51 protein-coding genes (1 of these 51 cut by a window edge) are annotated in these 57,671 nt (G+C 65.1%); 22 read left to right on the forward strand and 29 right to left on the reverse strand.

All coding sequences use genetic code 11. The features are described from left to right. The 5 genes from ectB to WA237_RS02215 all read left to right on the forward strand — a co-directional run. Positions 1-914, forward strand: partial view of a diaminobutyrate--2-oxoglutarate transaminase gene (ectB, locus tag WA237_RS02195; protein WP_040617841.1) — the 3' portion only. Its footprint begins 379 nt before the window's first position; the window shows 914 of its 1,293 coding nt (coding positions 380-1,293); its start codon lies beyond the left edge, outside the window; the stop codon is at positions 912-914. A 5-nt stretch (positions 915-919) separates the two neighbouring features. Further along, a complete protein-coding gene (locus WA237_RS02200) occupies positions 920-1,327 on the forward strand; it encodes an ectoine synthase (protein ID WP_009812863.1) in 408 nt (135 codons plus the stop codon). Between the two features lie 56 nt (positions 1,328-1,383). Further along, positions 1,384-2,322 (forward strand): ectoine hydroxylase, encoded by a 939-nt coding sequence (thpD, locus tag WA237_RS02205; protein ID WP_336096511.1) that lies wholly within the window; start codon positions 1,384-1,386, stop codon positions 2,320-2,322. A 9-nt stretch (positions 2,323-2,331) separates the two neighbouring features. After that, positions 2,332-3,789 carry an aspartate kinase gene (locus WA237_RS02210; protein ID WP_336096512.1) on the forward strand — a complete coding sequence of 486 codons (1,458 nt, stop codon included), beginning with the start codon at positions 2,332-2,334 and terminating at the stop codon, positions 3,787-3,789. Positions 3,790-3,911: 122 nt separating this feature from the next. Beyond that, on the forward strand, positions 3,912-4,817 hold the full coding sequence (locus WA237_RS02215) for a LysR substrate-binding domain-containing protein (RefSeq protein WP_009812866.1): 906 nt from the start codon (positions 3,912-3,914) through the stop codon (positions 4,815-4,817). 2 nt (positions 4,818-4,819) lie between these two features. On the opposite strand, the gene WA237_RS02220 is transcribed toward WA237_RS02215, so the two are convergent. From WA237_RS02220 to WA237_RS02235, 4 genes are read right to left on the reverse strand one after another with little or no spacing between them, the layout of a single operon-like run. After that, entirely contained in the window at positions 4,820-5,611 is a 792-nt protein-coding gene (locus WA237_RS02220; RefSeq protein ID WP_336096513.1) for a heme ABC transporter ATP-binding protein, read from the reverse strand. Then, positions 5,608-6,678, reverse strand: a complete 1,071-nt coding sequence (locus WA237_RS02225) for a FecCD family ABC transporter permease (protein ID WP_336096514.1) — start codon at positions 6,676-6,678, stop codon at positions 5,608-5,610. The genes WA237_RS02220 and WA237_RS02225 overlap by 4 nt, the downstream gene beginning before the upstream one ends. 4 nt (positions 6,679-6,682) lie before the next feature. After that, on the reverse strand, positions 6,683-7,573 hold the full coding sequence (locus WA237_RS02230; RefSeq protein ID WP_336096515.1) for a heme/hemin ABC transporter substrate-binding protein: 891 nt from the start codon (positions 7,571-7,573) through the stop codon (positions 6,683-6,685). Then, positions 7,570-8,625 (reverse strand): hemin-degrading factor, encoded by a 1,056-nt coding sequence (locus WA237_RS02235; protein ID WP_336096516.1) that lies wholly within the window; start codon positions 8,623-8,625, stop codon positions 7,570-7,572. The genes WA237_RS02230 and WA237_RS02235 overlap by 4 nt, the downstream gene beginning before the upstream one ends. A 221-nt stretch (positions 8,626-8,846) precedes the next feature. Here WA237_RS02235 and WA237_RS02240 point away from each other — a divergent pair, with 221 nt between their 5' ends. Beyond that, positions 8,847-10,847 carry a TonB-dependent receptor domain-containing protein gene (locus tag WA237_RS02240; RefSeq protein WP_336096517.1) on the forward strand — a complete coding sequence of 667 codons (2,001 nt, stop codon included), beginning with the start codon at positions 8,847-8,849 and terminating at the stop codon, positions 10,845-10,847. Between the two features lie 104 nt (positions 10,848-10,951). On the opposite strand, the gene WA237_RS02245 is transcribed toward WA237_RS02240, so the two are convergent. From WA237_RS02245 to WA237_RS02280, 8 genes are all read right to left on the reverse strand, one after another. After that, positions 10,952-11,512 (reverse strand): GFA family protein, encoded by a 561-nt coding sequence (locus WA237_RS02245; protein WP_336096518.1) that lies wholly within the window; start codon positions 11,510-11,512, stop codon positions 10,952-10,954. A gap of 64 nt (positions 11,513-11,576) precedes the next feature. After that, positions 11,577-12,515 carry a TonB family protein gene (locus WA237_RS02250; RefSeq protein ID WP_336096519.1) on the reverse strand — a complete coding sequence of 313 codons (939 nt, stop codon included), beginning with the start codon at positions 12,513-12,515 and terminating at the stop codon, positions 11,577-11,579. Further along, entirely contained in the window at positions 12,512-12,901 is a 390-nt protein-coding gene (locus tag WA237_RS02255; RefSeq protein ID WP_336096520.1) for an ExbD/TolR family protein, read from the reverse strand. Before WA237_RS02255 ends, WA237_RS02250 begins: the two co-directional genes overlap by 4 nt. After that, positions 12,898-13,284 carry an ExbD/TolR family protein gene (locus WA237_RS02260; RefSeq protein ID WP_336096521.1) on the reverse strand — a complete coding sequence of 129 codons (387 nt, stop codon included), beginning with the start codon at positions 13,282-13,284 and terminating at the stop codon, positions 12,898-12,900. The genes WA237_RS02255 and WA237_RS02260 overlap by 4 nt, the downstream gene beginning before the upstream one ends. After that, positions 13,277-13,945 (reverse strand): MotA/TolQ/ExbB proton channel family protein, encoded by a 669-nt coding sequence (locus WA237_RS02265; protein ID WP_336096522.1) that lies wholly within the window; start codon positions 13,943-13,945, stop codon positions 13,277-13,279. The genes WA237_RS02260 and WA237_RS02265 overlap by 8 nt, the downstream gene beginning before the upstream one ends. Next, the gene (locus WA237_RS02270) at positions 13,942-14,388 is read right to left on the reverse strand and encodes a hypothetical protein (protein ID WP_336096523.1); all 447 of its coding nucleotides are present in this window, start codon (positions 14,386-14,388) and stop codon (positions 13,942-13,944) included. Before WA237_RS02270 ends, WA237_RS02265 begins: the two co-directional genes overlap by 4 nt. A gap of 140 nt (positions 14,389-14,528) precedes the next feature. Beyond that, complete coding sequence (locus WA237_RS02275) at positions 14,529-15,323, reverse strand: alpha/beta fold hydrolase (protein WP_336096524.1); 795 nt, start codon at positions 15,321-15,323, stop codon at positions 14,529-14,531. Then, a complete protein-coding gene (locus WA237_RS02280; protein WP_336096525.1) occupies positions 15,323-16,792 on the reverse strand; it encodes an aldehyde dehydrogenase in 1,470 nt (489 codons plus the stop codon). Before WA237_RS02280 ends, WA237_RS02275 begins: the two co-directional genes overlap by 1 nt. A gap of 119 nt (positions 16,793-16,911) precedes the next feature. On the opposite strand from WA237_RS02280, the gene WA237_RS02285 reads away from it, so the two are divergent. Continuing rightward, positions 16,912-17,853, forward strand: a complete 942-nt coding sequence (locus tag WA237_RS02285) for a 3-hydroxyacyl-CoA dehydrogenase family protein (protein WP_336096526.1) — start codon at positions 16,912-16,914, stop codon at positions 17,851-17,853. Between the two features lie 56 nt (positions 17,854-17,909). On the opposite strand, the gene WA237_RS02290 is transcribed toward WA237_RS02285, so the two are convergent. From WA237_RS02290 to WA237_RS02305, 4 genes are read right to left on the reverse strand one after another with little or no spacing between them, the layout of a single operon-like run. Further along, on the reverse strand, positions 17,910-18,866 hold the full coding sequence (locus tag WA237_RS02290; protein WP_336096527.1) for an ABC transporter substrate-binding protein: 957 nt from the start codon (positions 18,864-18,866) through the stop codon (positions 17,910-17,912). Positions 18,867-18,925: 59 nt separating this feature from the next. Continuing rightward, complete coding sequence (locus tag WA237_RS02295) at positions 18,926-20,470, reverse strand: ABC transporter permease (RefSeq protein ID WP_336096528.1); 1,545 nt, start codon at positions 20,468-20,470, stop codon at positions 18,926-18,928. Positions 20,471-20,474: 4 nt separating this feature from the next. Beyond that, a complete protein-coding gene (locus WA237_RS02300; protein ID WP_336096529.1) occupies positions 20,475-21,536 on the reverse strand; it encodes a quaternary amine ABC transporter ATP-binding protein in 1,062 nt (353 codons plus the stop codon). After that, positions 21,533-23,857 (reverse strand): DUF1989 domain-containing protein, encoded by a 2,325-nt coding sequence (locus WA237_RS02305; RefSeq protein ID WP_336096530.1) that lies wholly within the window; start codon positions 23,855-23,857, stop codon positions 21,533-21,535. Before WA237_RS02305 ends, WA237_RS02300 begins: the two co-directional genes overlap by 4 nt. Before the next feature lie 188 nt (positions 23,858-24,045). On the opposite strand from WA237_RS02305, the gene WA237_RS02310 reads away from it, so the two are divergent. Beyond that, positions 24,046-25,047 carry a LacI family DNA-binding transcriptional regulator gene (locus WA237_RS02310; RefSeq protein ID WP_336096531.1) on the forward strand — a complete coding sequence of 334 codons (1,002 nt, stop codon included), beginning with the start codon at positions 24,046-24,048 and terminating at the stop codon, positions 25,045-25,047. 30 nt (positions 25,048-25,077) lie between these two features. Here the strand turns inward: WA237_RS02310 and WA237_RS02315 are convergent, their stop codons facing one another. Beyond that, positions 25,078-25,734, reverse strand: coding sequence for a GntR family transcriptional regulator (locus tag WA237_RS02315; RefSeq protein WP_009812886.1), 657 nt, complete (start codon positions 25,732-25,734; stop codon positions 25,078-25,080). A 140-nt stretch (positions 25,735-25,874) separates the two neighbouring features. Here WA237_RS02315 and dctP point away from each other — a divergent pair, with 140 nt between their 5' ends. The 7 genes from dctP (at position 25,875) to WA237_RS02350 (ending at position 38,034) form a co-directional block, all read left to right on the forward strand. Beyond that, on the forward strand, positions 25,875-26,861 hold the full coding sequence (gene dctP, locus WA237_RS02320) for a TRAP transporter substrate-binding protein DctP (RefSeq protein ID WP_009812887.1): 987 nt from the start codon (positions 25,875-25,877) through the stop codon (positions 26,859-26,861). Positions 26,862-27,007: 146 nt separating this feature from the next. Then, entirely contained in the window at positions 27,008-27,553 is a 546-nt protein-coding gene (locus WA237_RS02325) for a TRAP transporter small permease (RefSeq protein ID WP_009812888.1), read from the forward strand. A gap of 2 nt (positions 27,554-27,555) precedes the next feature. Then, the gene (locus WA237_RS02330) at positions 27,556-28,872 is read left to right on the forward strand and encodes a TRAP transporter large permease (protein WP_040617845.1); all 1,317 of its coding nucleotides are present in this window, start codon (positions 27,556-27,558) and stop codon (positions 28,870-28,872) included. Continuing rightward, positions 28,869-30,125: a malonyl-CoA decarboxylase gene (locus tag WA237_RS02335; protein WP_336096532.1), complete on the forward strand. Its 1,257-nt coding sequence runs from the start codon at positions 28,869-28,871 to the stop codon at positions 30,123-30,125. Before WA237_RS02330 ends, WA237_RS02335 begins: the two co-directional genes overlap by 4 nt. A gap of 5 nt (positions 30,126-30,130) precedes the next feature. Continuing rightward, positions 30,131-31,648, forward strand: a complete 1,518-nt coding sequence (locus WA237_RS02340) for a malonate--CoA ligase (RefSeq protein ID WP_336096533.1) — start codon at positions 30,131-30,133, stop codon at positions 31,646-31,648. Positions 31,649-31,858: 210 nt separating this feature from the next. Continuing rightward, complete coding sequence (locus tag WA237_RS02345; RefSeq protein WP_336096534.1) at positions 31,859-33,655, forward strand: autotransporter assembly complex protein TamA; 1,797 nt, start codon at positions 31,859-31,861, stop codon at positions 33,653-33,655. Beyond that, on the forward strand, positions 33,655-38,034 hold the full coding sequence (locus tag WA237_RS02350) for a translocation/assembly module TamB domain-containing protein (RefSeq protein WP_336096535.1): 4,380 nt from the start codon (positions 33,655-33,657) through the stop codon (positions 38,032-38,034). Before WA237_RS02345 ends, WA237_RS02350 begins: the two co-directional genes overlap by 1 nt. A gap of 6 nt (positions 38,035-38,040) precedes the next feature. Here WA237_RS02350 and WA237_RS02355 read toward each other — a convergent pair whose 3' ends face one another. From WA237_RS02355 to WA237_RS02370, 4 genes are read right to left on the reverse strand one after another with little or no spacing between them, the layout of a single operon-like run. Continuing rightward, complete coding sequence (locus WA237_RS02355; RefSeq protein WP_336096536.1) at positions 38,041-39,123, reverse strand: DUF1513 domain-containing protein; 1,083 nt, start codon at positions 39,121-39,123, stop codon at positions 38,041-38,043. Beyond that, a complete protein-coding gene (locus WA237_RS02360; protein ID WP_336096537.1) occupies positions 39,123-40,145 on the reverse strand; it encodes an imelysin family protein in 1,023 nt (340 codons plus the stop codon). The genes WA237_RS02355 and WA237_RS02360 overlap by 1 nt, the downstream gene beginning before the upstream one ends. Before the next feature lies 1 nt (position 40,146). After that, positions 40,147-41,697: a di-heme oxidoreductase family protein gene (locus tag WA237_RS02365; protein WP_336096538.1), complete on the reverse strand. Its 1,551-nt coding sequence runs from the start codon at positions 41,695-41,697 to the stop codon at positions 40,147-40,149. Positions 41,698-41,753: 56 nt separating this feature from the next. Continuing rightward, positions 41,754-43,028 (reverse strand): imelysin family protein, encoded by a 1,275-nt coding sequence (locus WA237_RS02370; protein WP_336096539.1) that lies wholly within the window; start codon positions 43,026-43,028, stop codon positions 41,754-41,756. 287 nt (positions 43,029-43,315) lie between these two features. Between WA237_RS02370 and WA237_RS02375 the strand changes: the two genes are divergently transcribed. From WA237_RS02375 to WA237_RS02390, 4 genes are all read left to right on the forward strand, one after another. After that, positions 43,316-43,966, forward strand: a complete 651-nt coding sequence (locus WA237_RS02375) for a DsbA family oxidoreductase (protein WP_336096540.1) — start codon at positions 43,316-43,318, stop codon at positions 43,964-43,966. 242 nt (positions 43,967-44,208) lie between these two features. Next, complete coding sequence (locus WA237_RS02380) at positions 44,209-45,294, forward strand: TRAP transporter substrate-binding protein (protein WP_009812899.1); 1,086 nt, start codon at positions 44,209-44,211, stop codon at positions 45,292-45,294. A 73-nt stretch (positions 45,295-45,367) separates the two neighbouring features. Beyond that, positions 45,368-45,865: a TRAP transporter small permease subunit gene (locus tag WA237_RS02385; RefSeq protein ID WP_336096541.1), complete on the forward strand. Its 498-nt coding sequence runs from the start codon at positions 45,368-45,370 to the stop codon at positions 45,863-45,865. Further along, positions 45,862-47,412: a TRAP transporter large permease gene (locus WA237_RS02390; RefSeq protein WP_336096542.1), complete on the forward strand. Its 1,551-nt coding sequence runs from the start codon at positions 45,862-45,864 to the stop codon at positions 47,410-47,412. The genes WA237_RS02385 and WA237_RS02390 overlap by 4 nt, the downstream gene beginning before the upstream one ends. A gap of 62 nt (positions 47,413-47,474) precedes the next feature. On the opposite strand, the gene WA237_RS02395 is transcribed toward WA237_RS02390, so the two are convergent. From WA237_RS02395 to WA237_RS02420, 6 genes are all read right to left on the reverse strand, one after another. Next, positions 47,475-49,922 (reverse strand): GcvT family protein, encoded by a 2,448-nt coding sequence (locus tag WA237_RS02395; protein WP_336096543.1) that lies wholly within the window; start codon positions 49,920-49,922, stop codon positions 47,475-47,477. A gap of 96 nt (positions 49,923-50,018) precedes the next feature. Further along, the gene (locus tag WA237_RS02400; RefSeq protein WP_216015901.1) at positions 50,019-50,642 is read right to left on the reverse strand and encodes a LysE family translocator; all 624 of its coding nucleotides are present in this window, start codon (positions 50,640-50,642) and stop codon (positions 50,019-50,021) included. Between the two features lie 4 nt (positions 50,643-50,646). Continuing rightward, complete coding sequence (locus WA237_RS02405) at positions 50,647-51,030, reverse strand: GFA family protein (protein WP_336096544.1); 384 nt, start codon at positions 51,028-51,030, stop codon at positions 50,647-50,649. Beyond that, positions 51,027-51,407 carry a GFA family protein gene (locus WA237_RS02410; protein WP_336096545.1) on the reverse strand — a complete coding sequence of 127 codons (381 nt, stop codon included), beginning with the start codon at positions 51,405-51,407 and terminating at the stop codon, positions 51,027-51,029. Before WA237_RS02410 ends, WA237_RS02405 begins: the two co-directional genes overlap by 4 nt. Next, positions 51,404-52,042 (reverse strand): LysE family translocator, encoded by a 639-nt coding sequence (locus tag WA237_RS02415; protein WP_336096546.1) that lies wholly within the window; start codon positions 52,040-52,042, stop codon positions 51,404-51,406. The genes WA237_RS02410 and WA237_RS02415 overlap by 4 nt, the downstream gene beginning before the upstream one ends. A 9-nt stretch (positions 52,043-52,051) precedes the next feature. Next, on the reverse strand, positions 52,052-52,624 hold the full coding sequence (locus WA237_RS02420) for a helix-turn-helix domain-containing protein (protein ID WP_009812907.1): 573 nt from the start codon (positions 52,622-52,624) through the stop codon (positions 52,052-52,054). Positions 52,625-52,904: 280 nt separating this feature from the next. Between WA237_RS02420 and WA237_RS02425 the strand changes: the two genes are divergently transcribed. Together WA237_RS02425 and WA237_RS02430 are read left to right on the forward strand one after the other, a co-directional pair. Further along, positions 52,905-54,305 carry a selenium-binding protein SBP56-related protein gene (locus tag WA237_RS02425; RefSeq protein WP_336096547.1) on the forward strand — a complete coding sequence of 467 codons (1,401 nt, stop codon included), beginning with the start codon at positions 52,905-52,907 and terminating at the stop codon, positions 54,303-54,305. A gap of 32 nt (positions 54,306-54,337) precedes the next feature. Beyond that, positions 54,338-54,988, forward strand: a complete 651-nt coding sequence (locus tag WA237_RS02430; protein WP_336096934.1) for a hypothetical protein — start codon at positions 54,338-54,340, stop codon at positions 54,986-54,988. Between the two features lie 6 nt (positions 54,989-54,994). On the opposite strand, the gene WA237_RS02435 is transcribed toward WA237_RS02430, so the two are convergent. Together WA237_RS02435 and WA237_RS02440 are read right to left on the reverse strand one after the other, a co-directional pair. Further along, positions 54,995-55,672 carry a DUF1028 domain-containing protein gene (locus tag WA237_RS02435; protein ID WP_336096548.1) on the reverse strand — a complete coding sequence of 226 codons (678 nt, stop codon included), beginning with the start codon at positions 55,670-55,672 and terminating at the stop codon, positions 54,995-54,997. Continuing rightward, positions 55,669-56,679, reverse strand: a complete 1,011-nt coding sequence (locus WA237_RS02440) for an N-carbamoyl-D-amino-acid hydrolase (RefSeq protein WP_336096549.1) — start codon at positions 56,677-56,679, stop codon at positions 55,669-55,671. Before WA237_RS02440 ends, WA237_RS02435 begins: the two co-directional genes overlap by 4 nt. A 24-nt stretch (positions 56,680-56,703) precedes the next feature. Here WA237_RS02440 and WA237_RS02445 point away from each other — a divergent pair, with 24 nt between their 5' ends. Next, on the forward strand, positions 56,704-57,606 hold the full coding sequence (locus tag WA237_RS02445; RefSeq protein WP_009812912.1) for a LysR substrate-binding domain-containing protein: 903 nt from the start codon (positions 56,704-56,706) through the stop codon (positions 57,604-57,606). Positions 57,607-57,671: the final 65 nt, after the last annotated feature.

A 57,671-nucleotide genomic window follows, 5' to 3' on the forward strand; every position in this document is an offset into this window, starting at 1 on the left:
TCGCCCGCAAGGTCACTGGCCGCGACAATATCATCGCCTTCACCAACGGCTTTCACGGGGTGACGCTGGGCGCGCTCGCGGCCACCGGCAACGCCTATCACCGCGGCGGCGCGGGGACCGAGCTCAAGGGCGTCACGCGCATGCCCTTCGACGGGTTCTTCCCCGGCGACACCGATACCGCCGATTTCGTCGAGGCGATGCTCAACGACAGCTCCGGCGGCGTTGACGCCCCGGCGGCGATCCTGCTCGAAACCGTGCAGGGCGAAGGCGGCCTCAATGCCGCGAGCCCCGACTGGCTGCGCCGCATCGCCAAGCTCGCCAAGGATCACGGCGCGCTCCTGATCATCGACGACATTCAGGCCGGCTGTGGCCGCTGCGGCGGCTTCTTCTCCTTCGAGAACATGGGCGTCACCCCCGACATCGTCACCATGGCAAAATCCGTCTCGGGCTTTGGCCTGCCGATGGCCATGGTGCTGGTCCGCCCGGAATACGACATCTTCGGCCCGGCCGAACATAATGGCACCTTCCGGGGCAACACCCACGCCTTTGTCACCGCCCGCGTCGCGATCGAGAAATTCTGGGCCGACGACAGCTTTGCCCGCGCTCTGGCCGAGAAGGAAACGCTGGTCCATGATGCGCTGGCCGACATTGCCGCCCTCATCCCCGACGCCCGCCTCAAGGGCCGTGGCATGATGCAGGGCGTCGATGTGGGTTCGGGCGATCTGGCGGGCGACATCTGTGCGCGCGCCTATGACAAGGGCCTGGTCATCGAAACCTCGGGCAGCGAGGACGAAGTGATCAAGGTGCTCGCCCCCCTCACCACCCCTGCGGAAACCTTCCGCAAAGGGTTCGACATCCTGCGCGAGGCCACCCAAGAGGCCCTCGCCGCACCCAATAAAATCGCAGCGGAGTAACAGACATGATCGTCAGAGATTTCAACAAGATCGTCGCCTCGGAACCCGACCGTGTGGTCACCGACGCGAAATGGAGCTCGGTCCGCATGCTGCTGGCCGACGACAACATGGGCTTTTCCTTCCACATCACCTTTCTCGAGGAAGGCTCGGAGCACACGTTCGAATACAAGAACCATTTCGAGAGCGTCTATTGCATGAAGGGCAAGGGCTCGATCACCGATCTGGCCACCGGCGAAACCCACGAGATCACGCCGGGCGTCATGTATGCGCTCGACAAACATGACCGCCACGTTCTGCGCGCCGAAGAAGAGCTGGTCATGGCCTGCTGCTTCAACCCGCCGGTCACCGGCAATGAGGTGCACCGCGAGGACGGCTCCTACGCCGCCCCCGACGAGCTGACAGAAGACGCCTGATAAAGGGCGCGCGCCACCACGGACACCGGGACGGATCACAGGAAAGGAGACGCAACATGAACAAAGTAAGTGACATCAAGAGTGACGCCAATGCGGACCTGTACCCGACCCGGCTCGCCACGGGCGAGGTCTGGCGCGACCGCGTCGATCCGGTGATCTGGGGCGACAAGACCCCCACCGATCACCTGACCCGCGACGATCTCGACCGCTACGAGCGGGACGGCTATCTGGTCAAACACGACCTCTTTGCCGATGACGAAGTTTCCGCACTGCTCGACGCCGCGCAGGATCTGCGCAATTCGGCCCCCGAACGGCTCGGCCCCAATGCGATCCGCGAACCGGGCTCGGGCGATCTGCGCACGCTGTTTCAGCTCGAGACCCATCACGATCTCTTTGACCGGCTGTCGCGCTCAGAACGGGTCGCGGGCATCGCCCGCCGCATCCTCAACGACGAGGTCTACCTGCATCAGTCGCGGCTCAATTACAAACCGGGTTTCACCGGCAAGGAATTCTACTGGCACTCGGATTTCGAGACCTGGCACGCCGAGGACGGGCTGCCCCGGATGCGCGCCCTCTCGGCCTCGGTCCTGCTCACCGACAATGACGCGCTCAACGGGCCCCTCATGCTGATGCCCGGCTCGCAGATGCATTACGTCGGCTGCCAAGGCGAAACGCCCGAGAACAACCACGAAACCTCTCTCAAGAAACAAGAAATCGGCACGCCCTCCCCCGAGGCGCTGGACTGGATGGCGAAGAAATTCGGCATCGATTACGCCGCGGGCAAGGCCGGGACCGTGATCTTCTTTGATTGCAACACGATCCACGGCTCGAACGGCAATATCACGCCCTTCCCGCGCTCCAACGCCTTCTTCGTCTTCAACGCCCTCTCGAACCAGCCCCGCGACCCTTTCGCGGCGGATGACCCGCGCCCCGAATATCTCGGCACCCGGTCCGAGATCGCGGCGCTGCGGATCGAGGACGCGCCGCTCACATAGGACAGACAGATGACCGACACGACACGACAGACCCACACGGTCGAGAAAATCGGCGGGACCTCCATGTCCCGCCTCCGCGAACTGCGCGACACGCTGCTCATCGGCACCCGCAAACCCACCGATCTCTACAACCGCGTCTTCGTGGTCTCGGCCTTTGGCGGCATCACCAACCTGCTGCTCGAACACAAGAAATCGGGCGAGCCGGGGGTCTATGCCTCCTTCGCCAATGACGACACCGCGCATCGCTGGCATGATCAGCTCGACCGCGTGGCGGACGCTATGAAAGAGGCCCATGCCGCCATTCTCGACCACAAGGCCGATCTACTCGAGGCCGACCGTTTCGTCGACGAACGCATCCACGGCGCCCGCGGCTGCCTGATCGACCTGCAACGGCTCTGCGCCTATGGCCATTTCCGCCTCGATCAGCATATGGGCCAGACCCGCGAACTGCTCTCCGGTCTGGGCGAGGCGCATTCCGCCTTCACCACCACCCTTTTGCTGCAACGCGCCGGGGTGAACGCGCGGTTTGTCGATCTCTCGGGCTGGCGCGACGAAGGCAATGCCTCGCTCGACGAACGCATCCGCGACGCCTTTGCCGGCATCGATCCGGCGAGCGAAATGCCCATCGTCACCGGCTATGCGCAATGCGCCGAAGGCCTGATGGGCGAATATGACCGGGGCTATTCCGAGGTCACATTCTCGCGGCTCGCCGCCCTGACACAGGCGCGCGAGGCGATCATCCACAAGGAGTTCCACCTCTCCTCCTGCGATCCCAACCTCGTCGGCCCTGACGCCGTGCGCAAGCTTGGCCGCACCAATCACGACGTCGCCGATCAGCTCTCCAACCTCGGGATGGAGGCGATCCACCCCAAGGCCGCCAAGACCCTGCGTCAGGCCGGCGTGCCGCTGCGCGTGACCAACGCCTTTGAACCGGACGACCCCGGCACGCTCATCGACGACCTGCCCGCCGACAGCGCCGCCGTCGAAATCGTCACCGGGCTCGACATCGTGAGCCTTGAGGTCTTCGAACAGGATATGGTCGGCGTCAAAGGCTATGACGCGGCCATTCTCGACGTGCTGGCGCGGCACAATGTGCGCATCGTCTCCAAGGTCTCGAACGCCAACACGATCACCCATTATCTCGACGGCTCGCTGAAAACGCTGCGCCGCGTGGAAAAGGATCTGGCAACGCTCTACCCTGCCGCCGAAATCACCACCCGCCGCCTGTCGCTGGTCGCCGCCGTGGGCCGCGATCTCTCGGGCCTCTCGGTGCTGACCCGCGGGCTGCAGGCCATCGCCGCCGCCGGGCTCGAGGCCATCGGTGCCACCCAAGGTCCGCGCAATGTCGATGTGCAATTCATCCTCGACCGCGACGATATGGAGCCCGCCATTCGCGCCCTCCATGGCGCGCTGATCGAAAAACCTCGGGCCCAGAGCGCACCCCAAGAGCTCTCGCACGCCGCCTGATCCTCTGGCCGCGCCTCCCCGGGCGCGGTCATCCACGCCAGCCCTGATGAGAAGGGCTTGAGATAGAGGCGTAGAAATGCCCAAATAGGCGCATCCATCTCATCTCACAGGGCGCACCCCCCATGAAAATCGGCCGCAAATGGGTCTCGCTCAACGCGCTGCAAACCTTCGAGGCGGCCGCCCGTCACGAACATATGGGCCGCGCCGCCGCAGAGCTCAACGTCACCCAAAGCGCGGTGAGCCATCAGGTCCGCGCCCTCGAAACCGCCCTGGGCATCGCGCTCTTTGACCGGCGCGGGCGGCGGATCGAACTGAACGCCGCGGGCGAACGGCTCTTGCAATCCATTCAATCCGGCTTCGACGAAATCTCCGCCACTGCGCTCTCGCTCACCGCCGATCGCTACGCCGGTCAGGTGTCGCTGGCGGTGCCGGTCTCGCTCATGGTGGAATGGCTCAACCCGAAACTGGCCGAGTTTCTCGACCTCTACCCCAACCTCACCCTCCGGTTGAGCTATTCCGACCGCGCCATGACCCTGCTGCCCGCCGATGTGGACATGGCCATCGTCTTCTCCGCCCATGTCTTTCCGGGCTTCCGCGTGACCCCCTTCATGCAGACCGAGATCTTCCCCGTCTGCGCCCCCGAACTGGCCCGTGGCGGGCTGCCGCTCGATCCCGCAATCCTGCGCAAATCGACGATCATCCATGAGGACAATGGCGAGACTTGGGCGCATTGGTTCGCCCATCGCGGGCTCGAACAATTCCGCCCCTCCCGCGACATCTACGCAGGCTCGCATCACGACGCCATGGCCTTTGCCCGGCGCGGCGCGGGCTTTGCCATGTCCGACTGGTTTCTCGGCGGCGCGACATTGCGGGCGGGCGGGCTGGTCCAGGCCTTCGGCCCCGGCACGATGAAAACCGACGGCTATTTCCTCGTGACCCGCACCACCGCCACCCCCGACAGCGCCGCCACCGCCCTCGCCGATTGGCTCCTGCGCGAAGTCTCCCGCGCCACCGAGGCCCAGCCCTAGATTTACCCCCCGGCCCCCGCCGCCTGCGGCAAGAGATAGGGCACCGCGCCCACCGGCGGCGTGTTGAGCCTGAGCCGACAGCCATAGGCCGCGCTCAGCACCTCATCACAGAGCACCTCGCCCGGCGTCCCCTCGGCCCGCACCTCGCCCCGCGCCAGCAACAGCACGCGATCCGCGAACATCGCCGTGAGGTTGAGATCATGCATCACCGTGATCACCCCGCCACCGCCATCGGCATAGTCCCGCGCCACCTGCATGATGCTGAGCTGATGACCGATATCGAGGCTCGCCACCGGCTCATCAAGGAAGAGCCAATTGGCCGCCCCCGCCCGCACCGGCTGCCAGACCTGACAGAGCACCCGCGCCAATTGCACCCGCTGCTGTTCGCCGCCCGACAGCGCCTGATAGCGCCGCGCGCCAAAGCCCGAGAGCCCCACCGCCGCCAGCGCCCGCGCCCCAAGCCCCGGATCACCGGCCGACAGCCCCGACATCAACCCGATGCGCACCACCTCATCCACCGTGAAGGGAAAGGCCAGATGCGAGGCCTGCGGCAACACCCCGCGCCGCATCGCCATCCGCGCCGCATGCTCCGGCCCCACCGGCTCGCCGCCAAGATGCACCTGCCCCGCATCGGGCCTGAGCTCGCCGGTCAGCACCCGCATCAGCGTCGTCTTGCCCGACCCATTCGGCCCGACAATCGCAGTGACCTCACCTGCCCGCGCCGTGAGACCCACCGCCCGCAGCAGAGGCCGCCCGCCGATCTCGACATCAATCTGCCGCGCCTCGACACTCATAGCCCCATCACCCCGCGACTGCGCAGCAAGATCCAGAGGAAGACCGGCGCGCCAATCAGCGCCGTCACGATCCCGATGGGCAATTCCGCCGGGCCGATCACCACCCGCGCGATCACATCCGCCCACAAGAGCAGCGCCGCGCCCAGAAGCGCCGCATTGATCAAGAGCGGCCCGTGATCCGGCCCCGTCGCCAGCCGCAGCAGATGCGGCACCACGATTCCGATGAACCCGATCACCCCGGTCATCGCCACCGCCGCGCCCGTGGCCACCGCCACCGTCAGCACCGCCAGCCGCTTGATCCGCTGCACCGGAATGCCGAGATGCAGCGCCGTCGCCTCGCCAAGGCTCAGCGCGTTGAGCGCCCGCCCGAGGCCGAGCGCACCGGCCACCGACAGGATCAACAGCGGCGCCACCGCCCCGAGCTTGGCCCAGCTCGCACCGCCGAGCGACCCGAGCTGCCAGAAGGTGATGTCGCGCAGCTGCTGGTCATCGGCCATATAGATGAGAAGCCCCATCCCCGCCGCCGCCAGCGCCCCGAGCGCGATCCCGGCCAAGAGCATCGTCGCCACCGAGGTCTGCCCGCCCCGGGTCGCCACCACGTAAAGAAGGCTCACCGCCGCCCAGCTCCCGAGGCAGGCCGCGACCGGTACAAGGTACTGACCGAATACCGTCGCAATACCGACGGGAAGCAGCCCCCCCAAAACGATGGCACTCACCGCCCCAAAGGCCGCGCCGCTGCTCACGCCGACGATGCCCGGATCGGCCAGCGGATTGCGAAACAGCCCCTGCATCACCGTGCCCGACACCGCCAGCGCCGCCCCGACCAAGAGGCCCAGACCGGTGCGCGGCGCACGAATATCCCACAAGATCACCCGCTCCATCTGGCTGATCTCGGCGCCGCTCAGCGCCCGCCAGACCCCCTGCCAGAGCGACGTGCCCGAGGCCCCGATGGCAAGGCTCGCAAGGCAGGACCCGAGCAGCAACAACCCCAGCCACAGATGCGCCCTGCGCGCCCGTGATTGGCGCAACCCGTTGAGGATCATGCCATTTTCCGTGGCCGCCACCATGACGTTAGCCCCCGTAGAGCGCGTGGTTGAGGTCCCGCACCGCCGCGCCGACCCGCGGACCAAAGCCCAAGAGCCGCAGCCCGTCCATCCGGATCACCGCGCCGCTCTCAGCAGCCGGCGTCGGCTGAAACGCCGGCAGCGCCAAAAGCTCTTGTGCCGCCATGTCATGATCCCCGCCGCGATCCATCATGAGGATCACATCCGGCCGCGCGAGGCTCACCGCCTCATCGGTCAAGGGCTTGTAGCCACTGAACCCGCTCACCGCATTGACCCCACCGGCCAGCTCGATCACCGCCTGCGCCGCCGTCTCATCACCCCCCGCCATGATCCGCCCGCCTTGCGCCGACAGCACGAAAAGCACCCGTTTCGGCGCGTCGCCGGCCCCGGATTTCGCCGCCTCTGCAGCGGCGTCCAGCGTCGCCAAAACCTCGCCCGCCAGCGCCTCGGCCTCTGCCTCACGGCCCAGCGCCGCGCCGACCATCTCGATCCGCTTCACCGTCATGTCGCGGCTAAACCCTTCGGGCAGCTCGATATAATCGACATCCGCCGCCTTGAGTAGCGCCACCACCTCGGGCGGGCCCGCGCCCTCTTCGGCAAGGATGAGATCGGGGGCCATCGACAGAACCCCCTCCGCCGACAACGCCCGGACATAGCCCACATCCGGCAGGCTCAGCGCCTCGGGCGGATGGTTCGACGTGGTGTCTCTTGCCACCAGCCGCGCCCCCGCACCCAGCGCATAAACTATCTCGGTCGCCGTGCCGCCAAGCGTCACGATCCGCTCTGATTCTGAGGCCGCCTCTGCTGCAGCTTCTGCCCGCAGCCCGGCCCCGAGGCCAATCACTGCCGCCGTCAGCCCAAGCAACGCGCCCCGTCGTGTGAACCCCCCGCGCATCATGCCACCTCCTCGGCCAGACCGGGCAGCCCCGCCACGAGACTGCGCCAGGCCGGACGGCTGTCCCGCCCTTCCTTCCCCACGCCAAAGATCTGCAGGATGAGCCCACCCTCGGCATCGAACGCCTCAAGCGACACCGCCGGGCCGCGCTGCGTCGGCTTGTCCACCGCCCAGACCTCGGCAATATGATCGAGCCGCAGATGCAGGTTGAACCGCGGGTCCATCACATTCTGCCACGGCCCCATGGGCTTGAGCGTCTGGATCGGCCCGGAATGGATCTGAATACAGCCCCGGTTGCCGACAAAGATCATCACCTCAAACCCCTCTTCCGACACCTCTTGCAACGCCACATCGACCGCCTCCGGGGCCAGCGCCCGCACAAATGGCGCACCGGCAATCCGGTAGGCCCCGAGCCGGTTCATCCGCAGCTTCGACGTGAGCCGCAGGAACTGATGCGTGTCGGTCATCCGCGCCCATTCCTTGCGCAGAATGTCGAGCTTGGCCGGCTCCGACTTTGCCACTTCGGTGGGCTGACGCGCCGCCAGCTCGATCTGCGGCGACTGATCCGCCAGCGCCAGCCGCGCCTTGAGCCCATCCCAGGCCCCGACGGTCGAACTCTCGCGCAGATGGATCTTGTGCACCGCATCCCCGGCCGCATCAAAGACCTGGATGCTGCGCCGCAGCCCCAGCTCGCTCTCGCGCTCGACCATGAACCCATGGCACCAATGCAACGGGAACATCCGCATGTCGATCTCGTCGCCGAGAACCATCGAGGCATGCTGGCCCGACCGGTAATTCTCATAGCGCCCGACGCGCTCATGCACACAGCTCTCGTTACGGGTCAGCGCCATCACCTCGCCAAGCTCTCCGGCCGCCCCCATCACCGCATCGGGATGCGGGTCGATCCGCGTCACCCCCGCGCCGCAATCCGCCGCGACGAGCCGCGACTCGGTGATGCCCAGCCGCGCCGCCAGATCGCGGTCGCGCAGTTTCGCATGCTCCGCACGCGCGGCACGGATCTCTTCAGGGGTCGGGGTCGGCATCAAATCAGCCATGTTCACCTCGTGGAAATTGGGGGTCCATGGCTGCACCGCACCCGGGTCTCGGGCGCGACGTGGCTTCCGGCGATTTTGCTGCCGGATAATTCTTGACAGTTTTAGTCTGAAAAACTAAGGCCACACAAGAGCCTTTTCTCACACCTCTGAAAACTCGCCGCGCAAGCCCTCCGCAAGCCACTCGGCCAATAACGCCCACTGGCACAACGGAAGGACAAACCATGACGCGACATGCGCGACACACACTCTTGGGAACCACGGCGCTGAGCCTGATCCTCGCAGCCGCCCCCGCCCTCGCACAAGAGGCAGGCGACGGCTTTCTCGGCACCCTCTCGCTCGGCAAGAGCAAACGCGATGTGGCCACCGACACCGCCACCGCCGTGACCGAAATCGACAGCCGCGAAATCGCCGACCGGCAGGCCGGGACCATGGCCGAACTCATCGATTCCGTCCCGGGCGTCACCCTCGTCAACGGCGCCACGGCACAGGGCTCGGGCATCAACATCCGGGGCTACGGCGCCAACAGCACCTATGGCACCGATCAAAAGGTACTCATTCAGGTCGATGGCGTCACCCGCGGCAGCGAAGAGCTCTACCGCATCGGCAATCAGCTCTTCACCGATCCCGCCCTCTACAAAGAGGTCGAAGTGATCCGGGGCACCGTCGGCTCGTTTGAATATGGCTCGGGCGTCGTCGGCGGCGTGGTGCGGCTCGAGACCAAGGACGCCTCGGATTTCACCGGCGGCACCCCCGGCTTTGCCTATCGCCAGACCTTCGAGTTTCAATCCAACGGCGCCGGCCTCACCGCCTCGAGCATCCTCGCCTGGCAGCCCACCGAGAAGCTCGAATTCCTGCTCAGCCACACCCGCCGCACCCTTGGCACCCAGAGCGATGGCGATGGCAATCTGATCAACCCCGCCGCCAATGATGTCGACGATCCCTCCTGGCTCGCCAAGGCCCGGCTCACCTTTGGCGACAATGACGAACATAGCCTGACCGCCTCGTACACCAGCACCGAGAGCACCGAATATGACGTGCCCTACGACAGTTTCGGCACCACCACTTTCGGCAATGTCGACCGCGAGGTGAACAGCGAAACCTTCATGCTGCGCTATGGCTACAACCCGCTCGGCAATGACCTGATCGACCTCACGGCGCAGCTCTCCTATGCCAATGAGGAAATCCTGCAAACCGCAGTGATCCCCGGCAACCCGCTGCTCGACGCCGATCATCAATATGAAACGACCACCCTGACGCTCAAGAACCGCGCGCGGTTTGACACTGGCGCGCTTGGCCATTCGCTCGTCACCGGGGTCGAGCTTATCAACCGCAAACGGCTCAACGCCTCCTCGGCCCCGGGCGGCGAAGACGACCGCTGGGCGGTCTTCGCGGTGGATGAGATCCAGATCGGCGAGGCCTGGACCGTGACCCCGGCCCTGCGCTACGAAAGCTCGACGATCCAGGGCTCCACCGCCCCCAATGACGGGCGCTACAGCAATGACGCGCTGATGGGTGGCCTGTCGCTGCGCTATGCCTTCGGCAATGGCTGGTCCGTCTTCGGCAGCGCCGCCTATACCGAGGTCCTGCCGCCCATCGACGATCTCGACAACATCGCCCGCGTGACCCAGAGCGAGAAATCCCGCACCTATGAAATCGGTGCCGCCTATGAGCGCCGCGATGCCTTCCGCGCGGGTGACAGCCTGTCGTTCAAGATCAACGCCTATGACACCAAGCTCTGGGATGTGACCTCCTTCGTCTCGACCACCATCGTCGGCGGTATCCCGGTCTTTACCGATCTGGACGAGATCAACACCCAAGGCATCGAGATCGAGGCCTCCTACGCGCTGGAAAACGGCCTCTATATGGATGCCAATCTCAACATCGCCGATGGCTCGGAAACCACCGCCGCCCAGATCGAACAGGACTGGCGCAATCTGGCCGCCAATTCCGCGCGCCTGACCCTCGGCAAGAAGATCGGCGAAACCTATGACTTTAGCTGGGAAGCCGTCGCCGCCGATGACATCACCGTCAATGGCGTGCGCTCCTCGGGCTATGTGACGCATAACCTGCGCGCCACCATCGCCCCGCAGAGCGGTGTCTGGGCCGGGACCGAGTTCCGCATCGGTGTCGAAAACCTCTTCGACAAACAATATCAGCCGCATCTCTCGACCCGCGCCGCCACCGGCCGCAACGTCAAGCTGACGCTGGCCAAGACCTTCTAAGCAGAAGCAAACCGGCAAAACGCCGGACAAGGAATGTGTCCCTTTTTTGCGCGGCGGGCAACCCGAGACGCTATAACCTGAAGGAAAATCAGCCGCTCTCCCGACTACTGATACCCGTCCGGGTCGTTGGGTGAGTGAAGCAATGTGCCTTCGAACGCGTCGAGATCATCCGTCATTTGCAGCCAAGGCAACTTGCTTTGCTTGTTGACGTGAAAGGTCGGCTTGAAATCCTCCGGGCGTTCCAGCGAGGCGGCATAGAGATGCATACCGCCCGGATAGTGATCCGCTTCAAACCCAATGGGCGACCCGCATGTCCCGCAAAAATGCCTGAAAACGCCCTTCGAGCTTTCATAGGTGCGAGGCGTATCACCTGTCCACTCAAAGCTCTTCTTCGGCACACCGAACCAAGCAACCACCGGCGCGGCACAGTTCCGGCGGCAGTCATCGCAATGGCAATAACAGGTCCATGTTTGATCCCCCACATAGGACCAACTTGTTTTCTGACATAGGCAATACCCGCGTGTCGTCATTCGATCTTCCTCCGACCCTCCGCGAATATAGGACGCAGGCGGGGGAAGGGTGGGATGTTTTGGGACATTCCATCGGCTAAAAACGTCGAAGCCGAGGGTCAATTCACCCTCAAACCCGCCAACCGCCTCAGCCAAGCGCACATCCTCCGAACGCCGCCCATCGCTGAGACACGCCCCGGCACCTGGCCTCGCATTCGGTTCACCCACCCTTGATGTTGATCGAATAGGACCGCCGCGCGCCCTGGGGGGGCGGCGGGAACGGGGCCGCCCGCTGCACCACCCGCAGCGCCGCACGGTCGAGCTCGGCATGGCCCGAGGATTTCGCGATCGACACCGCCGCCAGCCCGCCATTGGGCGCGATGGTAAAGGCCACCACGGCCGTGCCGCGCCGTCCGACCCGGGGCCGCGACACGCGCGACAGTTTCTTCATCACCTGACCGGGGTAATTGCTGGCCCGGGCATTGCCCGCCTCGCGGTTCTTCTGCCCCTGCGCCACGCCCTGCTGCGCCGCCTTAGCCCCTTCGCGGCCAGTGGCCGATCCGGCCCGCGCGTTCTGCTTGGCATTGCCCTGCGGCGCGCTCGCGGCCTTCTTCTGCGGCTTTGGCGCCTGCTTGACCGGCGTCTTCGGCGCGGGGGTCTTGGCCGTCTTTTGCGGCTTGGGCGGCTCTTCCCGGGTCCGCTGCTTGGGCCGGACCGAGCTTTGCGGCGCGACCTCGTCCTGCGCCTCGACCGTCTCTTGCGGCATCACCGGCGCGGCCATCTGCGGTGCAGGCGTAAGAACCGTCGCCCGCTGCGGATCATGCGACGGCGTCAGCGCCGGGGTCACCGGCTGCGCCATCTCGGGCTGTGCCTCTGGACGCTCCTGCACCTCCTGCGGCCGCTCAACCGGCGTCTCGACCGGCGTCGGCGGCACCAGCGCCGCCTGCTCCACCGGCTTGCTCATCTCCTCGGCCGGCTCGGCGCTGAGCGTCCCCGCCGCCATATCGGCAAAGCTCGACCCGATCCGCGCTTCTGCGGCCCCGGCGCCGCTCTCCACCTCCACCGGCGTCTCACTCACGAACCCCACGACCAACGTGCCATGCAGCGCCAGCGCTGCCACCCCGGCCATCAGCTTGGCCCATCTCGACGTCACGATCATTGCAGCCCCCGTTCCGTCACCACCAGCACCCGCGCGGCCCCCGCCCGGCGCAGCTCCGCCGTGAGCGTGACCAGCGCGCCCGCGTCAAGATCGCGGTCCGGCACCAGCCGCACGGCGATCTCCTCGCCCTCGGCCTCACGCCCCGAAAGATACGCCTCCGCCGAGGCCACATCCGCGCCGCGATAGCTCAGCCGGCCATCGGCATGAACCACCAGCGCATCGGGCGGCGCGATCCCGTCGAGCTCTTCGGTCTTCACCAGCTTCAACTCGGGATCGAGCGGCTGCGCCAGCGTCCCCGCCACCATGAAGAACACCAGCATCAGAAAAACGATGTTGATGAGCGCGATGGTCGGCTCGCGTTTCGATCTCTGCCGTGGCTTGATCATGACGTCCCCAACACCGTAACCGACAGGTTGCCGACGCCGCGCAGCACGCCCAGCAGGTCAATCAGCCGCTGCGCATTGACCCCGTCCTGCAGGCTCACCAGCAAGGGCTGCTCGCCCGCCTCCGGCATCTCGCCGCGCACCAAATCCTGCAAGGCATCCAGCGCCACCTCGCGCCCATTGAGGCTGAGCCCCTCGGCCCCGAGCCGCAGGAACATCGGCCGGGTCTCGCCCTGCACGGCCCCCGCGCCCGATCCCGCCGCGCTCAGCTCGACCTCGGCGAATTTGGAAAACGTCGAACTCAGCATGAAAAACAGCAGCAACAGAAAGATCACATCGATGAGCGACGTCATCGAGAGCTTTCGCCGTGCCTGCCGTTTACGCATGGCGCGCCTGTCCCGCGACGGGCCTCTCTGCGCTCGCGGCCGTGGCCTCACGCCCCTGCGGATGCAGCACCGACAGGATGGCATGATCCGCGATCACCCGCTCCGCATCCATCCGGCTCTCGAACCAGCTCAGCACCATCGACGTGGGCATCGCCACCGCAAGCCCCACCGCCGTGGTCAAAAGCGCCACCCAGATGCCCCCGGCGAGGATCGACGGATCGACCTGCGACCCCGCCTCCTGCAGCGCCTGAAACGCCTGGATCATGCCGAGAACCGTGCCAAACAGCCCCAAAAGCGGTGCCAGCTGCGACACCGTATCGAGAAAGCGAAAGCCCCGTTCAAGCCGGGCAAACCGCGCCTCGGCCTCGCTGCGCAACCGGTCGAGATCATCGGCCTGCCCCGAAAACCCCATATCGATCACCGGCGCGAGATAGCTCTTGGACCGGCCCAGCGCCGCCCGCGCCGCCGCCCGGTCGCCCGCGTCCCAGGCCGTCACCGCCTCGCGCAGCGCCTTGTGCCGCCCGACACCCGCCCGCAGAAACTGCCAGAGCTTGTAGAAGATCACCGCCACCGTGGCGATGGAGGTGGCAATCAGAACCAAAACGACCGGCCCGCCCAGATCGGCGGCCTGCATCACGGCGGATTTGACAAGCTCGATCATCCCAGCACCTCGATCTCGGTCCGCGATGTCACCTCGAGCCCCGCCTCACAGGCCCCCTCGTCAAGCGCCGCCGCCTCACAGGCATGGGCCCCGTTCACGAGGATCTGCCCGAGCCCGTCGCAGGGCGTGCCCGAGACCGAAAACTGCCGCACCCGCGGCCGCTTGGCCGGCAACTGCCCGAAATCAAACAGCGTGAGCCGATCCACCTGCCCCGTCTTGTCAAAGAGCACCGTCTCATAGACCGCCCGCGCGATATCCGCGTCATGGCCATTGATCACCACAAAGGTGAGCATACAGCCCCCCTCGCCGGATTGCGCCGCATTGAGCTCGAGCGACAGCTTGCCCTCAAGGCTCTCGTCAGCAGGCTTGATCGCCTCTTCGGCAATCGCCGCCTGCGCAAGAAACGCGGCGCTGAGAACGGATAGGATCGGGGATATACGCATCGAGGGGGCTCCGGCTGGGTGGCAGAGAAACTCTATCTGTCCCTGGCTCAGAGGCGCCCCCCTTGGCTCGGTCTTGCGAGCGGACTCACCACATTTTGGCGCCGCCTTCAATACCTAAATGAAATAGTCGGAATTATCCGCTAGTCCGGCAACCGCCCCAGAAACCCGCGCAGCGGTGCGATGAAACTCTCCGGATCCTCGATCAGCCCGAGATGTTTCTGCCCCGGCAGAATCTGACAATCGCCGCCATCGATCTCGGCGGCAATGGCCCGGCTCATCGCCGGGGTCGAGCCGCTGTCCTCCTCGCCCGTCATCACCAGCGCCGGACAGGTGATCGGCGGCTCGGGCCGGATCAGCTCGCGCACCCCATGCGCCAGAACCCAGCGATGCGCCGCATAATCCCCCGGATCATTGGCCAGCACCGTCGCCCGCACCCGCGCCACGCTCTCGGGCTGCGCGGCGCGAAACTCGGGCCGAAACCACCGCTCGAGCGCCGCATCGATGGTGGCGAACGGCCCGCCCTCGCCCGCCGCCTGCGCCTGCGCCTCGACCCGCGCCTGTAGCGCCTCACCCCGCTCATGCGGCGAATTGAGAATGCCGAGGCCGCGCACCCGATCCGGATGATCCATCGCCACCCGCCGGTTGATCATCCCGCCGAGCGAAAACCCAACAAGCGCCGCCCGCGCCACCCCAAGCGCATCCATCAGCGCAATCACCTGCTCTGACAGCGCGGTGAGGCTCGCGTCGCCCGGCGGCGTGGCGCTCTGCCCATGACCGTTGAGATCATAGCGGATCACCCGATACTCCCGCGCCAGCGCCGCGCCAATCGCCTCCCATGTCACCGCCGCCGTGAGGCCCAGCCCATGGATCAACACCACCGCCGGCGCGCCCTCCGGCCCGCTCACCTCGTAATAGGTGCCGCCCGCCCAGGGCATCAGCGCGCCACGAACATCGAGCCCAGCGGCTCGGACGAGGCATTCATCCACACCGTCTTGGGGCGGGTGTAGTCATACATCGCCTGAAACCCGCTCTCGCGGCCATAGCCCGATCCCTTCATGCCGCCGAACTCCGCCACCGGCGAAATCGCCCGATAGGTGTTGACCCAGACGATCCCGGCCCGCACCGCCCGCGACATCCGCAGCGCCCGCGCCCCGTCGCGCGTGAAAATCCCCGCCGCCAGCCCATGCTCGGTGTCATTGGCCAGCCGCAGCGCCTCGTCCTCGGTGCGAAACCGCAGGACCGACAGCACCGGACCAAACAGCTCGGTATCGACGATATGCAGATCCGGCGAGGGACAGTCGATGATCGTCGGCTCGAAATACATCTCGCCCGCCTCGGCCCGCTTGCCCCCACAAAGCACCCGACCGCCTTCCTCGACCGCCCGCGCCACCTCGCGCTCGATTGTCTCGAGCTGCCCAAGCGTGCAGAGCGGCCCCATCTCGGTCTCTTCCGCCATCGGATCGCCGATCTTGACCGCCCGCGCAATCTCGACCATCCGGGCGAGGAACGCATCCGCCACATCCTCATGCACGATGAGCCGCGACCCCGCGACACAGCTCTGCCCCGAGGCCCCGAAAATCCCCGCGACCGAGCCATTGACCGCGCTTTCGATGTCGGCATCCTCGAACACGATAAAGGGCGATTTCCCGCCAAGCTCGAGAGACACTTCGGCGAAATTCTTGGTCGAATTCATCAGCACATGCCGCGCCGCCCCCGGCCCGCCGGTAAAGGAAATCCGCGCCACCAATGGATGCGAGGTGAGCGCCCGCCCGCAAGGCTCGCCATGGCCGGTGACGATATTGACCACCCCATCCGGAATGCCCGCCTCGGCCATGAGCTTGCCGAACTCCAGCATCGCCGCCGAGGCATGTTCCGACGCCTTGAGAACCACCGTATTCCCCGCCGCCAGCGCCGGGCCGATCTTGACCGCCGTCAGGAAGAGCTGCGAATTCCACGGCACGATGGCCGCGATCACCCCCAGCGGCTCGCGATGGGTAAAGACGAACATATCCGGCTTGTCGATGGGCAGCGTGTCGCCATGGATCTTGTCGGCACAGCCCGCATAGAAATGAAAGAACTCGGCAATGTAATTCGCCTGCCAGCGGGTTTCCTTGAACATCTTGCCGGTGTCGCGGGTCTCGATCTCGCCGAGCCGCTCGGCATTGTCCTTCAAGAGCTCCGCCAGACGGCGCAGACAATGGCCGCGCTCCGTCGGTGTCATCCGCGACCACGGCCCCTCGTAACAGGCGGCATGCGCAGCGCGCACCGCCCGATCCACATCCTCTTCCGTGGCTTCAGGGATCTTGGCCCAGACCTTGCCATCGGCGGGCGAGATAGACTCAAAACTCGCGCCATCCCCGGCCGCGACCCACGCCCCATTGATCAGCATCTCAAAGCTCTGCATTCTCATCCCTTTCACACGCCTGCTGCGCCGCAGGATGTCAAAGCCCGCATCATTTGAAAAACAAAAGTTTTCGCAGGATGAATTCGAAGAACGCGAAGCTTGAACCGGCAGGAGCCCCCATGACCGTTGATCTCGACCATCTCCCCATCACCATCCTCGGCGCCGGTCTGATCGGCATCGGCTGGGCCGCGCTCTTTGCCCATCACGGCGCGCGGGTGACGCTTTGGGATCCCCAGCCCGAGGCGCTCAAGACGGCGCCGGACCGGCTCGCCAAACCGCGCGCTGATCTGACCGAGCTCGACGGTCACAGCCCGCGCGGCGACATAAGCTATGAGAGCGACCTCGCCGCCGCCCTGTGCGAACCCGCGCTCATTCAGGAAAACGCGCCGGAAAGCATCCCGGTCAAACATGCGCTCTATGCCGAGATCGAAACCCTGGCCCCGCCCGAGGCCATCATCGCCTCCTCGACCTCCTCGCTGACCTGGGACGATCTCGCCCCCGGTCTCACCGATCCGCAGCGGCTCATCACCGCGCACCCGTTCAACCCGCCGCATCTCGTGCCGCTGGTGGAACTCTACGGCCCCGACCCGGCGCGGCTCGACCGGGCCGAGGCGCTCTACCGGGCCGCCGGTCGCGTTCCGGTCCGGCTCAACATTCCCGCCACCGGCCATATCGCCAACCGGCTCGCCTCCGCCCTCTGGCGCGAGGCGGTGCATATCGTCGCCGAGGGCATCGCTGATGTCGAGGCGGTGGACCGCGCGCTGATGCACGGGCCGGGGCTGCGCTGGTCGGTGCTCGGCGCGCATATGGCCTATCATCTCGGCGGCGGCGCGGGCGGCATCGCCGGCTATCTCGACCATCTCGGCCCGAGCCAGGAACGCCGCTGGCAGGATCTCGGCACGCCGCGCCTCAGCCCGGAGGTCAAGGACACGCTCATCGCAGGCGTCGCCACCGCCTGCGCCGGGCGCGACATCGCCACGCTCGAGGCCGAACGCGACGCCGCGCTGATCGCGCTCCTGCGGGCGCGCGCCAAACCCCAGAGCCCCAAACCCCAGACATGACAACGCCCCGCCGGGGGTTGATCGCGGCGGGGCGTCCTGATGTGCGTTGGATCAGCTTACTTGATCCACTCGTTGACCACATCCATGTTCTCGGCCACCCATTCCTCGGCCACGTCACGCGGGTCGAGCTTGTCACGGCCGATCTTGAGGATCCAGCTATTGACCACTGCCGGGTCGAGCTGCATCTGGCTCAGGAACTTGGCCACCGGCGGGTTGCGGGTCTCGAGCGACTTGGAATAGGCCACGAAAATCTCGGCATCCTTGCTCGCACAGGCAAAGCTCGACGCCTCGAGCCAATCTTCCTTGTCGAGATCGACATCTTCACAGCCCTCGGTCCGCGCCGGTTCCTCGATCGCGGTCAGGTCATAGGCGGCATGCACCCATTCCGGCGTCCAGTAGTAGAACATGATCGGCTGTTCGCGCTGCACCGCGGTCTTGAGCTGCGCCTTGAAGGTCGCATCCGGCAGAACCTCGGGCTCCCAGAGCTCGGACAGACCATAGCTCTTGAACTTGACCTGCCACATGCGCGTCGATTTCCAGCCCGCATCCCCGGCCCAATACTCGCCCTTGCCATTGCCATCCTTGTCGAACATCGCGGCAATCTCGGGGTCCTTCAGATCATCCATCGAGGTGATCCGATCGGCCATATAGGACGGCACATACATCTTCTGCGTGCCGAGATAGGGCGAATTGTGGCCCACCGTCTGCGCGCCGTCGATGAACTCATCCCAGAGCGCCTGCCGGTTCGGCATCCACAGATCGGTATAGACATCGGCCGAGCCATCGCCCTTGTCCATCCCCGCCGCGATGATCGACCCGTCCGACAGACCGGCCACGATCTTCGCCTCGGAGCCGAGCGGGCCTTCGATCACCGCCTGGATCACATGACCGATGGCCTGCGCCCCGGTCCAGGTGAGATCGCCAATCGCGACCGTGGCATCCTCGGCCGCCATCACGCTCGCCCCCGAGGACAAGAGCATCGCGCCCGCCAGCATATGTGTCATCTTTTTCATTGGTGTTTTCCCTTTCCTGTTGGTTGTGCCGCCCCCCTCCGGGACGGCACGTTTGGTTGTTATTGGTTTTGCGTATTGGCCTTCTGCACCACCCGGTCGATCATCATCGCCAGCAATGCGATCCCGATCCCCGCGAGCACACCGCGCCCGGTCTCGGTATTCTCCAGCGCCTCGGTCACGATATAGCCCATGCCGCCCGCGCCGATCAGCGCCGCCACCACGACCATCGAGAGGCTCATCATCACCACCTGGTTGATCCCGGTCATGATCGACGGCATCGCCAGCGGCAGCTCCACCTTGGTCAGCAATTGCCGCGGGTTGGCCCCAAAGGCGAGCGCCGCCTCCTTGGTGTTCTCCGGCACCTGCAGGATGCCCAGCGCCGTGAGACGCACCATCGGCGGCATCGCAAAGATCACCGTGGCGAGAATGCCGGGCGGCTTGCCGATGGAGAAGAACGCAATCGCCGGCAGCAGATAGACAAAGCTCGGGATCGTCTGCATCACATCGAGGATCGGCGTGATGATCGCCTTGCCGCGCCGCGATTTGCTCACCCAGATGCCGAGCGGCAGACCAAAGACCACACAGATGATCGAGGCCGCCACCACAAGCGACATCGTGTCCATCGCCGTCTGCCAGAAGCCAAAGAGCGCGAGATAGGCCAGCGACGCGCCGACAAAGATCGCCGTGCGCGGCCCCGCCGCCCGATAGGCCACGAAGAGCAGCACCGCCATGGTGATCGGCCAGGGCGTGCCGACAAAGACCGAAGTGATCGCCCCGAGCATCCCGCGCAGCACATTGGTGATGCCGTCGAACAGGAACCCGTAGAACACCGTGAGATAGCTGATCCCGTCGTCGATGCTCTGCGACACATAGGTGTTGAGGCTGACGGGCGGCGCATCGGCGCTCGGCGCGGTGCGCTTGATCACCCGCTCGCCATTGTCGTCGCGCGGATAGCTGATCTCGTCCGGCCGGTCGATCCAGATAAAGGTCGGAAACTCGCCGATCACGAAACAGTCGAACCGATCCTTGAACGGCACCGCTTCGCCCTCGGCCAGCGCCCGATCCTGCTTGATGCAGGTCCGCTCATCCGGTGCGAACTGCGTCGTGCGATAGAGCAGCAAAGGCGCGATCAACGCCACCACCAGCAGCCCGAGCACGAGCCGCCGCATCTCGACGCCGTTGTTCACACTGTGATCCGTGCGCCATTTCTCATATTGCTTGGCATAGAACCGGTCGGCCAGCCATCCGAACAGGATGCGCCCCAGCACAAAGGTGACAATCGCCCCGATGAGATGGGTCTGCGACCAGCCTTCATAGCGCGCCACGAGATAGGCCTTGTCGGCGTTCTCAACCGCCGCATTCGAATATTTATAGACCAGCGCAAGATTCACCGCGGTGATCAGATCGATGACAAAGCCTATGACGAAGAGCCCCCAATTGCCGCGCAGCGCCGCCCAGACGAAACTGCCGATCATGGCGGTCACATTGACATGGCCCCGGCCAAGCGTGGCCTTTTGGATCTTCAGAAACACATCGGCGTAATAGCTGCCGTTTTGGCCCGCGAAATCGAGGAATGGTTTGCGAATATCGGTGTCGCTGCTCATGGTCTCACACCTCTCCCTGAATGCCGCGGAGAAGGGCGTCCTTGGTGACCACCCCCACCGGTTTGTTGTCGCTCATGATGACGATCGGGTTGTCCTGACCGACCACCCGGCCCACCAGCGCATCGAGGTCATCCTCGGGATCGGCCTGCGGACATTGATCAATGGGCGGCAGCTTGCGACCGCCCTGCTCATAGGCCTCCACCGGGCGCATCACCGAATGGGCAAAGATCAGTTTGAGCTTGGAAATCCCGGCCACGAAATCCGCGACATAATCATCGGCGGGCTGGGTCACGATCTCTTCCGGCGTGCCGGTCTGGACGATCTCGCCATCCTTCATGATCGCGATCCGCGACCCCATGCGAATGGCCTCATCAAGGTCATGGGTGATGAACAGCGTGGTCTTCTTCATCGTCTTCGACAGCGCCAGGAACTCATCCTGAAGCCCGCGCCGGATCAGCGGATCAAGCGCCGAAAACGGCTCATCCATCAGCAGGATATCGGGATCGGCCGCCATCGCGCGGGCCAGACCCACACGCTGCTGCATCCCGCCCGACAGATCGCCCGGCAACCGGTCGCCATAGCCCTGCAGGCTCACCAGCTCGATCACCCGATCGGCCAGCTCGACACGGGTGAAGGCATCGACATTGCGCAGCTCGAGGGCAAAGGCGATGTTGTCGCGCACCGTGCGATGCGGCAACAGCGCCATGTTCTGGAACACCATGCCGATCTTGTCGGCGCGCATCGCCCGAAGATCCTCGGCCCCGAGCCCGTTCACATCGACCCCGTTGATCAGGATCTCGCCGCCGGTCGGCTCGATGAGCCGGTTGATATGGCGCACCAGCGTCGATTTGCCGGACCCCGACAGGCCCATGATGCAAAACACCTCGCCTTCGCCGACTTCGATCGACACGTCCCGCACGCCGACCACGGCCTGAAACTCTTCGAGAACCTCCGCCTTGCTCAGGTTGTCCCGGCGCACCGCCGCCATCGCCTCTTCGGCGCGCGGGCCAAAGATTTTCCAGACGTTGCGCGTGACGACGACATTCCGTTTGGGTTCTGTGCTCATGCCCTCGCCTTCTCTCTCTTGGGATCGATAAAGGGCAGGTCCACCACCGTGGCGGGCAGCCGTTTCATATGCCCGTCCAGTCGTCCCACCTCCAGCGTGCCGCCGGTCTCGGCGCATTCAATCGCGACCCGCGCCATGGCAATCGCATGGCCCAGCTCATGCGACATGGCCCCACTGGTGACCACGCCGACCTGTTCGCGGCCCACAAAGATCGGATCGCCATGATGCGGCGCCTCCATCCCGGTGAACTTGAGCCCGACGAGCTTGCGGCGCGGTGCCGTGGCATTCCGCTCCAGCGCCTCGCGGCCGATAAAGGCGGGTTTCTTGAAATCCACCGCAAAGCCCAGACCGGATTCCATCGCATCGCTGTCCGGGCCAAACTCGGCCCCCGCGATCATCAGCCCGGCCTCAAGCCGCAGCGGATCGAGCGCGGCACTGCCCATCGGGGTCAGCCCGTGCTTTTCGCCCGCCGCCATCAGACCGTCCCAGATCTCCACCGCGTCATTGCGATCACAGAAAATCTCGTAGCCGAGCTCACCGGTGAACCCGGTGCGGCACAGCATGAACATCGGGCCATCGCGATCATGCAGCCGCGCCACGGTGAAGCCGAACCACTTGAGATTGTCGAGCGCCGGGCGCGACGGCTGGGTAAACACCACTTCGCGCAGGATGTCGCGCGACTTCGGCCCCTGAATGGCAAGGTTCTGCACCCGGTCGCCCAGCGACAACACCCGCACATCCAGCCCCAGCGCCTCGGCCTGCTCACGCAGATGCAGCGCCGAATTGTCCGACCCACAACACCAGCGGAACGCGGTATCTTCGAGCCGGAACAAGGTTCCGTCATCGAGAACACTGCCCCGCGCATCGCACATCAGCGCGTAAAAGCCGCGATGCTGCGACAGCTTGGCAACGTCACGCGTCATGCAATGCTGCAAGAGCTCGACGGCGTCCGGCCCGACCACGTCGAACTTGCGCAGACCCGACATATCCTGAATGGTCGCGGCCTTCTTACAGGCCCAATATTCCTCGACCGTGCCGGTGGCATCGAAATGCACCGGCATCCAAAGGCTCCGCGCCACGTGGAACGACGTGGTGAGCTTGGAGGTGCGCGGGTGAAACGCCGAATGCCGGGTCAGCTGTTCGGCATCCTCGGGATTGGCCCGCCATGAAACGGAATGTGTAATCGAACTGTCCTCCTCGTAGATGCGGACATGAATATCTGTGGGGTTCCAGCCGTTGATCGGGTCGACGTCATCGGGACAGGCGGTCGAGACACAGACCAGATCGGTCAGCGCCTCCATCACCACGTGATCGCCCGGCCGCGACCACGCCTCGTCGCTGGCGATCCGGTGGTCGGCCTGATCGATCCAGGAGTTGAAGAAGAAATTGATCGCGGGCCAGGCCTTGCGCGCTTGAATGCCATAGGGATCAAAGGCCGCGCTGATATTGTCGGAACAGTTGAGATGCCCGGGAAAGCCCCGCTCCTCATAGCCCCGCGCCGTACAGGCGAGCGCAAACGTGTCATGCCGCCCGACCGTGTCCTGACGCACCGACAACAGCGGGCGAATGTCCTGATCAAAGAATTTGTCATGCAGACCGGGCGACGGATAGGCATTGCGCGCCATGGTCCGCGACACGGTGCTGTCGATGAACCGCTCGACACCGGCATCGAGCGACGAGGCCCGCATCGCCATGAAATCCGAACATTGCTGGCCCTCGACATCGATGACCTGCACGAACTGCCCACGCTTGAGCTCATAGGCGAGCGCCGTGCCCCGGCTCACCCGCCATTCATCCACCACCTTGCCCAGCGGATCGGGCAGGATCACATCGCTGCTGCCCCCCGCCGGCGGCTGCACCCGAACCGCGAAGCGACCGCCGCCGCCTGCGCTGAGAAACTCCCGGCTCACCGGCGCGATCACGAACAGCGTCGCATCCTCGAGAACCTTGGTCACGAAAAGCTCGCCCGCCTCGGTCTCGGCATCGAAAATCTTGCAGCCCGTCGCCCCCTCGAGACTGCTGTCCCGCGACGCCGCCAGCCCCGCCATCTCCCGCGCGTCAAAGCTCTCGGGATCGAGGGTCACCTCCGCCGCCGCCCCAAGATCGAGCGCCGCCGCCGAAAACTGCCGCGCCTCAGGCCCGAGCGTCGTGACCCAGGCCACCCCGCCGCCGTCGACATTGGTGATCGACAGGATCGACCCGGCACGCACCGACATCCGCCCCGCCTCGCCCCAGCGCACATCCACCGCCATCGGGCGCGAGGATTTAAGCCCCTGGTACCGCCGGCGCGCCAGCGGGTCTGACAACTCTGTGCCAATCATTCTCATACCTCCGTGACGCTCTGCTTTCCGGCGCCGATTCCAAATTTTGTAACCGGTTACAATTTCATCCGTCAAGATAATTCTAACCGGTTACATAAGCGCAAGACATAGCTATTATAAAAACCATCGGCCTTGCACATCGGGTTTTCAGCGCGGTATCAAGGGCCTGTACGAGGGATGAGGCAGTGATGACGAGACCAGTGGGAAAGATCCGCGATGTGGCCAAGGCAACGGGCCTGTCCATCGCCACGGTGTCGCGCGTCATGAATGGCGGCAAGAACGTCTCGCCCAATACCCGCGACAAGGTGCTCGCCGCCTGCAAACAGCTGAACTACCTGCCCAACCCGGCGGCCCGCGCGCTCTCGACCAGCCGCTCGAAAACCGTGGCGGCGATCATCCCGACCATCGAACACTCAATCTTTGCGAAATATATCGCGAGCATCGAACATAGCCTCGCCCAGCGCGGCTATTCCCTCGTCATCGCCATCTCCCATGGCGATCTCGACGAGGAACTCGCCGCCGCGCAGAAACTGCTCGGCATGGGGGCCGAGGCCTTCATCCTGAGCGGCGCCGATCATCACCCCGATCTGCTCGATCTCTTCACCCAGCGCGGCGTGCCCCATGTCTATAGCTCGATCTGGCAGCCCGCCTCCGCCGCCCCCTCCATCGGCTATGACAACACCGCCCTCGCCCGCGCCGCGATGGACTATCTCACCGGTCACGGCCACCACCATATCGCCGTGCTGCACGGCCCCCTGACCGAGAGCGACCGGACCCGCGACCGTCAGGCCGGGGCGCTGGCCGCCCAGCGCGACGGGCTGACACTCGATTTCCACGAAACCTCGCTCGATGTGGCCGGGGGCAAAGCCGCCACCCGCGCCCTGCTGCAATCCACTAACAGGCCGAGCGCGATCTTCTGCTTTTCCGATGTTCTGGCGCTCGGCGCGCTCTTTGCCCTCTCCGAGGCCGGGCTGCGCGTCCCCGAGGATGTCTCGGTCATGGGCTTCGACAATCTCGACTGGTCCGGGGAAACCGCGCCGGCGCTGACCACGATCAACCTGCCCGCCACCCGCATGGGGGCCGAGGTCGGCACGCAATTGATGGATCACCTCGACAATGGCACGCCGCTCGGGCCGGTGCGCCTCGATGGAGCGATTGTCGAACGCGCCTCGGTGGCCCGGCGCGACTAACTTCCGATGGGATTGTGAGCGGCCCGCCCGCTACTCGGCGGCGCTCTTCAGGCTCGCCATGAGGTGATGGAACTTCTCGCCCTGCACCGCCACATGGTCGCGCAGCACCTGCCCCGCCCGGTCCGAATCTCCCGCCGACAGCGCCGCGACAATCGCCTCATGCTCGGCCATCGACTGCCCCATCCGACCGCGAAACCGCAGCTGCTGCCGCCGGAACGGTTTGAGCCGCTTGTGCAGCTTGGCCGCCTCCTGTTCGAGAAACCCATTGCCCGACTGGCGATAGATCACCCGATGGAATCGCTCGTTCTCGGTGTAGTAGCGATCCGTGTCATTCGCCGCCACGGCGGCCTTGCACTTGCTGTTGGCATCGCGCAGCTCGGCCAGCGCCTCTTCCGTGATCCGCCGCGCCGCGAGCCGCCCACAGATCGCTTCGAGCTCGGACATGACCTCGAACATCTCCATGAGCTCGATCGGCCCGGGCTGGCGCACGAACGCCCCGCGACGCGGGATGAGCTCGACCAGCCCCGACAGGGCAAGCCGTTGAAATGCTTCACGCAGAGGCGTGCGCGAGACGCCGAACTGCTCGGCCAATCGCACCTCGTCGAGCCGCTCCCCATTGGGATAGGTCCCGTTAAAGATGCGCTCTTCCAGAGCTTCTGCAATATTGTCGGCGCGACGCTGTTCCATGGCATTGAGTTTACGATCCCCGGAACTGAAAAGCAATCTGTATAGTTTTGTATACAAAAAAGTTGACTTGAAAAACATTATGCTCTTACCCTACGGCACGCGCCGGGCAGATGCCTGTCGTTCGATAAGGGAGGAAAACAATGTCAGTCACCTGGAAGGCCACCTTGGCCGCCGCCTCGCTCGCCGTCTCGGCGAGCTTTGCCCATGCCACCGAACTGCGCCTGTCGCATCAGTGGTCCAACGAAGACATCCGTCACAAGGTCGCGCAGATCGTTGCCGACGAGGTCGCCGCCGCGGATGTCGATCTCGAGATCAAGATCTTCGGCTCGAAATCGCTCTTCAAACCGCGCGAGCAATACAAACCGCTGAGCCGGGGTCAGCTCGACATGACCGTGCTGCCGCTGAGCTATGCCGGCGGTCAGCAACCCGCCTATAACCTCACCCTGATGCCCGGCCTCGTGAAGAACCATGATCACGCCGCCCGGCTGAGCGACTCGCCCTTCATGGAGGCGCTCGAGGCCAAGATGGCCGAAGATGACGTGATGGTTCTGGTGCACGGCTATCTCGCGGGCGGTTTCGCCGGCAAGGACAAATGCATCACCAAACCCGCCGATGTCGAAGGGCTGCAAACCCGCGCCGCCGGCAAGGCCTTTGAACAGATGCTCGCAGGCGCTGGCGCCTCCATCGCGTCGATGGCCTCGTCGGAAATCTACAACGCCATGCAGACCGGCGTGCTCGACGCGGCCAACACCTCGTCCTCGTCCTTCGTGAGCTACCGCATCTACGAACAGGTCAAATGCTATACGCCCGCGGGCGATGTGGCGCTCTGGTTCATGTATCAGCCCCTGCTGATGAACAAATCGACCTTCGACGGCCTGACCGAAGCCCAGCAACAGGCGCTTCTCGCCGCCTCTGAAAAGGCCGAGGCCTTCTACCTCGAAGAGGCCAAGAAAGAAGACGCGGCCTCGGTCGACGTGTTCCGCGAAGCCGGTGTCGAGATTGCCGAAATGACCTCCGAGGATTTCGACGCCTGGCGCGAGCTGGCCAAAGAGACCTCCTACAAGGCCTTCCTCGAAGAGGTGGCCGACGGTCAGGACCTGCTCGACAAGGCGCTCGCGGTCGAATGATCGCGGCCTCGGGGCGGCGCGCGCCGCCCCGAAATCCACACTGTCGCCTTACCGACGCAATACCGACGCGTCACCGACCCCTCATTTGAGGCGCAGCGCCACCTCCGGCGCGCCCTCACCCGCACTCAAAATTCAAGGAGGCGATCATGGCCGGACAAAGCTCTGCCGCTGCTGCCAATACGGGCAACAACACCTTCCTCAAGGCCGTCGCGGCCCTTTCCACCCTCGCCGGCTGGTACGCAGCCGGGGCCATCGTCGCCGCCGTGGCGATCACCTGTCAGATGATCGTCATCCGCTTCGTCCTCAACGGCTCGACCGTCTGGCAGACCGAGGCGGTGATCTATCTGGTGATCAGCGCCACCCTCATCGGCCTGCCCTATGTCCAGCGCCTGCGCGGCCATGTGAATGTCGATCTCATCCCGCTGAGCCTCGCGCCCCGCGCCCGCTTCGCGCTCGCCGTGCTGACCCAAGTGTTGTCGATCAGCATCATCGCCGTGATGTTCTGGTACGGCTATGACTACTGGCATTTCGCCTATGAACGGGGCTGGAAATCCGACACGGTCTGGGGCGTAAGGCTTTGGATTCCCTACCTTTCCATGCCCATAGGCTTTGGCCTTCTGCTGCTACAGCTCATCGCTGATTTCGTCGCACTCCTGCTGCGCATCGACACCCCCTTCGGTCTGGAGAACTGATCATGGATCCGCTTGTACTCGGAGGGATTGTTGCCCTCGCCACCATCCTCGTCCTCTTCTCCGGCGTCTCTGTCGCCATGGGTCTGCTCATCGTGTCGGCCGGGTTCCTGATCGTCTTTGACGGCATGCGCTCGCTCGAACTGATGCCGGAAATCCTCTTTGGCAAGCTCGACGATTTCGCCCTTCTGTCGATCCCGATGTTCATCATCATGGGGGCCTCGATCGCCTCCACCCGGGCCGGGGCCGACCTCTATGAGGCGCTCGAACGCTGGCTCACCCGGATCCCCGGCGGGCTGGTCATCTCCAACCTCGGCGCCTGCGCGCTCTTTGCCGCCATGTCCGGCTCGAGCCCCGCCACCTGCGCCGCCATCGGCAAGATGGGCATCCCCGAAATGCGCAAACGCGGCTACCCCGACGGCGTCGCCGCCGGCTCCATCGCCGCCGGTGGCACGCTGGGCATCCTGATCCCGCCCTCGGTCACCATGATCGTCTATGGCATCGCCACCGAGACCTCGATCGGGCGGCTGTTCCTCGCGGGCGTCATCCCCGGCTTCCTCTTGGTCGGGCTCTTCATGGCTTGGTCGCTCTATTCCACATGGCGCTCGGGCGATGCCGCCGTGCTCAACGCGGGCAGCTATACTTGGAAGGAACGCTTTGAGATCCTACCGCGCGTCCTGCCCTTCCTCGCGATCATCCTCGGCGTGCTCTATGCCATGTATGGCGGCATCGCCACGCCGTCTGAGACCGCCGCCGTGGGCGCCCTGCTCTGCCTCGTCATCGCCATGGTGATCTACAAGCTCTGGCATCCCGGCGCGATCTGGGTCGTGCTGCGTGACAGCACCAAGGAAAGTGTGATGATCCTCTTCATCATCGCCGCCGCCGGTGTCTTCTCCTACATGCTGAGCTCGCTCTTCATCACCCAGTCCATCGCCGAATGGATCGGCACGCTCGAGGTCAACCGCTGGGTTCTGATGCTCTGCATCAACATCTTCCTGCTGATCGCCGGGTTCTTCCTGCCGCCCGTCGCGGTGATCCTGATGGCCGCGCCGATCCTGCTGCCGATCATCCTGACCGCCGGGTTCGATCCGATCTGGTTTGCCGTGGTGCTGACCATCAACATGGAGATCGGCCTGATCTCGCCGCCCGTCGGCCTCAACCTCTATGTGATCAACGGCATCGCGCCGGACATCTCGCTCAAGACGATCCTCACCGGCTCGCTGCCCTTCGTGGCCTGCATGGTGCTGGCGATCATCTTGCTCTGCCTCTTCCCGGGGCTCGCGACATGGCTGCCCGATGTGGTGATGGGGACCGCGGTATGACCTTGCTGGCCGATCTTCTCTCGACCGTGTTCGAACGCCGCTACCGGCAGCCGGACACGGGGCGCAAGGCCACCCGACCGCTGGCCGATCTGACCCGCGATCTGGTGGGCAGCACTGGCGAGACCTCGGGCCTCGCCATGGCCGAAGACATCCTGAACGGCTATGCCGCGCTCGATGACGAGGCCAAGCTCGGGTTCTTTCACCATCTCGCCACCGAGATGAACATCGACCCCGAACAGGTGCGCAGCACGCTCGACGCCTATGAGCGCGAACCCTCTAAGGCCAGCTATCGAAACTTCATGACCGCCGCCGAACCGCGACGGCAGGAGTTGATCCGCAGGCTCAACCGTGTCCCCGGCGCGACCGAAGCGCTGGTCGATATGCGCGCCGATCTCCTGCGGCTCGGGCAGGGCACGCCCGAGCTCGAGGCGCTCGATCTCGACTTCCGCCATCTCTTTGCCTCGTGGTTCAATCGCGGATTTCTGGTGCTGCGTCCGATCAACTGGGGCAGCCCCGCGCATATTCTCGAAAAGATCATCGCCTATGAGGCGGTCCATGCCATCGACAGCTGGGACGATCTGCGCCGCCGCCTGCAACCGGCCGACCGGCGCTGTTTCGCCTTCTTCCACCCGGCCATGCCGGACGAGCCGCTTATCTTCGTCGAAGTGGCCTTGACCCAGGGCATCCCCTCCTCGGTGCAGGCGCTTCTTGCCGAAGACCGCGCCGCCATGCCCGCCTCGCGCGCCGATACGGCGGTTTTCTACTCGATCTCCAACTGCCAGGCGGGGCTTGCCAGCATTTCCTTCGGCAATTCGCTGATCAAACAGGTGGCCGCCGATCTCGCGGCGGAACTCGACGGGCTCAAGACCTTCGTGACCCTGTCGCCGATCCCCGGCCTGACCACATGGCTCGACCGCGAAAAGATCGACCATAAAAAGGCCACACCGGAACAGATGCAGGCGCTCGCCGCGCATTACCTGCTCTCGGCCAAGGGACGCGGCGATCTGCCCTTTGATCCGGTGGCCCGGTTTCACCTTGGAAATGGCGCGATTGTCCACGCGGTGCATGCCGGTGCCGACACCTCGCCCAAGGGCCAAAGCCAGTCTGGCGGCGCCATGGTCAACTATCTATACGACCTCGATAAAGTCGAACAGAACCACGAAAAATTCGCCACGACCAAATCGGTCATGGCCACGGCAGAGGTGAAATCCCTCGCGAAAACCGCCCTGCCCACCGCCAAGAAAGAAAGGTAACGCGTATGGCCAATCCTCTTTACGACCGGCTTTTTGGGGCCCATGCGGGCAAGGACACGCCGTTTTTGCACCTGCCCGACGGCACGGTCCTGACCCATAGCGCCTTTCTCGCCAAAGTGGCCCAGATCGCCCATGCCATGACCGCCCTCGGGCTCAAGCCCGGCGACCGTGTCGCGGCCCAGATCGCCAAATCGCCCGAGGCGCTGGCGCTCTACGGGGCTTGCGTGCAGGCCGGTCTCGTCTTCTTGCCGCTCAACACCGCCTATACCGTGGATGAGCTGACCTATTTCATCGACAACAGCGGTGCCGCGCTCATCGTCTGCGATGCCAAATCCGAGGCCACGCTCGCCCCGGTCGCGGCCAAGCTCGGGGCGCAGGTGGTCACCCTCAACGCCGATGGCAGCGGCAGCCTCAGCGACCGCGCCGCCGGTCAGCCCGAGAGCTTTGACACCGTCGCCCGCTCTGACGAGGACCTCGCGGCCTTCCTCTATACCTCCGGCACGACGGGCCGATCCAAGGGCGCGATGCTGACCCAGGCCAACCTTTTGTCCAACGCCGTAACACTGACGCAATACTGGCGCTTTACCGACGCGGATATTTTGCTCCATGCACTGCCGATCTTTCACACCCACGGCCTCTTTGTGGCGAGCAATGTGACGCTCCTGGCCGGCGGCGCGATGATCTTTTTGCCCAAGTTCGACCTCGACGACATGATCGCCTGGATGCCCAAGGCGACCGCGATGATGGGCGTTCCGACCTTCTATACAAGGCTTCTGGACGATGCCCGCTTTACCGGCGAACTGACCAAACACATGCGGCTTTTCATCTCCGGCTCGGCCCCGCTTCTGGCGGAAACCCATGTCCAGTTCGAAACCCGCACCGGCCATCGCATCCTCGAACGCTACGGCATGACCGAAACCAATATGAACACCTCAAACCCCTACGACGGCGACCGCCGCGCCGGCACCGTGGGCTTCCCCTTGCCGGGGGTAGAGCTCAAGGTGACGGACCCTGAAAGCGGAAAAACCCTGCCAGATGGCGAGGTTGGCCAGATCGAAGTGCGCGGTCCCAATGTCTTCAAAGGCTATTGGCAGATGCCTGAAAAAACTGCGGCCGAGCTGCGCGAAGACGGGTTCTTCATCACCGGCGATCTGGGCAAGATCGACGAGGATGGCTATGTCCATATCGTTGGCCGCAACAAGGACCTGATCATCTCGGGCGGCTATAACATCTACCCCAAAGAGATCGAGCTCGCCCTCGACGAACAGCCCGGCGTTCTCGAAAGCGCAGTGATCGGCGTGCCGCATCCGGATTTCGGCGAAACCGTGCTGGGCATCATCGTCCCCGAGAAAGGCGCCACGCCCGATCTCGACGCCATGATGGCGGCGGTCTCTCAGGCGCTCGCACGGTTCAAACATCCGCGCAAGCTCATCCTGCGCGACGAACTGCCCCGCAACACCATGGGCAAGGTGCAAAAGAACATCCTGCGCGACGAGTTTGGGGACATGTTCACCGCCTCCTGACCTTTGATTTTATCTCCCTGAACCTGGACAGGCGCATGATTGCGCCTGTTTTTTTGCCCTCATGCCTGACATAGACTGGGAACAAATTCGCGGCCCCGCGCGTTGCCGGGAAAACCGCTACGGCCAAATTTCGCCGAACGGAGAGATCACGATCTCTTGTAGTCGGGCAGGGGCTGCGATGAAATAAAAGCGGATCGGGGGACGTTGCTAGTGTTCGAATCAAAACGTATCAAGCCGGCGCTGTTGGCCGGGCTGCTGTCGGTGACGGGCAGCTTTGCTTTTGCTGTCGAACTTGGGTTCAAAGTCTCCGGTCAGGACCGCGATTTCGCCGAATATCTCAAGAGCGCCACGCTCACCAGCGATCTCAAGGACAAGGACGCCAGCACCAATCAGGATTACATGGCCGCCGCCCGTGCCGATTACGCGCGTCTTGTCGGCGCGCTCTATGAGCGGGGGTTTTACGGCGGCACGGTGAGCATCCGCGTGAATGGCCGCGAAGCCGATGAGATCGATCCGCTCTCGACGCCGCGCACCATCAACCGCATCGATTATCACGTGACGCCGGGGCCGAGGTTCACCTTTGGCACCGCCCGTGTCGCGCCGCTCGCCGCCGGCACCGAGATCCCCGAAGGCTTTGCCCCGAACAAGCCCGCGAACAGCGCGCTCGTCCCCGCCGCCGCCCGCGCCGGAATCGAAGGCTGGCGCAATCAAGGTCATGCCAAGGTCGATGTCGCCGGTCAGTCGGTCACCGCCTATCACCCCGACCGCAAGCTCAACGTCGATATCGGCCTCACACCGGGGCCGCGGCTGCGCTTTGGCCCGCTGATCCACGAGGGTGAAAGCCGCGTGCGCAGCGAGAGGATCGTCGCCATCGCGGGCCTGCCAGAGGGCGAGATTTATTCCCCCGAAGAGATGAAGGACGCGGCGGACAGGCTGCGCCGCACCGGGGCGTTCCGCTCTGTCGTGCTCAACGAGGCCGATGAGATCGGCCCCGGCAACACCCTGCCCGTGACGGTCGAAGTCACCGACACCAAGCCCCGGCGGTTTGGCTTTGGTGCCGAACTCTCGTCGCTCGAAGGCATCACGCTGAGCACCTTCTGGCTGCATCGCAACCTCTGGGGCGGTGCCGAACGGCTGCGGATCGACGGCGAGGTCAGCGGCATCGGCGGCGACACCGATGGCATCGATTATATCCTTTCGGCGCGTCTCGACCGGCCCGCGATCTTTACCCCGGACACCTCGCATTACTTCGATTTCCGCCTGCAGGAACTCGACGAGCCCGATTACAACGAAAGCAGCCTGCGCATCGGCACCGGGCTCAGCCATATTTTCAACGACAACCTGACCGGCGAATTGGGCGTGGCCTATCAATATTCCGAGATCGAGGATGATCTCGGCAACCGCACGCGCCAGCATCTTCTCTTCCCCGGCAAGCTCACCTTCGACAATCGCAACGATCCGCTCGATGCGACACGCGGCGTCTATCTTGGGCTCGAAGTGACGCCCTTCCTCGGGCTGAACGAGTCCGGCGGCGGGGCGCGGATTTACTCGGACACGCGGAGCTATTTCGCCTTGGGCCGTGACGAAGATATCGTGCTCGCCGGACGTGCGCAGCTTGGCACGGTGACCGGCGCCGATCTCGAAGATGTGCCAGCGGATATGCTGTTTTACTCCGGCGGCGCCGGCACGGTGCGCGGTCAGGGCTATCAATCGCTCGCCGTGGATCTCGGCGGCGGCAACCGCATTGGCGGGCGCTCCTTCATGGCCTTTTCCGCCGAAATTCGCGCCGCCGTGGCCCGCAAGATCGACCTCGTGGGCTTTGCCGACACCGGCTATGTCGGGCGCGATGCCTTTGGCGGCGGCACCGGCGATTGGCATTCCGGCGCCGGGCTCGGGCTGCGCTATGACACCGGCATCGGCCCCATTCGGGTCGACGTGGCCACCCCGCTCGACGATGACGCGGGCAAGTCCTTTGAACTCTACATCGGCATCGGGCAGGCCTTCTGATGCGTGCGCTCGCCCTTCTCTCGCTCATCGCCTGTCTCGGGCTGACGCCCGCCCCCCTGCTGGCCCAGGAGGAAAGCGCCCCGGCAAGCACCAGCGACCCCGTGCCCGAAGATGACAAAACCTACCTCGAAGAGCTGATCCAGGACTCGCTCTCCGGTGCGGGCCGCGAAGTGCGCGTCACCGGCTTTCGCGGCGCTCTCTCGTCCAATGCCACGCTGCAAGAGCTGACCATCTCGGATGAGGAGGGCGTTTGGCTCACCCTGCGCGATGCCTCGCTGCTGTGGTCGCGCAGCGCGCTCCTGTCGGGGCGGTTGTCGGTGCAGGAATTGACCGCAGAAGAGCTCATCATCGCCCGCCCGCCCATCTCGGAGGGCGGCGTGACAACACAGGATGCCGAGGCCACCGATTTCGCCCTGCCCGACCTGCCGGTGTCAGTCGAAATCGGACAGGTGCGCATCGACAAGATCACGCTCGAGAAACCTGTGATCGGCGAGCCTGCCCAACTCTCGGCCAGTGGCAGCCTGAGCCTGACCGAGGGCGAGGGCACGGCAGAGCTCGAAATTCGCCGCCTTGATCGCAACGACAAATTCGACTTTGCGGCCTCTTTCCAACAGGAAAGCCGGGTGCTGGCGCTCGAACTTGCCATTGACGAGGCCGAAGGCGGGCTTGTCTCCAAGCTGCTCAAGATCCCCGGCCAGCCCGAAATTCAGCTGAGTGTCAGCGGCGAAGCCCCGCTGTCCGATTACGAGGCGCGGGTGACGCTGGCTACTGACGGCACGCCCCGCGTCTCGGGGGCCATCGGCATTGCCGCGCTGAACCCCGAGGCCGAAGGCGCCGCCGCTGACTATCAGTTCACCGCCCTGCTGCAGGGCGATATGCGACCGCTTTTCGCGCCCGAGTTTCACGCGTTTTTTGGCGAGACGGCCAAGCTCGACATCGCCGGGATCAAACATGCCGACAAGCGGCTGACGCTTGACCGGCTCATGATCGACGCGGCAGCGGTGCAACTCGATGGCAATCTGCGGCTCGACGCCGAGGGCTGGCCCCAGAGCTTTGCCCTCAACGGGCGGCTGGGGAACCCGGGCGACATGCCCGAGGCGGTGCGCCTGCCGGGCTCTGGCCCTGTCACCACGCTGCAACGCGCCACGCTCACGGCGGATTTCGATGCGGCCCGTGGCGAAGATTGGCGCGCGGCAGTGACGCTCAAAGGGCTCGACCGGCCCGATCTCTCCCTCGCTGATGCAGAGATCACCGGCACCGGCAAGATCACCCGCGATGGCAATCTCGAACAGGTCACCGCCGATCTGGCGCTGGCCCTCTCCGGTCTCGCGCTGAGCGATCCGGCGCTGGCGCAGGCCGCGGGCGACAGCCTCAGCGGCACCGCCGCCCTGACATGGCAGCCCAAGCTGCCCGTCACGGTCACCGGTTTTGATCTGCGGGCAGGCGATGTCGCGGTCACCGGGCGCGGCAGTATCGACGGGCTCGCCTCCGGCTATCCCGTGGCCGGTCATGCCCGCCTCATCGCCCCGGATTTCAGCCGCTTTGCCGCCCTCGCCGACCGCCCCCTCACCGGGCGGCTCGAGGCCGATCTCGCCGCCTCGGCCAAGCTTTTGGGCGGTGTGTTCGATATCGCGCTCGTTGCGAACACCGATGGGCTTGGCATTGGTGACGACCGCGCCGATCCGCTGATCGCGCCCCCGTCGCGCGTTCTGGTCGACATGTACCGGACCCAGCACGGCACCGTTCTCGATCAACTCCGGATCGAAAACGAGGTGCTGTCGGCCCGGGCCGAAGGCGCGCTCGACGCCGAAGCGGGCGAGATCGCCGTCATCGCCCGTCTCGAAGAGCTATCGCTGACCGAACCGAGCCTCAGCGGCCCGGCCAGTTTCACCGGCGATCTGGCGTGGAAGGCCGACCGCCCGCTGCGCTTTGAAAACATGACGCTAGAGGCCGCCGGGGCCAGGGTTGCGGGGGCGGGCACGCTCGATCTGCAAGACAAGGCGCTGCCGCTCAATGCGAAACTCGATGCCACGGTCGCGGACCTGTCGCGCTTTGCGACCCTCGCCAAGCGCCCGCTAGCGGGTCAGGCCCGCGCCCGGCTCGATGGCCGGGTCGAGCTTGCCGGGGCAGACGCCCTCGGCACCTCGCGCGACATTCCGGGGCTGGCCGATCTGCCGCTCGGCACGTTCGATCTGACCCTGAACACGACGACGGCGGGGCTTGCCATTGGCGAGCCACGGCTTGATGCGGCGCTCGCCCCGGTGACCCAACTCTATATCTCGGCCCGCCGTGACGCCGATGTGCTGTCCTTGCGTGATCTGTCGCTCGACAGCGACGCGATCAAGGCCAATGGCACCGGGCTCATCAGCAGCGAAAGCGCCCAGATCACGCTCAGCGCCCATGCCGCCGAGCTGTCGCAGTTCGATCCCAAGCTCTCGGGCGAAGGCACGCTCGCCTCTGCGGTGACGTGGGAGAAGGGCGGCGCGCTGCGCATTCTCGCGCTCGAGGCCGAGGGCAGCGGTGCCAAAATCGCGGCCGAGGGCGAGGCTTTCCTCTCCGAACCGGGCCGACCCTTTGAGGGGGCGCTCTCGCTCGACGCCGCCGACCTCTCGCGCTTTGCCGGGCTGGTGGGTCAGCCCATCGCCGGTCAGGTCACACTCGACGCAGAAGGCAAGGGCAAGCTCGACGCAAGCGCGCTCAGTGCCAGCATCGACATGGAGGGCCGGGCCGTGCGCACCGGCATGGCCGAGCTGGACCGGCTGGTGGCTGGCGACATCTCCCTGACCGGCGCGGGCAGCTATGCCAAGGGCCAGGCCCCCGACCTGCAATATCTGCGCCTCGACACCGCGCGGCTCGACGCCAACGCCTCTGGCAACGGCCCCGGCCAACCCATTAGCCTGTCGGTACGGCTGAGCGATCTCGGCCTGCTTGCGCCCGGCTTCAACGGCCCCGCCACGGCCCGCGGCACGATTGCGGTGCTGGATGAAACCGGTCAGCGGATGCGGCTCGACATCGCGGCGCAAGGCCCCAACAACATCAACGCGACAATCACGGGCGATGTTGTCAACCATGGTGAACGGCTCGACATCCGGGCGACCGGCTCTGCCCCGCTCGCCCTCGCCAACAGCTTTATCGCGCCGCGCTCTTTGGCCGGGATGGTCGCCTTTGACCTGCGCGTCGCAGGCCCGCCCGCGCTCAATTCCGTTTCCGGCGAGGCGCGGCTGCAACAGGCGCGGCTGGCGCTGCCGACCCTGGGCCGTGCGGTGGAGAATATCGGCGGCGTGGTCCGGCTCAGCGGCGGACAGGCGACGCCCGACATCTCCGGCACGCTCGGCACCGGCGGCAATTTCCGGATCGGCGGCCCGATCACCCTGCGCGCGCCCTACCCCGCCGCGCTACAGATCGATCTCGCCGGACTCGGCGTGCAGGATCCGGACCTCTTTGCCACCACGGTCAATGGCCGGGTCACCATCGACGGACTGCTCACCGGCGGCGCCCGCATCGGCGGTCAGATCAACCTCGGCGAAACCGAGCTGCGCGTGCCCTCCTCCGGCGGGCTGAGCTTTGCCGACTTGCCGCCGATCAACCACGTGGGCGCCCCCGCCGCCGTGCACACCACGCTCAGACGCGCCGGGCTGAACGATGATGGCACCAGCAGCGGCAGCGGCGCGAGCGGCCCGGCCTATCCGCTTGATCTGTTGATCAACGCGCCCAACCGCATCTTTGTGCGCGGCCGTGGGCTTGATGCCGAACTGGGCGGGCGGTTGCGCCTTGGCGGCACCACGGCGGATGTGATCCCCAGCGGCTATTTCGAGCTGCTGCGCGGGCGTCTCGACATTCTGACCAAGCGGCTCGACCTGACCGAGGGACGCGTGTCGCTACAGGGCTCCTTCGATCCCTACCTGCGCTTTGTCGCGGAGACCGAGGCCGAGGATGACGTGACCGTGCGCATCCGCGTCGAGGGCGAGGCGAGCGATCCCGAGATCACCTTTACCTCCGATCCAGACCTGCCGCAGGACGAGGTCATTGCGCGGCTCATCTTTGGGCGCGGCATCGATTCCATCTCGGCCTTTCAGGCGGCGCAACTCGCCAGCGCGGTGGCCACCCTTGCCGGGCGTGGCGGCGGCGGGGTTGTGGGCAAGCTGCGCGAATCTCTGGGTTTTGCCAATCTCGACGTGACCACGAATTCCGAGGGCGAAACCGAAGTGACCGCCGGCACCTATATCTCGGACAAGGTCTATTCCGAGGTCAGCGCCGCCAGCGATGGCACGCAAGAGATCAATCTCAACTACGATGTGAGCAAGACGATCACCCTGCGCGGCAGTGCCGGAACCGATGGCGACACCGGCATCGGGATCTTCTTTGAAAAGGACTACTGACGCGGCCTAGACTGGGGCAATCGCCACGAGGTGATTGTCCCAGTTGACCGGATGCGACGCGGGCCGGGCCGTGGCCGCCGCGCCGATCACCCGGCCCGTGCCGGTGGTGAAGACCAGCCCCCGACGCCCCGCTGCCGTGCCACAAATATCCGGCTCCGTGATCTCGGCCACCCGCCGCCCACTGGTGTCGAACACAAGCGCCAGGTCGCCGCGCGGCCCGGTGATCGCGATCTCTTCGCCCGAGGCCGAGATCGCCACGCTGCCCGCATAACCGCGCATCCGCCGCTCTGTCATCCGGTCCTCGTCGGCCTCGCAGAACTGCAGCGCTTCGCCGCGTCGGTGCAACACCAGAAGCGGCGGCACATCGGCCATATCGCCCTGCCACTGACAGGCCAGCGCCACCAGCCCATCCGGGCGCAGCGCCAGATGGCGGGTCGAGAGCTGATGCCACTCGGCTGGCGGCTCGTGCTGTTCCAGCAAGTCACCAGAGAGCGACAGATAGCTCAGATTCGGGCGCATCGTCGCGAGGTTGAGCTTGGCCCGCCCGGCGTCGGGATGGGTCTCGATGCCGCCATTCGCCACCACCAGGCTCGCCCCATCCGGCATCAGCCGCAGATCATGCGGCCCGACCCCGCCCGAGGCAAATTCCGCCACCCGGCGCAGCCCGTTGCGCATGTCCCAGACGCCGATCATGCCGCGCCCCTCGTCATAGGCGTTTTCACCGGTGAACAAGAGATCGCCATCTCGGGAAAACGCGCCATGACCGCTGAAATGCCGTCCCTCGGGGGCCGACAGCTCGGCCAGGGATTTGCCGCTCTGACAGTCGATCACCAGCGCGAACCGCCCCGGCCTGCGGGCAAAGGCCACCGCCAGCGCGCGGCTCGGATGGGCCGCCGCCGCATGGCCGCGCCCCGGCAAGGGCAGCTGAAACAGCGCAGTCCCTGCGCCGCTCAGCCCAAAGAGCGCATAGTCACCCGAGGCCCGCCGCGCCGCCGCGAGGAACTCAGGACTGCCCAGCTCGGCCCAACCCGTCGCGGGCAAAGCCCCCGCCGCCAGAAGATCGCCGAGAAACCGCCGCCGCCCGCGCATCAGTCGCCATCCAGCGCGTTAAAGCCCGCCGCAATCCCGAGACGCGGGCCAAGGTCTTCGGCAAGGCCGTGGCGGATTTCCTCCACCGCCTGCTGCAGCACTTCGACATGAAGCCGCCCCTGCGGTGCGGCGACCCCGGCGAAGACCGGATCATTAAGGGCCTCAGCCTCCGCCAGTGCCTTGGCAAACGCCGCATCGAGCCCTTGCGCCACGTCGGGCGCGCCCGCCGCGAGATACCCGGTCAACTCGCGCATCGCCTCCAGCGACAGCACCACATGACGCAGCGACCGCCCCGAACGACGCGCCTCGGCACGCTGCGGCCTTGGCCTGTCGAACGTGCCCATCGGCCGTCCGAGCCGCATCGCCGAGGTGAACTCGAGCCCACCCGAAAGCGCGGTAAAGAGCTGCTGCGCCGCCTCGGCCTCTGTGCGGTAGGTGTCATTCTCGCCCGGCGCCCGCAGCCGCGCGGCATAGTCCCCGTCCCAGCCCTGCCAGATCACCGCCGCCGTCGCCGCCATATCCGCCGTCAAGGCCTGGATCAGCTGACAGCGATAGCCCGCCTGCGGGGCGGGCAGATCACCGCTGAACTCGGAATCATAGAGAAGATATTCCAGCGCATAGAACCCGCGCGCCGCGATCGACACATCGGCATAACGCGCGGCGTTTTCCGCCACCGGATCCGCCTCGGCCATCAGCTGACCGAGCGCCTTGGGCGTCTTGCTGCGCGGATCGGGCCAATAGGCCAGCGCAAAGGCGCGGCCCTCCTCCTCGGACGGGCCAAAGCGCAGATGGCTCACCTTGATCCAGTCGTCAAAGGCCTGCCCATAGGCTTGCCGTAGGGCCGCATCCTCGGGCGCGCAATGATCCTGCGCCGTGCGGGCCAAGGCCTTCGTGCTCTGGCTCAGCGCGCGAAAGCCGGGCAGGATATGCCCGTCCACCGCCCCATCAAGATCGGCCACATCGGCCAGGGCCGCCCCCGGCAGGGCGAGACAAAAGACAGCACGTGCCAGCCAGTGTTTCATATCACAAACTCTCCAGAAAGCGGATCAGCGCGGCGCGCTCATCTTGTGGCAGGGCGATGACTGCATCGCGCTGGGCCTCGGCCTCGCCGCCATGCCACAGCACCGCCTCGAGAAGCGACCGCGCCCGCCCGTCATGCAGAAAATAGCTATGCCCCGAGACCTGCTCGGTCAACCCGATCCCCCAGAGCGGCGGCGTGCGCCATTCCCGCCCCGTCGCCCGCGCCTCGGGTCGGTGATCGGCAAGCCCCTCGCCCATGTCATGCAAGAGCATATCGGTATAGGGCCAGATCAGCTGAAAGCTCTGCTCGGGCTGGCCGTCGAGCCGATGGGTGACAAAGCTCGGTCGGTGACAGCTGGCACAGCCCAGCTCGTGAAAGAGCCGCTTGCCCGCCAGCACCTCTGGGTCTGCCACATCGCGTCGGGCGGGCACACCGAGGTTGCGGCTGTAAAACGTCACGAGATCGAGCGCCTCATCGTCAATCTCGACACCCCTTATGTCACCATCGCCATGCGGGGCGCTGCGGCAATCGCCCTGCGCCTCGGTGCAATCGCCCCAAGCGTCCGGGTATAGCGTGCTCGATATGCCCACATCGCCGGAAAACGCCGCCGCCGATTGCTCTCGGATGGTCGGCATCCCGGCCTTGAGCCCGAACCGGCCAAGCATGGGGCGATCAAACTCGCGCGACCAAACGATATTGGGACGGCCAGAAATGCCATCGCCATCGCGGTCCTCGGGGTCGGCACCGGCCAGGATATCCGCCGCCGGGATCGCCTCGAGCAGCCCCAGCCCGATCATCTGCGGTGCGACACGCGGGCTCAGCATCGCGTCGGGATGGAGCGGGCCATAACCCAGCTCGGCCGCCGCATAGGTTGGGTGGCGCAGCGAGGCTGTCTCGCCCCCGGCCAGCGCAATCTCTACCTCGTCATATCGGATGTCGAGCCGATATTCCGCCCTTTGCCCGGGCAGGCCGAAATCCTGCATTTGCCCGCCATAGGTCGGCTCGGGCCGGGTCGCGAGATAGCCTTCGATCTCGTCGATCCCGTCCTCCGGCCCGCCCGGCACCGAGATGCGCAGGAACATCGAAACGGAATTGTCCTCGGCACTCTCTGGCGGATGGCCGCGCCCGTCCTTGAGGTGACAACGCTGGCAGGACCGCGCGTTGAACAACGGGCCGAGCCCGTCCGACGCCAAGGTCGACGAGGGCGAGGACACCCAGAGTTTGCGGAAAAGCCCATTGCCGAGCTTGAAGGTCAGCTCGCCCTCGAAATCCACCGTCTTGGAGGGTTGCGAAAACGCATTGGCGTCGCCCGTGTTGCGCACCGTGGCGGCACCGCCCGACAGCTCATCAAAAGGCTGCGGCGCGGTGAAATCATCAGGCGATGTCAGCACCTTGGCGATCCGCGCGGCCTCGGATGCACTGCGCGGCACGACCGAGAGATGCGGATCATCCTGCACCTTGGCCCAAGGAAAGTGCTCTGCCGTATTTTGCGCGACTGCGGCCGCGGGCAAGCCGGCGAAAAGGATCAGCAGCGCATGGCGAAGGCTAGGCATGGCAGGAACCGTTCTTGGCAGGACGCGGCACCACATGGGCGCCGCGCCGGATCCGTTTATTGGAAAACGGCCTCGGGATTGTCGAGGCTGTCGGAGCCTTCAAAGGCGATGCCATCGACCCCGAGCGCTACCACAACACGTTCGATGCTGCGGGTCTGGTCGATCAACCCGTTTACCCCGCCCATGATGAGCGCCTCGCCTTTGTCATTGCCGCGCTCGAGCATCATGTCATAGCTGAAGCCGCCGTCTGCGGCGCTCTTGAGCGCGCCCAAGGCATCCATGGTCGCCGAGAGCTTGGCCTGCATCTCGGCATCGAGTGCCGCGTCCTGAGCCGCCACCAGATCGGCGAGCGACGGGCCTTCGACCTTGCTGCCATCGACGCGGGTATAGGCGCCGAGATAGACGTTCTGGACGCCGAGACCATCGTAGTAATGGCTATTATGGGTGTTGTCGGAGAAGCAATCATGCTCTTCCTCGGGATCGTTGAGCATCAGGCCAAGGCGCATCCGTTCGCCCGCCTGTTCGCCATAAGAGAGCGAGCCCATGCCGGTCAGCATGGCCGAGATGCCGGCATCCTCGTCTGACAGTAGCGTCGCGCGGGCCGCGCCGTCGCTGGCCCATTGTGCCGCCATCCAGTCGAGATCCGAGACCAGAAGATCCGTCGCGGCCTTGAGATAGGCGGCGCGGCGGTCGCAATTGCCGTTGGTGCAGGCCTCGCCCGAGGCGAAATCGGTCCAGGGACGATTGCCCGCGCCTGCTGCGTGACCGTTGAGATCCTGCCCCCAGAGCAGGAATTCGATCGCGTGATAGCCGGTGGCGACATTGGCCTCGACGCCATCGGCCTCATGCAGCGTCTCGGCGAGCAGCGCGGGGGTGATGTCGCTGGCGTCAACCTCTTGGCCCGAGAGGGTAAATTTGGGGTTGGCCACGACGTTCAGCACGGCAAAGCCGTTCTCATCGGTGGCGCCGCCATAGGAGGCATCGACGTAATCGATGAGCCCTTCGTCGAGCGGCCAGGCGTTCACCTTGCCCTCCCAATCGTCGACGATGGCGTTGCCAAAGCGGAAAACCTCAGTCTGTTGATAGGGCACGCGGGCGTCGATCCAGGCGGCGCGGGCGGCGGCGAGATTGGCCTCGGACGGATCCGCGATCAGCGCCGCGACGGCCTCTTGCAGGGCTCGGGCGGTGGTCAGGCTGTCGCCGTAGCCGGCTGCGGCGATATCGGCATAGGTGTTGAGAACCTCAGTCTTTTCAGGGGCTTCGGCCCAGAGGGGCGCGGCGCTGGCGAGGCTGAGGGCGAGGATACTGGTGGTCGCGGTGAGACGGGTCATGGGAGGGGCTCCTGCGGTCTGCGGTGGCGGGGCCTGCCGCGTGACAGGCCATTCACGGCCCTACCTGAGTGAAATACTCGGGAAATGCAAGGGTGATTCTCGGACGCCTCCCGGGGGCCAGCCCCCGGACCCCCGGGATATTTGTCGGCCAGAAGAAACGGGGCCGCGTTTTTGCCCTCCTCAATTTTGAGTGATTGCTCAAATGGGCGGTTGAGACTCGGCGGCGATCGCTTATGTGAGAGGCAGAGCCCGCCACCCCAAACCTGCCCCGGCAGATCGGAGAGACCATGACCGAGACCCCGCTTCGTATCGACATTATTTCAGACGTGATGTGCCCGTGGTGCATCATCGGATATCGCCAGCTTCAGACGGCGCTGGAGGCGACCGGCACGGGGCATGAGATCCATTGGCACCCGTTCGAGCTCAACCCGGAAATGCCGCCGGAAGGGCAAAACCTGCGCGAGCATATCATTGAAAAATATGGATCTTCTCCCGAGCAATCGGAGCAGAGCCGGGTCCAGATGACGGCCATCGGGGCCGATCTTGGCTTTGAGTTTCGCTTTGCCGAGGACATGCGGATGCACAACACTTTTGCCGCCCATCAGCTCTTGCATTGGGCGGGCGAGATGGGGCGGAAGCATGATCTGAAACAGGCGCTGTTCGAGGCCCATTTCACCCATCGGCGCGACCTGTCGGACAGGGACGTTCTGGCCGATGTGGCGGCTGAAATCGGGCTTGATCGAGACGAGGCGCTGGCGGTTTTGGAGGATCAGCGCTTTGCCGAAATCGTGCGGGAACATGAGCGATTTTGGCTCAAGCAGGGCATCCAGGGCGTGCCGGCGGTGGTGTTTGGCAGCAAACATCTGGTGACCGGGGCGCAAGGGGCCGAGACCTATGCCCGCATTTTGACCCAGCTCACCCAAGACCAAAATACCTGAGAATCGCCACGTCGGTAACACGTCGGTATTTCGACAGTATCGCGACAGTGATGAATTCTTGTGCAATTTGAAGGCTGCAGCCCCTTTGCCGGGGGGCTGTGGCCAGAAATGCGTTGACATTATTATGTATGCACATGTCAATACGGGCCATCCAGTCACGCAATGCGACGGGCGGCGCAATCTTGCCTTATCGTCGCGGTTCAAAATGACACCGAGATCATCAGACAGGGAGTACTGACAGAATGGACAGACGCAAATTTCTCGCCGCGGGCGCGGTCGGCACCGCCGCCTCGGCCCTCGCCGCCCCGGCCATTGCCCAGGACAAGCGCCAGTGGAAAATGGTCACCGCATGGCCCAAGAACCTGCCCGGGCCGGGCGTCGCGGCACAGAACCTCGCCGACCGGATCACCACGCTTTCGGGCGGGCGGATCGAGGTCAAGCTTTTCGCCGCCGGTGAGATCGTCCCCGGCCCCGGCGTCTTTGACGCGGTGTCGGAAGGCACGGCCGAGCTCTATCACGCGGTGCCCGCCTATTGGGGCTCGAAATCAAAGGGCATCCTTCTTTTCGGATCGCAGCCCTTTGGCCTGCGCGCCGATGAACAGGTCGGCTGGCTGACCCATGGCGGCGGTCAGGAGCTCTATGACGAGATGTATGGCCGGTTCGGCATCAAGCCCTTCCTCTGCGGCAACTCTGGCCCGCAATGGGGCGGCTGGTTCAAGACCGAGATCAATTCGGTCGAAGACCTCAAGGGCCTCAAGTTCCGCACCACGGGTCTTGCCTCGGAGATGGCCTCCAAGCTCGGCATGGCGGCGCAGGCGATGAGCGGCCCGGCGATGTTCCAGGCGCTGCAGACCGGCGCGCTCGACGCCGGCGAGTTCATCGGCCCCTGGACCGACAGCGCGCTTGGCTATTACCAGGTTGCCAAGAACTACTATTGGCCCGGTGTCGGCGAGCCCTCCTCGGCCGAGGAATGCGGCGTCAATGCCGATGTCTTTGCCGAGCTGCCCGAAGACCTGCAGCAGGTGGTGAGCTTTGCCTGCGAGAGCCTCTACAACCCGGTCTGGACCGAATATGCCACCAAACACGCGCAATCGCTGCGCACGCTGGTGGACGAGCATGAGGTTCAGGTCCGCAAGTTCCCCGAGGAGGTGATTGCCGCCATGGGTGTCGCCGCCGCCGAGGTCATCGACGAGCTGCGTCAGGACGAGGACGAGCTGGTCAAGCGGATCACCGAGAGCTTTGTCGCGTACCGCGATCTCATCGGGGGTTACATGACCTATGCCGACAACGGTCAGATGAATGCCCGTGCCTCGGTGATGGGCTACTGATAGACCACAAGACAAGGGCCCCGGCGCAAGGTTGATCCCTGCGCCGGGGCTTTGCCATCAAGGGAGGGGGCAAATGGAACAGCTGGCCAATCTGTTCGACGCGATCAACCGCGTCATCGGTCGGGGGATCCGCTGGCTGGCGCTGGTGATGCTGCTGATCCAGTTCGGCATCGTCGTCGGGCGCTATGTCTTTGGCGTCAATTCCATCGCGGTGCAGGAGAGCGTGCTCTATCTCCATGCGACGCTGTTCATGCTGGGCGCGGGCTATACGCTCTTGCTCGACCGGCATGTGCGGGTCGATATCTTCTATTCCAAGCTCGGCCCCCGCGCCTGGCGGCGGATCGACCTGTTTGGGCATCTCGCCTTTCTGATCCCGTCGATGCTGGTGCTGCTCTATTGGTCCTGGCCCTCGGTGCGCAACGCCTGGGCCATTTTCGAGGGGCCGATTTCCGTCGGGGGCATCAAGGGGGTGTTCCTGCTCAAGACCCTGATCCCGGCCTTTTGCGTGCTGCTTATCCTGCAATCCCTGTCGGGCATTCTGCGCCTGCTGCGCCCTGAGGCCGACCAATGACCGAGTATCTCGACCTGATCATGTTTGCCGCGCTGATGGCGGCGATCCTCACCGGCTATCCGGTGTCCTTCAGCATTGCGGGCGTGGCGGTGGGCTTTGCCTTTCTCGGCTGGGCCACCGGGGCGATGAATATTTCTCTCTTGGGCGCGCTTGGGCAGCGGGTGTTCGGGCTCATCAGCAATGAGGTGCTGATCGCCATTCCTCTGTTCGTGCTGATGGGGGCAGTGTTGGAGAAGAGCCGGATTGCCGAGGATCTTCTCGACACGATGGGGCGGCTTTTTGGCCAGCTGCGCGGTGGTCTCGGCATTTCCGTGGTTCTGGTCGGCGCGCTTTTGGCGGCCTCGACCGGGATTGTCGGCGCCACCGTGGTGGCGATGGGGATGATCGCCCTGCCGACGATGCTGCGCTCGGGCTATGACCCGCGGGTGGCGAGCGGCATCGTCTGCACCGCCGGCACGCTCGGCCAGATCATCCCGCCGTCGACCCTTCTCATCATCCTGGCCGACGTGATGTCCAACGCCTTTCAGCAGGCGCAATATGAGCAGGGCAAGTTTTCGGTCGAAGCGCTGTCGGTCGGCCAGTTCTTTGCCGCCGCCATGGGGCCGGGGCTGGCGCTGGTGGCTCTTTATCTTCTCTATATCCTGATCCGCGGGATGATCCGGCCGCAGGACATGCCGCCTGCCGCCGCCGATCTGCCGCGCCCGGAGCGGGCCGAGGTGCTGCGCGCGGTGGTGCCGCCGATTGCGCTGATCCTCGCGGTGCTGGGCGCGATCCTGGGCGGCATTGCCACGCCGACCGAGGCCGCCTCGGTGGGTGGCATCGGCGCGCTGTTGATGACCGGGCTGCGGCTTGGCTATGCGCCGCGGCTCATCGGCTTTGGCATTCTGGCGCTGGTGGTGCTGGCGGTGCTGGTGGGCATCTTTCCGGTCAGGTTGCAGCGCAGCGATCTCGACGGAGGGCAGATGGCGCTCGGCGGGTTCTACATCCTGCTGACCATCGCGGGCGCGATCGGCATCCTCGCGGCGCTGCGCGGGGCGATGCGCGAAAAGGTGGTGCATGCGGCGGTGGAATCGACCCTGACCATGACCGCGATGATCTTTGCCACGATCCTTGCGGCCGGGGTGTTTTCGCTCGTCTTCATCGGGCTTGGCGGGGAGGACCGGGTGGCGGCCATTCTCGGCAACCTGCCGGGGGGGCCGACCGGGGCGCTTATCTTTGTGATGATCTTTGTGTTCATCCTTGGCTGTTTCCTCGATTTCATCGAGATTTCGGTGATCGTGCTGCCCCTGGTGATGCCGACGCTCATCGTGATGGGGCATGATCCGATTTGGCTTGGCATTCTGATCGCGATCAATTTGCAGACTTCGTTCCTGACGCCGCCCTTTGGCTTTTCGCTCTTTTATCTGCGGGGGGCGGCGCCGAAGGAGGTCACGACGGGGCATATCTATGCCGGGGTGATGCCCTTTATCGGGTTGCAGATCCTGGGCATCGCGCTGGTCTGGGCCTGGCCCGAGCTGGCGACCTGGCTGCCCGGCGCGATTTTCTAAAGCCTGAAACGCAACACGGCCCGGGGGATGCCCCGGGCCGTGTCGTTGTTGGTGAGCGCGGATCAGGCGCGGATGCGGGCGTTTTCGGGGTCCCACATCGGCTGATCCTCTTGCACGGTGGCGGGGCGTTTCTCGCCGTAGATTTCCACCTCGAGCTCGGTCCCCGGCACCGCCAGATCGGCGCGCACCATGCCGAGGGCGACCGAATGGCCGACCCGGTAGCCCCAAGCGCCGCTGGTGGTTTCGCCGACGATCTCGCCCTTGTGCCAGAGCGGCGACATATAGGGCGCATCGGCCTCGCCCGCATCGACCTTGAGCGTCACAAAGCCCTTCTTGCGGCCTTGCTGTTTCTCGGCCAGAAGCGCCGCCTTGCCGGTGAAGTCCTGCGGCTTGTCGAGCTTGACGAAGCGTTCGAGCCCGCCCTCGAGCAGGGTGTAATCGGTCGAAAGATCGCCCTTCCACGCGCGATAGCCCTTTTCGATGCGCAGGCTGTTGAGCGCGTACATGCCAAAGGGTTTGGCACCGGCCTCGATGATCGCGTCAAAGATCGCGGGCATGTCCTCATTGGCGGCATGCACCTCCCAGCCGAGTTCACCGGTAAAGCTCACCCGGATGAGGAAGGCAGGTTTGCCCGCCACGGTGCAATGCTGATGGGTGAGCCAACCGGCCGAGAGATCGGCATCGGTGAGCGGCGCCAGTAGATCGCGGCTTTTGGGACCGGCGAGCAGCAGCGCGTCGCGGTCGCGGGTGGTCTCCGAAACGGTGACGCCTTCGGGCACCGCGTTGCGGATCAGGTCACCGTCATGCCATTGCGCGGTGGCGGCGGTGATCAGCACGAAATCATCCTCGTCGAGACGGATGCAGCTGAACTCGGTCACGATGCGGCCGCGCGTGTCGGCGACATAGACGAGGTTGATCCGGCCCACCTTGGGCAGACCGCCGGTCACGAAACCGCGCAGCCATTCATCGGCGCCCGCACCCTGGATGCGGAACCGCGAAAAGCCCGGCAGGTCGAGCACGCCACAGGCGTCGCGCACCGCTTCGCATTCTTCGCGCACCCGCGCCTCCCACGGGCCGGAGCGGCCCCAGGTATGCGTCGCCTCGAGCGAGGTATCATCGCCCGGCTTGGCGTACCAATTGGCCCGTTCCCAGCCGTTATAGGCGCCCATGACACCGCCCAGCGCCTTGACCTTGTCATGCACGGGGCTGAGTTTCTTGTCGCGGGCAGCGGGCCATTCGTGATGGGGGAAATGCATGGCATATTCGTTGCCATAGACCTCCATCCCCTTTTTCACGCAGTAATCGTGATCGGTGTAATCTGTGTAGCGGCGCGGATCGACCGCCCACATGTCCCATTCGGTCGCGCCATCGACGATCCATTCCGCCAGCACCTTGCCCGCGCCGCCGCCCTGGGCGATGCCGAAGGTAAAGACACAGGCCTCGAAGGCGTTCTTGACGCCGGGCATCGGCCCGATGAGCGGCAGCCCGTCGGGCGCATAGGGGATCGGGCCGTTGATGACCCGGGAAATCCCCGACTGACCCAGCAGCGGCACCCGCTCCATCGCGTCGGTGACGATATCCTCGATCCGGTCGAGATCGTCGGACCAGAGCTGAAAGCTGAAGTCGTCGGGCATCGGGTCGCTGTCATCGGTCCAATGGGCGCGGCAGTTCGGCTCGTAGGGGCCGAGGTTGAACCCGTGCTTTTCCTGACGCAGGTAATAGGACACGTCCACGTCACGGATCAGCGGCAGCTTGCCGCCGTTTTCCTTGGTCCAGGCTTCAACCTCGGGCACCTCTTCGGACAGAAGGTATTGATGGCTCATCACCATCATCGGCACGGTGCGCCCGCCATAGGGTTTGAACCATTCGCCGACGCGCTGGGCATAATAGCCAGCGGCGTTCACCACATAGTCACAGGCGATGTCGCCCTGTTCGGTGTGGACGATCCAGCTGCCGTCCTTTTCCTGCGTGACGCCGGTGGCGGGGCAGAAGCGGATGATCTTGGCGCCCATGTCGCGCGCGCCCTTGGCCAGCGCCTGGGTCACCTGTGCCGGGTCGATGTCGCCATCGGTCGGGTCATAGAGCACGCCCGCGAGATCATGGGTCTCCATGAAGGGATAGCGTTCCTTGGCCTCTTCCGGGGTCCACATCTCCATCTTGATGCCCTGATAGCGGCCCATGGAGGCGGCGCGTTCGAATTCCTGCATCCGCTCGCGGGTGTGGGCCAGCCGGATCGAGCCGGTCTGATGGTAGTTCATCGGATAGTCGACCTCTTCGCCCAAGCGGCTGTAGAGCTCGGTCGAGTAGCGCTGCATGTTCATGATGCCCCAGCTCGTCGAGAAGGTCGGCACGTTGCCCGCCGCGTGCCAGGTCGAGCCTGCAGTCAACTCGTTCTTTTCCAGCAGAACGCAGTCGGTCCAGCCCTTCTTGGCCAGATGATAGAGCGAGGAACAGCCGATGACGCCGCCCCCGATGATGACCACTTTCGCTTTTTTCGGCAGATCTGCCATGTCTTTCTCCTGTGTCGCCCCGTCGCGCGGGGAGTGTTTTCAACTACTGGGCCTTGGCAGTCCCTGCCGTGGCCGCATTCGGGTCGGTCCGGGCGTTCAGTCCCAGACCAGACGGGCCGCCAGCCCGCCGAACATCACCGCCGAGATCCGGCCCAAGGCCCGCGCCCGGCGGCGCAAAACATGTGCAAAGGCCCCCGCCGCCGCGCCGAGCGTCAGCGAGAAGAGAAGCCCCACCCCCATAAAGATCGCGCCGAGGATCAGGATCTGCGCCCAGACCGGGCCGATGGCGGGATCGGTGAACTGCGGGATGAAGGCAAAGATGAAAAGCGCGGTCTTGGGGTTCAGCACATTGGTGACAAAGCCGCGCCAGATTGCCCGGTGCGCGCGGCGCGCGGCATCGGTTTGAGCCACCTCGCCCGCGTGACGCCAGGCCTGCACCGCCAGAAAGACGAGATAGGCCGCGCCGATATAGCGGATCGCATCATAGGCGGCGGGCCAGGCCGCCAGCATCGCCGAGACCCCCGCCGCCGCGAGGATCAGATGCAGCGCGATGCCAAACGAGATCCCAATCGCCGCCGCCATGCCGGCGCGCGGCCCGCCCGCGATGCCGCTGGCCGAGACGAACATGAAATCCGCCCCCGGCGTCAGGTTGAGCAGCAGCCCCGCCCCGACAAAGGCCCAGAGCAGCGCCGGATCAAACCCTGTCAGTATGTCCCACATGATCTCAGGCCTTCTGCGGCAGATCGTCGGCGATGTCGTAGTAATCGCCCTTGTCTGCGGTGAAGATGTGCTTCTCGAGCCGGAGCCCGGTCGGGCCATCGAGCGCGCCGAGCGCAAAGCTCATCGTGTCCTCTTCATGGGCGGCCCAAAAGAGATAGGACCCGCAGGTGGCGCAAAAGCCGCGATGCGCCGCCTCGCTCGAGGCGTACCATGTGACCTCGCCCGTGATGTCGAGCGCGTCGCGCGACACATAGGCCGAGGCCCAGAGATGGCCCGATTGTTTGCGGCACTGGCTGCAATGGCAGACCGAGGCGCCCTTGGGGGTGGCCTGGGTGTGAAACCGTACCGCCCCGCAGAGGCAGCGTCCGCTGTGCCCTGTCGTGCTCATCCCTCGCCCTCCTGTGGCAGATCATCGGCAATCGCGTAGTAATCGCCCGCCTCGTCGGTCCAGACATGGCGGCCCAGGCGCAGCCCGGTCGGCCCGTCGAGCGCCCCGAGGGCGACGCGGACATAGGGGCTGTCGTCGCCGCGCCAAAAGAGCGTCGCGCCGCAGCTGCCGCAAAAGCCCCGGCTGGCGCTATCGCTCGCCCGGTACCAGCGCAGCCCGGCGTCGGCCTCGAACAGGAGCGCGTCCCAGCGGGCGCGCCCGGCGGCGAAATAATGGCCCGATTGCTGTCGGCATTCGCGGCAATGGCAGGCCAGCGGATCTTCGAGCGCGGAGCTCGTGAACCGCACCGCGCCACAGAGGCAGGCGGCGCGCATCATGCCCCCCGTCCCGGCAGGGCGGCGCTGCCCAGAAGCAGGCCGTAGAGGATGAAACAGGCGGCCAGCCCGCGCCGCAGCCAGCGGTTGAACACCGCGCCAAGCGCCGCCCGGCCCAGCCCCGCGCCAAGCGCGGTATAGCCCATATAGCTCAGCGCCGTGAGGCTGAGCGCGGTGGGGAAGATGACCCAGAGCTGCTCGGCCATGGGCACGTCGGGGGCGACGAACTGGCTAAAGGCGGCGAGATAGCCCGCGACGCTCTTGGGGTTGATCGTGGCGATGGCCAGCGCCTTCATATAGATGGCGCGGGCCGGTTGTGCGGCCTCGGTGTCGGTCACCGTGGGCACCGGGCGCGAGGCCATGATCCAGCCCCGGATGCCGAGCCCGATGAGCACCAGCGCGCCGAGGATCTGCAACGCCTGAAAGGCTGTGGGCGAGGCAAGGATGAGCGCCGTCACCCCCGCCGCCGAGCCGAGCAGAAAGACGCTCGCCTGCGTCAGGATGGCCAGCACGCCCCAGAGGCTCTGGCGAAAGCCGAGCTGCATCCCGTTGGTGATGCAATTGACGGCATTGGGCCCCGGCGTGGTGACGAACACCACCCAGAACAGGGCAAAGACGCTCCAATCCGACCAGCTCATCGCGGGGCCTCAGTAGACCGGGGGGGCGATGACCCAGATCGCCACCGCCGGTTCGTCGTAAGGGTTGATCCATTCATGGGCCTCGCCACGAATGCGGAAACTGTCGCCCGGCCCGACGGTATAGAGGCGGCCTTCGATCATCAGGTCGAGCTTGCCCGAGATGATGACACCGACCTCTTGCGTGGCGCGCTGGATCGTCTCGCCCGCGCGGCTATGGGGGGCGAAGGTGGAATGCACCATTTCGAAATCATCGGTGAGATCGGGCGACAAAAGCTCTTCGCGCAGGCCGCCTTCGCCCGAGCCGATCTGCCGCCGCGCGCCGCGCCGCACCACATGGCCGGCCTCTTCGGCCGGGGCCATGGCCTGACCGAAGAGCATGGAGATCGGCACGCCGAGCACATCCGCCATCTTGCGCAGATCGCTGATCGAGGGCTCGGAGAGATCACGCTCGACCTGGCTCAGCCAGCCGACCGACCGACCCAGCGCATCAGCCAGCGCCGCGAGCGTCACACCGCGCGCCTTGCGCAGGGCGCGCAGATCGGCACCGAGGGTCTGGCTGCGGGTGATGTCGGTCTGCTGCATGGGCTGTCACATCCGTGAAATTAACGTGTCGAATTTCACGATGACTCGGGTCCGTGAAAAAATCAACGGATATTTCACGCCGCAGCGCGGCAATCGCAAAGACCCGCAGGACCGCCCTGCCCCGCCTCGCCGGTGCAAAGGACCATGGGGCGTGGCGCCCAAGCGCGAGACCGCTCTGACACCGCCGAAATTTGCTTAGAATCGCCCCTTATGGCAGGCTCCGAGGACAGACGGCCAGATCGATGCAGTGCGTGACCCCTTCTCTAGAAAGGATTTGACCATGACTCTACGGCCCGACCCCAGCTTTCACGCCAGCCCGAAACTCGCCATGCAGGCGCCCCCGGAAAAGCTGGCCTTTACCTTGATGCTGAGCCCCGATGGATCACAGCCCGACGGGCTGGCGATTGTCGATGTCGACCCGAGCTCCAAGACCTATAGCCAGATCGTGCATCAGGTGATCATGCCCAACATTGGCGACGAGTTTCACCATTTCGGCTGGAACGCCTGTTCCTCGGCCCTGTCGCCGCTCTCGGGCCATGCCTTTCTCGAACGGCGCTATCTGATCATCCCGGGCATCCGGTCGAGCCGCATCTATGTGGTGGATGTGAAAGAGCCGCGCAAAGCGAAGATCCACAAGATCATCGAACCGGAAGAGGTCTTTGCCAAGACCGGCTATTCCCGCCCGCATACGATCCATTGCGGCCCCGAAGGCATCTATGTCAGCACGCTGGGCGGCGGTGGCAAGGATGGCACCGATGGCCCGCCGGGCATCTTCATCATGGATTGCGAAACCTTCGACATCATCGGCCGCTATGAGATGGATCGCGGCCTGCAGGACAAGCATTACGATTTCTGGTGGAACCTGCCGCGCAATTACATGGTCAGTTCCGAATGGGGCATCCCGCCGCAATTCGAAAACGGCCTCGTGCCCGAGGACCTGCTGTCGAACAAATACGGCCATAGCATCCATTTCTGGGATCTGCGCGGCCGCCGGAATATCCAGACCATCGATCTTGGCGAAAATCACCAGATGGCGCTCGAGATCAGGCCCGCGCATGACCCGGTGAAGGAATACGGGTTTTGCGGTGTGGTGGTGGACACGACCAATCTCGAAGGGTCGATCTGGACCTGGTGGCGCAACAAGGATGGCACGTTCGAGGCCAAGAAAACCGCGACGATCCCGCCGCAACCGGCCAAACCCGAGGATCTGCCCGATCTTCTCAAAGGGTTCGAGGCGGTGCCGCCGCTGGTCACCGATATCGACCTGAGCCTCGATGACCGGTTCCTCTATGTCTCCTGCTGGGGCACCGGCGAGATGCTGCAATATGACGTCACCGACCCGATGAAGCCCGAGCTCGCCGGCAAGGTGGAGCTGGGCGGCATCGTCAGCCGCACAAAACACCCGAATGGCCGCGATTTCGGCTATGGGCCGCAGATGGTCGAGATCAGCCGCGACGGCAAACGGGTCTATTGGACCAATTCGCTCTATTCCACCTGGGACGATCAATTCTATCCCGGCGACCGGGGCGCGGCGATGGTCATGGCGGAGGTGGGCGAAAATGGCGGGCTGACCCTGGCCGAGGATTTTTGGGTCGACTTCCCCAAGGGCTATCGCAGCCATCAGATCCGTCTCGAGGGGGGCGATTGTTCCACCGACAGCTTCTGCTACCCCTCGGTCTGACCATGCCGGGACTGGCCTGAGTGGCGACAGGAATGGACAGCGCGGCGGCGCTCTGGGCGGCGGTGGCGGCCTCGGGGCTCTATCATGGGATCAATCCCGGCATGGGCTGGCCGCTGGCGGTGTCCGCCGCCTTGATGGAGCGCCGGGCGCAGAGCCTGTGGCGCGCCTGTCTGGCGCTGGCCGTCGGGCATCTGCTGGCGATGCTGGCGATGCTCCTGCCCTTTTCGGCCCTCGTGACGCTCGTCGCATGGCAGCGCGAGATCCAGATCGGGGCGGCGCTCTTGCTCATCCTCGCCGGGGCCTATCTGTTGATCAACCGGCGGCATCCGCGCTTTCTCGCGCGGGTGCCGCCCACGCGCCTCGCGCTCTGGTCGTTTCTCGTGGCGCTGGCGCATGGGGCGGGGCTGATGCTGGTGCCGATCTATCTCGGGCTCTGCGATCTGGCCGGGGCAGAGCCGGGCCATGCCGCCGCCGGGGCGCTGATGGGCAGCTCGATCGGCACCGCGCTCTGGGTGGCGCTGGCCCATACGCTCTGCATGACGCTTGCCGGTGGGGCGCTGGCCTGGGGCGTCTATCGCTGGATCGGGCTTGAAGTCCTGTCGCGCGGCTGGCTCAACCTCGATCTCTTCTGGGCGCTGAGCCTCGCCGCGATGGGGGTCTTGTCGCTGATCCTTGTGCTGTAAGCCGGCTCAGGCCCGGTCGGGATGCTCGATCGTGCTCGACAGCGGCGCGGAATCAGGATCGAGCGCGCGCAGCCGATAGGCCGGGGCCTTGGGCAGCCAACCCGCGAGCAACCGGTTGAGATCGGCCAGCGGGTCGGTGGAATCGTCGATGCGCAGATCGACATCCTTGAGCGCCTCGGCCCCCAGCACCATGACAGAGGCCGATTGCAGCGGGTCGCGTTCGCTGCCCGCCGCCTCGCCTGCGAGCATACCCGCCAAGAGCCGCTCTGACAGATGCCCCTTGGCCTCCTCGAACCCGGCGATCATGGCCGGAAGCACCGCCTCGGAGCCCAAGAAATTGCCCAGCGCCAGCGCGTGGTCCCCGGTGACCCCGCCGCAAGCCCCGAGACAGGAGGCCCCGGTGTGATGCAGCGGCGTGCCTTGCGCGGGCAGCACGCCGAGCTGTCGCCAATGCAGCGCGGTGGCGGCGTCCTGCATGGCGGCAAGTGTGGTCTCGGCGCTTGCGCTTTGCTCCCAGGCGCGCAGCCCGACCTGATGCAGCCGTGGATCGGTGCGGGCCTGCGACAGCACGACGACGCCCTCGGCCAGCGCGCCAACCCGGGCGCCGACACAGACCGAAGAGGTGGCCACGGCAAAGCCGATGTCGCCGGTTTCCGGGTCACGCCCGGCCAGAGAGAAGGTCATGAGGGCACCTCGACGCCTGTTTGGTCTGTGATCGGCCCGTAATGTTCGATGCGGCGATGGCGCGCGAAATCGAACACCGAGCGGCGGATATAGGCCCCGAGATCGAGATCGCAGTCATAGCTGATGACCTCATCCTCCTCGGAGACGGCGCGGGCCACGACTTCGCCGGTGGGGGCCACGATGGCCGAGCCGCCGATCATCGCAAATCCGTCTTCCGAGCCGCATTTCGCCGCCGCCATGACCCAGGCGCCATTCTGATAGGCGGCGGATTCGAGGCTCAGCCGGTTGTGGAACTCGCGCAGATGGGCAGGTTCGGGATGGTGGATGTTGCGGGTCGGCGTGTTGTAGCCCAGCATGAACACCTCGGCCCCGCGCAGCGCCATGACGCGGAAGGTTTCCGGCCAGCGGCGGTCGTTGCAGATGCACATGCCGAACCGCCCCGAGGGCGTGGCAAAGGTCGGAAAGCCGAGATCGCCCACCTCGAAATAGCGCTTTTCCAGATGTTCGAACTCCAGATCGCCGATGGGGTCGACCGTGCCGGGCAGGTGGATCTTGCGGTATTTGCCCAAGAGCGCCCCGTCCGGCCCGACCAGAACCGAGGTGTTGAAGCGGCGGGTCTGCCCCGCGTCTTCGGTCTTTTCGGCATAGCCGAGGTAAAACCCCACGCCGAGATCGCGCGCCACCTCAAAGAGCGGCAGCATCGCGGGCGACGGCAGGCCTTCCTCGAAGAATTGGTCATACTCTTCCGGCGTGTCGTAGATATAGCGCGGAAAGAAGGTGGTCAGCGCCAGTTCCGGGAAAGTCACCCAGCGCGCGCCCCGGCCATGCGCCTCGCGCAGCATGTCGATGAGCCGCGCCACCACCTGCGCCTTGGTGTCGGCCAGATGGACCGGCCCCATCTGGGCCACTGCGAAAATTTCCTTGCGGGCCATCATCCCCTCCTGCTCTGCGTCCAGATCAGAGCTAGACAGGCGGAACATCAGTGTGAAATAAAATATCAGACCCATGAAATAACTCTGGATTATATCGTTATGATCAACGCGCGGCAGCTCGAGGTGCTTTGCACCGTCATCGAAGTCGGCACCACGGCGCGGGCGGCCGAGCTCTTGGCGGTGAGCCAGCCGGCGGTGAGCAACATGATCCGCCACACCGAAGACCTGGTGGGATTCGCGCTCTTCGTGCGCAAACACGGGCGGCTTGTGCCGACGCAAGAGGCGCTTCATATCGCGCAGGAGGCGCAGCATCTCTTCCTGCAGCAAAAGCGCATCGCGGCCATTGTCGACGAGCTGCGCGGCGGCACGATCGGGCGGCTGAGCATCGTCGCCACCCCGTCAATCGGCCATGGTCTTCTGCCCCGCGCGCTCAGCCTTTTCATGAAAACGCGGCCAAAACTGCAGCTCTCGATCGAGCTCGGCAGCATTGACGAGATCATCCGCCGTCTGGTCAGCGGGCGTGCCGATCTTGGCCTGTCGATCACCCCGCCGCGTCATTCCGCCGTATCCGTTCATGAAATCGGCGATGGCGAGATGAAATGCATCTGCCCGGCGGATCATGAGATCGCGCTGTTGCAGCGGGTGTCGGTGACCAATCTCAACCAGGTGCGCCATATTTCCTATGGCGCGCGGACGCCGCTCGGGCAGGCCATCGACAGCCTGTTTTCGCAACAGGGGCTGGAGCGGCGGTATTTCTGCGAGGTGCGCCACACCGCCACCGCGCTCGAGATGGTGCGCAACGGGCTGGGGGTGGCGCTGGTCGACAGTTTCGGCCTCATCGGCCAGCCCGCCGAGGGCATCGCGGTGCGCCCGATCACGCCTTCACTGCCGCTCAAGACCCATGGCATCACCTCGAACCTCTTCCCCACCACCAATATCGCGCTGCAGTTTCAGAGCTTTCTTGCCGACTACCTCAAGGAGGCCTCTTCCGCCCCAGCCTGACCCGCACGCGAATAATCCCAGATTATACTGGCGTGCCGTTTTTTTATTTTATTGTTTTCACCCCC

This window comes from Roseovarius sp. CH_XMU1461 (assembly GCF_037027165.1).
Classification (GTDB): Bacteria; Pseudomonadota; Alphaproteobacteria; order Rhodobacterales; family Rhodobacteraceae; genus Roseovarius; species Roseovarius nubinhibens.

Coding starts and splice junctions, on each gene's coding strand:
- WA237_RS02200 (WP_009812863.1), top strand. CDS start 920: ATGATCGTCAGAGATTTCAACAAGATCGTCGCCTCGGAACCCGACCGT.
- thpD (WP_336096511.1), top strand. CDS start 1,384: ATGAACAAAGTAAGTGACATCAAGAGTGACGCCAATGCGGACCTGTAC.
- WA237_RS02210 (WP_336096512.1), top strand. CDS start 2,332: ATGACCGACACGACACGACAGACCCACACGGTCGAGAAAATCGGCGGG.
- WA237_RS02215 (WP_009812866.1), top strand. CDS start 3,912: ATGAAAATCGGCCGCAAATGGGTCTCGCTCAACGCGCTGCAAACCTTC.
- WA237_RS02220 (WP_336096513.1), bottom strand. CDS start 5,611: ATGAGTGTCGAGGCGCGGCAGATTGATGTCGAGATCGGCGGGCGGCCT.
- WA237_RS02225 (WP_336096514.1), bottom strand. CDS start 6,678: ATGGTGGCGGCCACGGAAAATGGCATGATCCTCAACGGGTTGCGCCAA.
- WA237_RS02230 (WP_336096515.1), bottom strand. CDS start 7,573: ATGATGCGCGGGGGGTTCACACGACGGGGCGCGTTGCTTGGGCTGACG.
- WA237_RS02235 (WP_336096516.1), bottom strand. CDS start 8,625: ATGGCTGATTTGATGCCGACCCCGACCCCTGAAGAGATCCGTGCCGCG.
- WA237_RS02240 (WP_336096517.1), top strand. CDS start 8,847: ATGACGCGACATGCGCGACACACACTCTTGGGAACCACGGCGCTGAGC.
- WA237_RS02250 (WP_336096519.1), bottom strand. CDS start 12,515: ATGATCGTGACGTCGAGATGGGCCAAGCTGATGGCCGGGGTGGCAGCG.
- WA237_RS02255 (WP_336096520.1), bottom strand. CDS start 12,901: ATGATCAAGCCACGGCAGAGATCGAAACGCGAGCCGACCATCGCGCTC.
- WA237_RS02260 (WP_336096521.1), bottom strand. CDS start 13,284: ATGCGTAAACGGCAGGCACGGCGAAAGCTCTCGATGACGTCGCTCATC.
- WA237_RS02265 (WP_336096522.1), bottom strand. CDS start 13,945: ATGATCGAGCTTGTCAAATCCGCCGTGATGCAGGCCGCCGATCTGGGC.
- WA237_RS02270 (WP_336096523.1), bottom strand. CDS start 14,388: ATGCGTATATCCCCGATCCTATCCGTTCTCAGCGCCGCGTTTCTTGCG.
- WA237_RS02275 (WP_336096524.1), bottom strand. CDS start 15,323: ATGCCCTGGGCGGGCGGCACCTATTACGAGGTGAGCGGGCCGGAGGGC.
- WA237_RS02280 (WP_336096525.1), bottom strand. CDS start 16,792: ATGCAGAGCTTTGAGATGCTGATCAATGGGGCGTGGGTCGCGGCCGGG.
- WA237_RS02285 (WP_336096526.1), top strand. CDS start 16,912: ATGACCGTTGATCTCGACCATCTCCCCATCACCATCCTCGGCGCCGGT.
- WA237_RS02290 (WP_336096527.1), bottom strand. CDS start 18,866: ATGAAAAAGATGACACATATGCTGGCGGGCGCGATGCTCTTGTCCTCG.
- WA237_RS02295 (WP_336096528.1), bottom strand. CDS start 20,470: ATGAGCAGCGACACCGATATTCGCAAACCATTCCTCGATTTCGCGGGC.
- WA237_RS02300 (WP_336096529.1), bottom strand. CDS start 21,536: ATGAGCACAGAACCCAAACGGAATGTCGTCGTCACGCGCAACGTCTGG.
- WA237_RS02305 (WP_336096530.1), bottom strand. CDS start 23,857: ATGATTGGCACAGAGTTGTCAGACCCGCTGGCGCGCCGGCGGTACCAG.
- WA237_RS02310 (WP_336096531.1), top strand. CDS start 24,046: ATGACGAGACCAGTGGGAAAGATCCGCGATGTGGCCAAGGCAACGGGC.
- WA237_RS02315 (WP_009812886.1), bottom strand. CDS start 25,734: ATGGAACAGCGTCGCGCCGACAATATTGCAGAAGCTCTGGAAGAGCGC.
- dctP (WP_009812887.1), top strand. CDS start 25,875: ATGTCAGTCACCTGGAAGGCCACCTTGGCCGCCGCCTCGCTCGCCGTC.
- WA237_RS02325 (WP_009812888.1), top strand. CDS start 27,008: ATGGCCGGACAAAGCTCTGCCGCTGCTGCCAATACGGGCAACAACACC.
- WA237_RS02330 (WP_040617845.1), top strand. CDS start 27,556: ATGGATCCGCTTGTACTCGGAGGGATTGTTGCCCTCGCCACCATCCTC.
- WA237_RS02335 (WP_336096532.1), top strand. CDS start 28,869: ATGACCTTGCTGGCCGATCTTCTCTCGACCGTGTTCGAACGCCGCTAC.
- WA237_RS02340 (WP_336096533.1), top strand. CDS start 30,131: ATGGCCAATCCTCTTTACGACCGGCTTTTTGGGGCCCATGCGGGCAAG.
- WA237_RS02350 (WP_336096535.1), top strand. CDS start 33,655: ATGCGTGCGCTCGCCCTTCTCTCGCTCATCGCCTGTCTCGGGCTGACG.
- WA237_RS02355 (WP_336096536.1), bottom strand. CDS start 39,123: ATGCGCGGGCGGCGGCGGTTTCTCGGCGATCTTCTGGCGGCGGGGGCT.
- WA237_RS02360 (WP_336096537.1), bottom strand. CDS start 40,145: ATGAAACACTGGCTGGCACGTGCTGTCTTTTGTCTCGCCCTGCCGGGG.
- WA237_RS02365 (WP_336096538.1), bottom strand. CDS start 41,697: ATGCCTAGCCTTCGCCATGCGCTGCTGATCCTTTTCGCCGGCTTGCCC.
- WA237_RS02370 (WP_336096539.1), bottom strand. CDS start 43,028: ATGACCCGTCTCACCGCGACCACCAGTATCCTCGCCCTCAGCCTCGCC.
- WA237_RS02375 (WP_336096540.1), top strand. CDS start 43,316: ATGACCGAGACCCCGCTTCGTATCGACATTATTTCAGACGTGATGTGC.
- WA237_RS02380 (WP_009812899.1), top strand. CDS start 44,209: ATGGACAGACGCAAATTTCTCGCCGCGGGCGCGGTCGGCACCGCCGCC.
- WA237_RS02385 (WP_336096541.1), top strand. CDS start 45,368: ATGGAACAGCTGGCCAATCTGTTCGACGCGATCAACCGCGTCATCGGT.
- WA237_RS02390 (WP_336096542.1), top strand. CDS start 45,862: ATGACCGAGTATCTCGACCTGATCATGTTTGCCGCGCTGATGGCGGCG.
- WA237_RS02395 (WP_336096543.1), bottom strand. CDS start 49,922: ATGGCAGATCTGCCGAAAAAAGCGAAAGTGGTCATCATCGGGGGCGGC.
- WA237_RS02400 (WP_216015901.1), bottom strand. CDS start 50,642: ATGTGGGACATACTGACAGGGTTTGATCCGGCGCTGCTCTGGGCCTTT.
- WA237_RS02405 (WP_336096544.1), bottom strand. CDS start 51,030: ATGAGCACGACAGGGCACAGCGGACGCTGCCTCTGCGGGGCGGTACGG.
- WA237_RS02410 (WP_336096545.1), bottom strand. CDS start 51,407: ATGATGCGCGCCGCCTGCCTCTGTGGCGCGGTGCGGTTCACGAGCTCC.
- WA237_RS02415 (WP_336096546.1), bottom strand. CDS start 52,042: ATGAGCTGGTCGGATTGGAGCGTCTTTGCCCTGTTCTGGGTGGTGTTC.
- WA237_RS02420 (WP_009812907.1), bottom strand. CDS start 52,624: ATGCAGCAGACCGACATCACCCGCAGCCAGACCCTCGGTGCCGATCTG.
- WA237_RS02425 (WP_336096547.1), top strand. CDS start 52,905: ATGACTCTACGGCCCGACCCCAGCTTTCACGCCAGCCCGAAACTCGCC.
- WA237_RS02430 (WP_336096934.1), top strand. CDS start 54,338: ATGGACAGCGCGGCGGCGCTCTGGGCGGCGGTGGCGGCCTCGGGGCTC.
- WA237_RS02435 (WP_336096548.1), bottom strand. CDS start 55,672: ATGACCTTCTCTCTGGCCGGGCGTGACCCGGAAACCGGCGACATCGGC.
- WA237_RS02440 (WP_336096549.1), bottom strand. CDS start 56,679: ATGGGTCTGATATTTTATTTCACACTGATGTTCCGCCTGTCTAGCTCT.
- WA237_RS02445 (WP_009812912.1), top strand. CDS start 56,704: ATGATCAACGCGCGGCAGCTCGAGGTGCTTTGCACCGTCATCGAAGTC.